Annotated in this window: 60 protein-coding genes (2 of these 60 only partly in view); 38 read left to right on the top strand and 22 right to left on the bottom strand. The window is 43.4% G+C overall.

The genetic code is table 11. From position 1 onward, the window contains the following. Nucleotides 1–141, bottom strand: partial view of an SDR family oxidoreductase gene (locus CHH58_RS15370; protein WP_095233430.1) — the 5' portion only. It extends 603 nt beyond the left edge of the window; only the first 141 of its 744 coding nucleotides appear in the window; it begins with the start codon at nt 139–141; its stop codon lies beyond the left edge, outside the window. Between the two features lie 102 nt (nt 142–243). Next, nucleotides 244–807 (bottom strand): PepSY domain-containing protein, encoded by a 564-nt coding sequence (locus tag CHH58_RS15365; protein ID WP_170937656.1) that lies wholly within the window; start codon nt 805–807, stop codon nt 244–246. Between the two features lie 179 nt (nt 808–986). Here CHH58_RS15365 and CHH58_RS15360 point away from each other — a divergent pair, with 179 nt between their 5' ends. Further along, nucleotides 987–2,444, top strand: coding sequence for an aldehyde dehydrogenase family protein (locus CHH58_RS15360; RefSeq protein ID WP_095262768.1), 1,458 nt, complete (start codon nt 987–989; stop codon nt 2,442–2,444). A gap of 19 nt (nt 2,445–2,463) precedes the next feature. Then, a complete protein-coding gene (locus CHH58_RS15355) occupies nt 2,464–3,108 on the top strand; it encodes an SDR family oxidoreductase (RefSeq protein ID WP_095261421.1) in 645 nt (214 codons plus the stop codon). 123 nt (nt 3,109–3,231) lie between these two features. Here the strand turns inward: CHH58_RS15355 and CHH58_RS15350 are convergent, their stop codons facing one another. From CHH58_RS15350 to CHH58_RS15330, 5 genes are all read right to left on the bottom strand, one after another. Then, nucleotides 3,232–4,080, bottom strand: a complete 849-nt coding sequence (locus tag CHH58_RS15350) for a metallophosphoesterase (RefSeq protein WP_249275149.1) — start codon at nt 4,078–4,080, stop codon at nt 3,232–3,234. Nucleotides 4,081–4,475: 395 nt separating this feature from the next. Next, nucleotides 4,476–5,462: an LLM class flavin-dependent oxidoreductase gene (locus CHH58_RS15345; protein ID WP_095228533.1), complete on the bottom strand. Its 987-nt coding sequence runs from the start codon at nt 5,460–5,462 to the stop codon at nt 4,476–4,478. Between the two features lie 27 nt (nt 5,463–5,489). Further along, a complete protein-coding gene (locus CHH58_RS15340; RefSeq protein WP_095228535.1) occupies nt 5,490–6,236 on the bottom strand; it encodes an NADPH-dependent oxidoreductase in 747 nt (248 codons plus the stop codon). Nucleotides 6,237–6,362: 126 nt separating this feature from the next. Continuing rightward, nucleotides 6,363–6,662: a spore coat protein gene (locus tag CHH58_RS15335; protein WP_095262767.1), complete on the bottom strand. Its 300-nt coding sequence runs from the start codon at nt 6,660–6,662 to the stop codon at nt 6,363–6,365. After that, nucleotides 6,655–6,858, bottom strand: coding sequence for a hypothetical protein (locus CHH58_RS15330; protein ID WP_095228539.1), 204 nt, complete (start codon nt 6,856–6,858; stop codon nt 6,655–6,657). Before CHH58_RS15330 ends, CHH58_RS15335 begins: the two co-directional genes overlap by 8 nt. A gap of 108 nt (nt 6,859–6,966) precedes the next feature. On the opposite strand from CHH58_RS15330, the gene CHH58_RS15325 reads away from it, so the two are divergent. Genes CHH58_RS15325 through CHH58_RS15315 form a run of 3 tightly spaced genes read left to right on the top strand, consistent with a single transcriptional unit; the run spans nt 6,967 to nt 8,706 of the window. Next, entirely contained in the window at nt 6,967–7,197 is a 231-nt protein-coding gene (locus tag CHH58_RS15325; RefSeq protein ID WP_095228540.1) for a spore coat protein, read from the top strand. Next, nucleotides 7,190–7,573 (top strand): spore coat protein, encoded by a 384-nt coding sequence (locus CHH58_RS15320; protein WP_095219930.1) that lies wholly within the window; start codon nt 7,190–7,192, stop codon nt 7,571–7,573. Before CHH58_RS15325 ends, CHH58_RS15320 begins: the two co-directional genes overlap by 8 nt. Then, nucleotides 7,570–8,706, top strand: coding sequence for a zinc-dependent alcohol dehydrogenase (locus tag CHH58_RS15315; RefSeq protein ID WP_095262766.1), 1,137 nt, complete (start codon nt 7,570–7,572; stop codon nt 8,704–8,706). Before CHH58_RS15320 ends, CHH58_RS15315 begins: the two co-directional genes overlap by 4 nt. 115 nt (nt 8,707–8,821) lie before the next feature. On the opposite strand, the gene CHH58_RS15310 is transcribed toward CHH58_RS15315, so the two are convergent. Next, nucleotides 8,822–10,549: an ABC transporter substrate-binding protein gene (locus CHH58_RS15310; protein WP_170937655.1), complete on the bottom strand. Its 1,728-nt coding sequence runs from the start codon at nt 10,547–10,549 to the stop codon at nt 8,822–8,824. A 101-nt stretch (nt 10,550–10,650) separates the two neighbouring features. Between CHH58_RS15310 and CHH58_RS15305 the strand changes: the two genes are divergently transcribed. The 4 genes from CHH58_RS15305 (at nt 10,651) to CHH58_RS15290 (ending at nt 14,085) form a co-directional block, all read left to right on the top strand. Continuing rightward, entirely contained in the window at nt 10,651–11,925 is a 1,275-nt protein-coding gene (locus tag CHH58_RS15305; protein ID WP_095262764.1) for an MDR family MFS transporter, read from the top strand. A 64-nt stretch (nt 11,926–11,989) separates the two neighbouring features. Beyond that, entirely contained in the window at nt 11,990–12,493 is a 504-nt protein-coding gene (locus CHH58_RS15300; RefSeq protein ID WP_095228548.1) for an LURP-one-related/scramblase family protein, read from the top strand. A gap of 76 nt (nt 12,494–12,569) precedes the next feature. After that, nucleotides 12,570–13,487, top strand: a complete 918-nt coding sequence (locus CHH58_RS15295; RefSeq protein WP_095228550.1) for a helix-turn-helix transcriptional regulator — start codon at nt 12,570–12,572, stop codon at nt 13,485–13,487. Nucleotides 13,488–13,563: 76 nt separating this feature from the next. Further along, a complete protein-coding gene (locus tag CHH58_RS15290) occupies nt 13,564–14,085 on the top strand; it encodes a DinB family protein (protein ID WP_095233441.1) in 522 nt (173 codons plus the stop codon). 89 nt (nt 14,086–14,174) lie between these two features. On the opposite strand, the gene CHH58_RS15285 is transcribed toward CHH58_RS15290, so the two are convergent. After that, entirely contained in the window at nt 14,175–15,632 is a 1,458-nt protein-coding gene (locus CHH58_RS15285) for an NAD(P)H-binding protein (protein ID WP_095262763.1), read from the bottom strand. Between the two features lie 96 nt (nt 15,633–15,728). Then, nucleotides 15,729–17,615, bottom strand: a complete 1,887-nt coding sequence (locus CHH58_RS15280; protein WP_170937654.1) for an FUSC family protein — start codon at nt 17,613–17,615, stop codon at nt 15,729–15,731. A 240-nt stretch (nt 17,616–17,855) separates the two neighbouring features. Here CHH58_RS15280 and CHH58_RS15275 point away from each other — a divergent pair, with 240 nt between their 5' ends. Then, nucleotides 17,856–18,548 (top strand): DsbA family protein, encoded by a 693-nt coding sequence (locus CHH58_RS15275; protein WP_095261411.1) that lies wholly within the window; start codon nt 17,856–17,858, stop codon nt 18,546–18,548. Continuing rightward, the gene (locus tag CHH58_RS15270) at nt 18,548–18,952 is read left to right on the top strand and encodes a disulfide oxidoreductase (RefSeq protein ID WP_095228560.1); all 405 of its coding nucleotides are present in this window, start codon (nt 18,548–18,550) and stop codon (nt 18,950–18,952) included. Before CHH58_RS15275 ends, CHH58_RS15270 begins: the two co-directional genes overlap by 1 nt. A gap of 35 nt (nt 18,953–18,987) precedes the next feature. Here CHH58_RS15270 and CHH58_RS15265 read toward each other — a convergent pair whose 3' ends face one another. From CHH58_RS15265 to CHH58_RS15255, 3 genes are all read right to left on the bottom strand, one after another. Then, a complete protein-coding gene (locus CHH58_RS15265) occupies nt 18,988–19,692 on the bottom strand; it encodes an LrgB family protein (RefSeq protein WP_095261410.1) in 705 nt (234 codons plus the stop codon). Next, nucleotides 19,689–20,069: a CidA/LrgA family protein gene (locus tag CHH58_RS15260; RefSeq protein WP_095262761.1), complete on the bottom strand. Its 381-nt coding sequence runs from the start codon at nt 20,067–20,069 to the stop codon at nt 19,689–19,691. Before CHH58_RS15260 ends, CHH58_RS15265 begins: the two co-directional genes overlap by 4 nt. A 124-nt stretch (nt 20,070–20,193) precedes the next feature. Further along, nucleotides 20,194–21,060, bottom strand: coding sequence for a LysR family transcriptional regulator (locus CHH58_RS15255; protein WP_095228564.1), 867 nt, complete (start codon nt 21,058–21,060; stop codon nt 20,194–20,196). A 97-nt stretch (nt 21,061–21,157) separates the two neighbouring features. On the opposite strand from CHH58_RS15255, the gene CHH58_RS15250 reads away from it, so the two are divergent. Beyond that, complete coding sequence (locus tag CHH58_RS15250; RefSeq protein ID WP_095233444.1) at nt 21,158–21,628, top strand: GNAT family N-acetyltransferase; 471 nt, start codon at nt 21,158–21,160, stop codon at nt 21,626–21,628. A 13-nt stretch (nt 21,629–21,641) separates the two neighbouring features. Here the strand turns inward: CHH58_RS15250 and CHH58_RS15245 are convergent, their stop codons facing one another. After that, entirely contained in the window at nt 21,642–22,751 is a 1,110-nt protein-coding gene (locus tag CHH58_RS15245; RefSeq protein ID WP_095233445.1) for an NAD(P)/FAD-dependent oxidoreductase, read from the bottom strand. Nucleotides 22,752–22,877: 126 nt separating this feature from the next. Here CHH58_RS15245 and CHH58_RS15240 point away from each other — a divergent pair, with 126 nt between their 5' ends. The 3 genes from CHH58_RS15240 to CHH58_RS15230 all read left to right on the top strand — a co-directional run bounded on the left by CHH58_RS15240 (nt 22,878) and on the right by CHH58_RS15230 (nt 25,999). Next, nucleotides 22,878–24,236 (top strand): TrkH family potassium uptake protein, encoded by a 1,359-nt coding sequence (locus CHH58_RS15240; RefSeq protein WP_095261409.1) that lies wholly within the window; start codon nt 22,878–22,880, stop codon nt 24,234–24,236. A 144-nt stretch (nt 24,237–24,380) separates the two neighbouring features. Continuing rightward, complete coding sequence (locus CHH58_RS15235; RefSeq protein WP_095228668.1) at nt 24,381–24,827, top strand: Lrp/AsnC family transcriptional regulator; 447 nt, start codon at nt 24,381–24,383, stop codon at nt 24,825–24,827. Then, nucleotides 24,824–25,999, top strand: a complete 1,176-nt coding sequence (locus tag CHH58_RS15230; protein WP_095228572.1) for an aminotransferase — start codon at nt 24,824–24,826, stop codon at nt 25,997–25,999. The genes CHH58_RS15235 and CHH58_RS15230 overlap by 4 nt, the downstream gene beginning before the upstream one ends. Nucleotides 26,000–26,032: 33 nt before the next feature. On the opposite strand, the gene CHH58_RS15225 is transcribed toward CHH58_RS15230, so the two are convergent. Together CHH58_RS15225 and CHH58_RS15220 are read right to left on the bottom strand one after the other, a co-directional pair. Then, on the bottom strand, nt 26,033–26,383 hold the full coding sequence (locus CHH58_RS15225) for a DUF3846 domain-containing protein (protein ID WP_038557760.1): 351 nt from the start codon (nt 26,381–26,383) through the stop codon (nt 26,033–26,035). 60 nt (nt 26,384–26,443) lie between these two features. Further along, complete coding sequence (locus tag CHH58_RS15220) at nt 26,444–27,553, bottom strand: NADH-dependent flavin oxidoreductase (protein WP_095228574.1); 1,110 nt, start codon at nt 27,551–27,553, stop codon at nt 26,444–26,446. Between the two features lie 165 nt (nt 27,554–27,718). Between CHH58_RS15220 and CHH58_RS15215 the strand changes: the two genes are divergently transcribed. The 3 genes from CHH58_RS15215 to ptsG all read left to right on the top strand — a co-directional run bounded on the left by CHH58_RS15215 (nt 27,719) and on the right by ptsG (nt 31,443). Further along, complete coding sequence (locus tag CHH58_RS15215) at nt 27,719–28,213, top strand: hypothetical protein (protein WP_038557764.1); 495 nt, start codon at nt 27,719–27,721, stop codon at nt 28,211–28,213. 125 nt (nt 28,214–28,338) lie between these two features. Beyond that, nucleotides 28,339–29,181 carry a glucose PTS transporter transcription antiterminator GlcT gene (gene glcT / locus CHH58_RS15210; protein ID WP_095228576.1) on the top strand — a complete coding sequence of 281 codons (843 nt, stop codon included), beginning with the start codon at nt 28,339–28,341 and terminating at the stop codon, nt 29,179–29,181. Between the two features lie 162 nt (nt 29,182–29,343). Continuing rightward, nucleotides 29,344–31,443, top strand: a complete 2,100-nt coding sequence (gene ptsG, locus CHH58_RS15205) for a glucose-specific PTS transporter subunit IIBC (RefSeq protein ID WP_095262760.1) — start codon at nt 29,344–29,346, stop codon at nt 31,441–31,443. Between the two features lie 36 nt (nt 31,444–31,479). Here the strand turns inward: ptsG and CHH58_RS15200 are convergent, their stop codons facing one another. Further along, a complete protein-coding gene (locus tag CHH58_RS15200; RefSeq protein ID WP_095219955.1) occupies nt 31,480–31,839 on the bottom strand; it encodes a winged helix-turn-helix transcriptional regulator in 360 nt (119 codons plus the stop codon). Between the two features lie 138 nt (nt 31,840–31,977). Here CHH58_RS15200 and CHH58_RS15195 point away from each other — a divergent pair, with 138 nt between their 5' ends. Both CHH58_RS15195 and CHH58_RS15190 read left to right on the top strand, forming a co-directional pair. Beyond that, nucleotides 31,978–33,177: an MFS transporter gene (locus tag CHH58_RS15195; RefSeq protein ID WP_095262759.1), complete on the top strand. Its 1,200-nt coding sequence runs from the start codon at nt 31,978–31,980 to the stop codon at nt 33,175–33,177. After that, entirely contained in the window at nt 33,155–33,982 is an 828-nt protein-coding gene (locus CHH58_RS15190) for an aldo/keto reductase (RefSeq protein ID WP_095228582.1), read from the top strand. The genes CHH58_RS15195 and CHH58_RS15190 overlap by 23 nt, the downstream gene beginning before the upstream one ends. 42 nt (nt 33,983–34,024) lie before the next feature. Here CHH58_RS15190 and CHH58_RS15185 read toward each other — a convergent pair whose 3' ends face one another. After that, the gene (locus CHH58_RS15185) at nt 34,025–37,471 is read right to left on the bottom strand and encodes a hypothetical protein (RefSeq protein WP_095262758.1); all 3,447 of its coding nucleotides are present in this window, start codon (nt 37,469–37,471) and stop codon (nt 34,025–34,027) included. 156 nt (nt 37,472–37,627) lie between these two features. Between CHH58_RS15185 and fabI the strand changes: the two genes are divergently transcribed. The 16 genes from fabI (at nt 37,628) to CHH58_RS15105 (ending at nt 52,819) form a co-directional block, all read left to right on the top strand. Then, nucleotides 37,628–38,410, top strand: a complete 783-nt coding sequence (gene fabI / locus CHH58_RS15180; RefSeq protein WP_095228586.1) for an enoyl-ACP reductase FabI — start codon at nt 37,628–37,630, stop codon at nt 38,408–38,410. Nucleotides 38,411–38,663: 253 nt separating this feature from the next. Continuing rightward, a complete protein-coding gene (locus CHH58_RS15175) occupies nt 38,664–39,047 on the top strand; it encodes a GntR family transcriptional regulator (protein WP_095228588.1) in 384 nt (127 codons plus the stop codon). Further along, entirely contained in the window at nt 39,044–39,940 is an 897-nt protein-coding gene (locus CHH58_RS15170; protein ID WP_095262757.1) for an ABC transporter ATP-binding protein, read from the top strand. The genes CHH58_RS15175 and CHH58_RS15170 overlap by 4 nt, the downstream gene beginning before the upstream one ends. Further along, entirely contained in the window at nt 39,915–41,852 is a 1,938-nt protein-coding gene (locus CHH58_RS15165) for a DUF6449 domain-containing protein (protein WP_095262756.1), read from the top strand. Before CHH58_RS15170 ends, CHH58_RS15165 begins: the two co-directional genes overlap by 26 nt. 3 nt (nt 41,853–41,855) lie before the next feature. Next, on the top strand, nt 41,856–42,407 hold the full coding sequence (locus CHH58_RS15160; protein WP_095228594.1) for an RNA polymerase sigma factor: 552 nt from the start codon (nt 41,856–41,858) through the stop codon (nt 42,405–42,407). A 140-nt stretch (nt 42,408–42,547) separates the two neighbouring features. Beyond that, a complete protein-coding gene (locus CHH58_RS15155) occupies nt 42,548–42,886 on the top strand; it encodes a Na-translocating system protein MpsC family protein (RefSeq protein ID WP_095233452.1) in 339 nt (112 codons plus the stop codon). A 164-nt stretch (nt 42,887–43,050) separates the two neighbouring features. Continuing rightward, complete coding sequence (locus CHH58_RS15150; protein ID WP_095228596.1) at nt 43,051–44,100, top strand: ABC transporter substrate-binding protein; 1,050 nt, start codon at nt 43,051–43,053, stop codon at nt 44,098–44,100. An 11-nt stretch (nt 44,101–44,111) separates the two neighbouring features. Next, nucleotides 44,112–45,038 carry a nucleoside hydrolase gene (locus CHH58_RS15145; RefSeq protein ID WP_095234315.1) on the top strand — a complete coding sequence of 309 codons (927 nt, stop codon included), beginning with the start codon at nt 44,112–44,114 and terminating at the stop codon, nt 45,036–45,038. A 24-nt stretch (nt 45,039–45,062) separates the two neighbouring features. After that, the gene (locus CHH58_RS15140; RefSeq protein WP_095262755.1) at nt 45,063–45,887 is read left to right on the top strand and encodes an ABC transporter permease; all 825 of its coding nucleotides are present in this window, start codon (nt 45,063–45,065) and stop codon (nt 45,885–45,887) included. 3 nt (nt 45,888–45,890) lie between these two features. Beyond that, nucleotides 45,891–46,679 (top strand): ABC transporter permease, encoded by a 789-nt coding sequence (locus CHH58_RS15135; RefSeq protein ID WP_095228602.1) that lies wholly within the window; start codon nt 45,891–45,893, stop codon nt 46,677–46,679. A gap of 15 nt (nt 46,680–46,694) precedes the next feature. Then, nucleotides 46,695–47,753 carry an ABC transporter ATP-binding protein gene (locus tag CHH58_RS15130; protein WP_095262754.1) on the top strand — a complete coding sequence of 353 codons (1,059 nt, stop codon included), beginning with the start codon at nt 46,695–46,697 and terminating at the stop codon, nt 47,751–47,753. Between the two features lie 11 nt (nt 47,754–47,764). Beyond that, a complete protein-coding gene (locus tag CHH58_RS15125) occupies nt 47,765–49,471 on the top strand; it encodes an adenine deaminase C-terminal domain-containing protein (RefSeq protein ID WP_095228606.1) in 1,707 nt (568 codons plus the stop codon). A 100-nt stretch (nt 49,472–49,571) separates the two neighbouring features. Further along, nucleotides 49,572–50,417: an STAS domain-containing protein gene (locus CHH58_RS15120; RefSeq protein WP_170937653.1), complete on the top strand. Its 846-nt coding sequence runs from the start codon at nt 49,572–49,574 to the stop codon at nt 50,415–50,417. 17 nt (nt 50,418–50,434) lie between these two features. Beyond that, on the top strand, nt 50,435–51,334 hold the full coding sequence (locus tag CHH58_RS15115) for an alpha/beta fold hydrolase (protein WP_095228610.1): 900 nt from the start codon (nt 50,435–50,437) through the stop codon (nt 51,332–51,334). Continuing rightward, nucleotides 51,331–52,140: a histidinol-phosphatase gene (locus tag CHH58_RS15110; RefSeq protein WP_095228612.1), complete on the top strand. Its 810-nt coding sequence runs from the start codon at nt 51,331–51,333 to the stop codon at nt 52,138–52,140. The genes CHH58_RS15115 and CHH58_RS15110 overlap by 4 nt, the downstream gene beginning before the upstream one ends. An 82-nt stretch (nt 52,141–52,222) precedes the next feature. Continuing rightward, complete coding sequence (locus tag CHH58_RS15105; RefSeq protein ID WP_095228614.1) at nt 52,223–52,819, top strand: hypothetical protein; 597 nt, start codon at nt 52,223–52,225, stop codon at nt 52,817–52,819. Between the two features lie 30 nt (nt 52,820–52,849). On the opposite strand, the gene CHH58_RS18805 is transcribed toward CHH58_RS15105, so the two are convergent. Beyond that, nucleotides 52,850–53,677 carry a methyl-accepting chemotaxis protein gene (locus tag CHH58_RS18805; protein WP_095228616.1) on the bottom strand — a complete coding sequence of 276 codons (828 nt, stop codon included), beginning with the start codon at nt 53,675–53,677 and terminating at the stop codon, nt 52,850–52,852. A 13-nt stretch (nt 53,678–53,690) separates the two neighbouring features. Then, nucleotides 53,691–54,530 carry a methyl-accepting chemotaxis protein gene (locus CHH58_RS18800; protein WP_095228618.1) on the bottom strand — a complete coding sequence of 280 codons (840 nt, stop codon included), beginning with the start codon at nt 54,528–54,530 and terminating at the stop codon, nt 53,691–53,693. Between the two features lie 167 nt (nt 54,531–54,697). Here CHH58_RS18800 and CHH58_RS15090 point away from each other — a divergent pair, with 167 nt between their 5' ends. Beyond that, on the top strand, nt 54,698–55,471 hold the full coding sequence (locus tag CHH58_RS15090) for a glucose 1-dehydrogenase (RefSeq protein ID WP_095262753.1): 774 nt from the start codon (nt 54,698–54,700) through the stop codon (nt 55,469–55,471). A gap of 113 nt (nt 55,472–55,584) precedes the next feature. Then, nucleotides 55,585–55,773, top strand: coding sequence for a hypothetical protein (locus CHH58_RS15085; protein WP_095233456.1), 189 nt, complete (start codon nt 55,585–55,587; stop codon nt 55,771–55,773). A 122-nt stretch (nt 55,774–55,895) separates the two neighbouring features. Here CHH58_RS15085 and CHH58_RS15080 read toward each other — a convergent pair whose 3' ends face one another. Further along, on the bottom strand, nt 55,896–56,414 hold the full coding sequence (locus tag CHH58_RS15080; RefSeq protein WP_306452901.1) for a M15 family metallopeptidase: 519 nt from the start codon (nt 56,412–56,414) through the stop codon (nt 55,896–55,898). A 136-nt stretch (nt 56,415–56,550) separates the two neighbouring features. Continuing rightward, nucleotides 56,551–56,961, bottom strand: the 3' portion of a protein-coding gene (locus tag CHH58_RS15075; RefSeq protein ID WP_095262752.1) for an HD domain-containing protein. It continues 120 nt past the right edge of the window; the window shows 411 of its 531 coding nt (coding positions 121–531); its start codon lies beyond the right edge, outside the window; its stop codon occupies nt 56,551–56,553.

Genomic DNA, 56,961 nt, shown 5'->3' with positions numbered 1-56,961 from the left:
CAGCTCTTGCAAACGTTCTTCTCGTCGGGCAGCAAGGACAACCTTAGCACCATGCTGCGCTAATTCTTTTGCTGTTGCCTCTCCAATGCCGCTTGATGCACCTGTAATAATGACAACTTTATCTTGAATGTTTTCGCTCATGATTTGATTGCTCCTTTCGGATGTCTAGTTCTCCTAACTAATAACCTGTTTAGAAAATCTAAAACATAAAAAAGAGCCTCCAATAGGAGACTCTGGTCTTCATTAGTCATCATCACCATCATCATCTTGATCGTCATGGATGGATTCTTTTTCTGTATATGTCACTTCGCCGGATTCTGCATCAACTGTCACTTCGATCTCATCCTTATCGGTACGAAGCTCCACATCATATTCCAGTCTGCCATCATCTTCATCTAGTGAGATATCTGTCAGTGTGGCACCTTTTTCCTGTGCCAGAGCTGTTTCAGCTGCAGTTTTGATGTCCACTTTTGGCTGAGGTACTTGGTTATTATCATCATCATCATCGTCATTATCTTTTCTTGATTCGACAGTACCATCATCCGCATTCACACGAACATCGTATTCTGCTTTATCATCATTTACATCCACTTCGTAATAAGCCTGCCCATTTCGTGCTGTATCAAGCTCTACGCTAGTTACTGTTCCTGCTTGTTCTTTGCTTGCATTGTCAATTGCTTGATTCAGATTTACTTTCGTATCAGCGGGTACTTTATCGTCGTCCGCACTTACATGCTGGAAACCGAATCCTAATCCAGCTGCCAATGTAATCGCCAAACCGCTTGCTAGTAAGTTCTTTCTTTTCATATTATCCATCTCCTTGGTTGTTGTTATGGTACTACTATATCCAACGCATCTTAGAGCAACATGAAGTGAAAATTAGAAAATGCTGAGAAAAGAAGAAGACATTTCACAGACAGCTTGTTTAATCTCATGTAAAGGGGGAATTGTCTCTAAGTCGAGACAAATCCTAAGGAGGCGTTATCTTGCGAAAGCAGTTTGATTTACTTTATATAAATGGAGAATGGCGAAAAGGGAATAGCGAAGATACGTTTGAAAATGTAAATCCATATACAGGAGAAACGTTGCTTACAATCCAAGGGGCGAACGAAGAAGACTTGGATGAAGCTTACAAAGCAGCGGCACGAGCACAGAAAGAATGGGCCGAGCAGCCACCTCAGGTGAAGCGTGACCTGATTGAGAAAGCAATCCAGATCATTGAAAAGGAGAAAGAACTTTTTATCGAATGGTTGATTAAGGAAGCCGGCAGTACGTATAAAAAAGCTGTCGGTGAGATTACGACCGCGGTTAATTTTATGAAGGAAGCTGCTTCTTATCCGAATCGGATGAAGGGAGAAGTATTTCTTTCTCATGTACCTGGTAAAGTGAACAAAGTTTATCAGGAACCGCTAGGAGTAATCGGTGTTATTAGTCCTTGGAACTTCCCGCTGCATTTAACAATGCGTTCTGTAGCAGCAGCGCTGGCAACAGGTAACGGAGTTGTTATCAAACCTTCTAAGGATACAACTGTCACTGCAGGCTCGCTTGTAGCGGCTTTATTCGAAGAAGCTGGTGCGCCTAAAGGCCTGATCAATCTTGTCAGCGGTAAAAGCTCCGAAATCGGGGATAGTTTTGTGAGGCATCCGATTCCCCGTATGATTTCGTTTACTGGTTCCACTGGAGTCGGCAAACATATCGCATCTCTTGCTGCAGGCGAATTGAAAAGTACAGCATTGGAGCTTGGCGGCAACAACGTGCTTATCGTGATGGAGGATGCCAATATAGATGCGGCAGTAGAATCTGCTGTATATGGTAAGTTCTATCACCAGGGGCAGGTTTGTATCGCGCTGAACCGCATACTTGTTCAGTCATCTGTAGCAGAGGAATTCACGAGCAAGTTCGTTGATAAAGTCAAAGAATTGCGTTACGGTGACCCTGCAGATAAAAATACACAAGTAGGTCCGATTATAAACGAGCAGCAAGTGGACAGCATAAAAGAGCAGCTGCAGCGCGCAATCGATGCTGGAGCAAATGTTCTTACAGGCGGCAACTTCCATGACAATGTGTTAGAGCCTACAGTCGTCAATCAAGTAGACAATCAGTCACCACTTGCAGCCGAAGAGATATTCGGACCAATCGCGCCAATCATTACGTTCGAAACAGAAGACGAAGCAGTGGAGATGGCAAATGAGCATCCATATGGTCTTTCTGGTGCAGTTCATTCTACAGTACGACATGGTGAATTGATTGCAAAACGAATTGAAACAGGAATGATTCATGTCAACGATCAGAGCATCAATGACGAACCGCAAGCGCCATTCGGCGGTGTGAAGCAATCCGGTCTTGGCCGTTTCAACGGTAAGTGGGCATTGGAAGAATTCACGGAAACGAAATGGATCGGTGTACAAAACGAACGAACAGATTATGATAGCTTTTTAAAATAAACAGGGATGAGGGATTAACATGAGTAAAGTATTCATTATTGGAGCAAACGGTAAAGTAGGGAAAAACCTAGTCAATGTTCTGAACGAAAAAAATGAGCATGAAGTGTGTGTCGGATTGCGAAAGGAAGAGCAATTCGGATATTTCGAAGAGAAAGGCGTAAAACCGGTTTACTTGAACTTGGAGGATAATGTAGACGCGATTACAGACGCGATCCAAGGATCAGATGTAGTCGTATTCACAGCAGGTTCCGGCGGAAGCACTGGACCTGACAAGACGTTGACGATCGATTTGGACGGCGCTGCGAAGTCAGTTAAAGCTGCTGAGAAAGTTGGAGCGAAGCAATTCATCATGGTTAGCGCTATCCACGCTGATTCTCCAGAAGAGTGGAGCGAAAGCATGAAGCCATATTACATTGCAAAGCACTATGCGGATCAGATCATTCAAAATAGCAAGCTGAACTATACAATTCTGCGTCCTGGCGGATTAGCAGATGATGCAGGAACTGGTAAAGTCACAACAGATCCATCCGAATTCAAGACAACGCAGATTCCACGAGAAGATGTGGCACGTGCAATCGTCGCAGCTATCGGAAATGAGAAGGCGGAAGGGAAGATAGTATCCTTGCTTGCTGGAGATACGCCGGTAGAGGATGTTTATAACTAATAGAATGGAAAGAAGACCGCTAAAATAGTAGTGGTCTTCTTTTTTATTGTTTTTTAACAATATTACATAAACGTAATTGTGAAATTTTAGGGATTAGTGAATCCTCTTATCTATTGTATTTATTTAGCTTCTAGATAAAGTTAAAACAATAATTTCTGGACGATTAAATATTCTCAAAGGAATTTTACTATTTCCGAGACCTCTATTAACAAACATTGAAGTATTATCTAGATCGTGTTTACCTGCAGTATACTTTGGGAGAAAACCTTGGTTGGGAGCAACTAAACCACCGACAAATGGTATTCTAACTTGACCACCGTGAGCATGACCTGAAAAAACTACATCAATTCCATATTTTGAATAAACCGAAAGAAATTCGGGTCTATGTGATAATAAAATCTTGAAATAATCATCTTCCATTCCCTCGATTGAATCCTCAATAGCTTCTTCTGTAATAGTGCGTTCCCTATAAGAATCATCTACATATGCAGGGTCATCAATTCCAATGATCTGTATTTTCTCATGCCCTTTTGATATGACATCATTTGTGTTTCTCAAAACTTTAACACCTATATCATTTAATTCCTTTTCAAGGATGTCAAATTTGCCAGACCACCACTCGTGATTTCCTGTTACAAAATAAATGGGAGCAATATGTATTAATTCCCTTATTAAATTCAGACTTGTATCCTCATTATAGTTTTTTGAATCAACTAAATCACCAGTGAAAACAATCAAATCTGGGTTGGTATTACTGACTTTTTCAACTAACACATTTTGTCTATTTCTAAAGGTCTTGCTATGAAGATCCGATAACTGTACTATTTTATAATCATTAAAACTCGCTGGAATCCTTTTTGAACTTATAGTAGATTCTGTTATTACTATTGAATTATTTTGGAAATAAAAGAAAAAAACTAATGCAATAATTGCTATTAAAGTAAATAGGAATCTCTTTTTTATCTTCTTCAAAGTCTCACTTCTTTCGTTGTACATAGAATATTATACTAAATTGCGGCTTGTGAAGGGGGGACTTTGGAGGTCTAATCCTCGTTATATGGGCGTTAGACTTGGAATGGCTAAGGCATGTAATGTCCGTTTGATGAATCGACATGAGCTTCAAGAATTTATTTTAAAACTTTTACGTTTGGAGGTATTACCTGAAGTTAAGACATGAAAATAAAACTAGAACATACAGTTGAGCAAAAAAAATCTCCTTAAATTGATGCGAAGAAGATAATATCGCAGACCTCCTATTCTTAAAACAGTGAAGAATGCTGAAGCGAGCCGGTATTCAGAGAGATATTGATCGATTATTACATAAAAACGTAAAAAAGAACCTCTAAAATGAGGTTCTTTTTTTACGATCACTTCCAAAGCTCAGAAAGCAATGTATAGCTATTTCTGCGTTTTTCTTGGTCATAAATGTCTGCCGAAACGATGAGTTCATCAAATTGTGTTTTCGCGTGGAAGGCTTCCAGTTCGCTGGCTACTTTTTCTTTATCTCCGACGAAGGAATATGTCAGCGTGTTTGTGACATGAAGCTTTTCATGTTCGTTCCAGATATGGTCCATGCTCTCGACTGGGGCAGTGGAAGACCCGGAGCGGCCGCGGATGATGCTTAGGAACTTAAGTTTTAAAGTCGTAGAAAGGAATTCCGCTTCTTCATTTGTATCTGCAACAATACCGTTAACAGTTACCATTGCGTAAGGTTTGTCCAGGTATACGGATGGCTGGAATCTTTCTCGGTACAACCGAAGTGCATTGTGCAGCTCTCCTGGTGCGAAGTGGCTGGCGAATGCAAAAGGCAAACCGAGCATCGCAGCAAGCTGAGCGCTGAACGTGCTGGAACCTAACAGATATACCGGCACATTCGTACCATGTCCAGGATGTGCTTTAATTGGTAAGTTGGCATCACTGAAATATGCAAGCAGCTCTTTCACATCTTCCGGGAAGTTCTCTGCACTTGTATGCGCATCACGGCGCAAAGCGCGGCTTGTCATGTAGTCTGTACCAGGTGCACGTCCTAATCCAAGGTCGATACGGTCTGGATACATCGTTGCCAATGTCCCGAATTGCTCCGCAATAACTAGCGGAGAGTGGTTCGGCAGCATCACACCGCCGGAGCCGACACGGATAGTGGAGCTATGGCCGGCAAGATAACCGATCAATACAGAAGTTGCAGAGCTGGCAATGCTTGGCATATTGTGGTGCTCAGCAACCCAGTAGCGGTTATATCCTAGTTTTTCTGTGTGCTGAATCAGCTTTTTGCTGTTTTCGAAAGCTTCTTTCGGTGTTTTATTGTCTGGTACAGGTGATAAATCCAAAACCGATAAAGGTGTTCTGGTCATCATTTATACTTCCTTTCTGCTTGGTTCATTTTATTTATAATCGTATCCGTTCTGTTTCAGAACGTCTGTTACTTTTCCGTATTCTTTATACCGTTCGGAATAGAAAGCGGCAATTCTTTCCGACCAAGGGTGCTCTTTTGTTTCACCAGTTAGGGTTTTAATAGCTTCTTGCTGTCTTTTATCCATTTCTTCGACCGCTTCCTGCTGGTTTTGTACATATGTTTCTTTATGATAGAAAGCTTCCATTGGAATTCGAGGGCTTTGTGCTGGCAGCGGATCAGCAGGATAGCCGATAGCGAGACCAGAGATTGGGAAAGCAAGCTCTGGCAGCTCAAGCAACTCTGAAATTTCGGCGGGGCTTCTGCGAACTCCGCCGATCGGTACGGTGCCAATACCCATTGATTCTGCTGCAGCAACAGCAGTACCAAGTGCGATGCCAACGTCAGTAGAGCCTACTAGTACAGCCTCAATATCCCCGATAACTTCAAGTTTCCTATCATGTAGTTCCGTTATATGCTTGGCGCGGCTGTAATCCATGCAGAAAACGAGAAAAGCTGCTGCGTCATCAATATGTTTCTGATTACCGGAAAGCGCAGCTAACTGCTGTTTTCTTTCCTTGTCAGTCACGACGACAACGGAAACTTGCTGGCCGTTAATCCAGTTCGGTGCTTGGATAGCTGCCCCCATGATTGCATCCAGTTGCTCTTGTGTCAGTTTTTTATTAGTGAATGTCCGTACGGAACGGTGATTGTGCAATTGATTGATGAAGTCGTTCATAATAGCCTCCTATTTCGTCATGCGACTTACATGCTCTACGGATTATTATACGTAGGTGAAAGAATAGAAAGCAAAAGAACAGCTTACAAAGCAGAAAGCACGAGCATAGGGCCCGTGCTTTCCTGATTAGTCCTTATTCAGTGTAAGTACTGTCTCGGCGGTTTCATTCAGTACATGAATCTGTAGTTCCGGTGTTTGTGGGAAGTAATAGCCATGCTCCATCATATAGCTGAAAACACGTTCATGCTGCTCGATGTGTTCGTGCAGCTTCGATTTCAAATCGGTGCGCAGCTGTTCGTTGCTCGTTTCATTTATAGCCTTTGCGGTGTTTATGATGCCGGTTTTAATAGTGACCAGCAAATCCGTCACTATTACTTGATCTGTAACTTCCCGAGCAGATCCTAGTATTTCAATAAACTTATCCATGCTGTTCCTCCTGGTTCAGAAAGCGCTGCAGCATATGGATATGACGTTTATCTGCATCCGCTTGAGCTGTCAGCAGCGTTTTAAGCCCTTCATCCTTTGCCAAAAATCGCATACCTGAGGACTTTGTCAGCGAAAGACAAGCTGTATTCAACAGCTCCATTGCTTCCATTGTTTCATGAATACCGGATTGATGCATACGGATGTGCCTCCTCTTTTAACATTATCTTGTGAGAAACTGGCTGCTTTATACATACATAAAATCGTGTCTCAGGGACAAGCTGAAACAAGATAAGGAGGATGGACGATGAGTGATAATCAACAACTGGCACCGCATGAAACGATGGAAGTTCATGAGCTGCTGAACTTCAAGACAACGGCAGTCATGAAGGCGAAGTTCCTGCAAGGTGTTGTGTTTGATCAGAAAATCAAACAGCTGATGGAGAAAGATGTGGAAACCTCGGTACGCCAAATTCGTGAGCTTGAGGAGTTATACAGCAGGTCACAGCTAGTAGAAGAAGGTGAAGCAAATGCGTGACTACTTAGATCCAGAAAACGCCAAAGGAATGCCTGATCTAATGGATTCCGCCATTTGTACAGAAATGCTGATCACGGCAAAATCAGCAGTGAACAACTATGCAATTGCAATAACGGAAGCTGTAAATCCAGAGCTGCGTCAAACCCTGGTTCGTCATTTGGATGAAGCAATTGAAATGCAGGGCGCTATTTCTGCCTTAATGGCACAACACAATTGGTTATTTCCAGCTGATCCGAAATCACAGTTCCCATTCGACCGGAAAGCTGCCAATACAGCAATTGATGTGGTCAGTATGGATTTATTCCCATATGACACCGACCGTCTTGGTATGTTTGCGACGCCGACTAATACCGAATCGAAGGAGAATCAGCAATGAAGGCTGTTACGTATCAAGGGATAAAAGATGTTCGCGTAAAAGAAGTAAAGGCACCCTCTATCAAGAAGCCGGATGATATCATCGTTAAGCTGACAGCTACAGCGATTTGCGGTTCTGATCTGCATTTGATTCATGGCATGGTTCCGAATATGCCGGAGAATTATATTATCGGCCATGAACCAATGGGAATCGTGGAGGAAGCTGGCCCCGAGGTAACAAAAGTGAAAAAGGGTGACCGCGTTGTTATTCCGTTCAATGTGAGCTGCGGGGAGTGCTTTTTCTGTCAACATGATTTGGAAAGCCAATGTGACAACAGCAATAAAAATGGTCAGATGGGTGCCTATTTTGGTTACTCAGATAACAATGGGGGCTACCCCGGAGGACAAGCGGAATACATGCGTGTGCCATATGGTAACTTTGTACCGTTCAAGATTCCGGAGAATTCGGAAGTTGCAGATGAACAGCTGATTCTGCTGGCAGATGCAGGCTCAACGGCTTTCTGGTCTGTTGATAATGGAGGCGTAAAGCCAGGTGATACGGTTATCATTTTCGGGTGTGGTCCGGTTGGCTTGCTAGCACAGAAATTCGCTTGGCTGAAAGGTGCCAAACGCGTTATTGCTGTCGACTACATCGAGTATCGCCTGAAGCATGCCAAGCGTACCAATAATGTAGAGGTAGTGAATTTCGAGCAACATGAGAATACAGGGGAGTACTTAAAGGAAATTACCAAAGGCGGAGCTGATGTCGTCATCGATGCTGTTGGCATGGATGGAAAGATGACGCCAATGGAGTTCATCGGCAGCGGACTGAAGCTTCAAGGCGGAGCATTAGGTGCATTTGTTATGGCGGCACAGTGCGTTCGGAAGGGTGGCAACATCCAGGTGACAGGGGCATATGGTGGCCGTTATAATGCGTTTCCTTTCGGGGATATCTTCCAGCGCAACGTCACAATCAAGAGCGGACAAGCTCCTGTTATCCACACGATGCCGTATTTACATGGCCTGCTTCAGGATCGGAAGGTCGACTTGGCTGATATCATTACACATATCCTTCCCCTCGATCAAGCAAAAGAAGGCTACGAAAAATTCGATACGAAGACAGATGGTTGTATAAAGGTCATATTGAAACCATAAGGACTGCTTTCCTAGCAGTCCTTTTTTAGTTGTATCGTCCAGAGTAATGCAGGTACAGCATATTCACGGCTGCTTGCAGAATGATTTCTACCAATATAGATTTGTGGTGCTTTTCTTAAGTCAATCTATCAATCCATAGCTTACGGAAATTCGGATGGCCGAAGCCGGTTAGCTCAAAATCCTGCAGGAAAGCGGTATGAGTTCGTTCTTTCATCGGGTGGTTTTGGAAAATGATCAGTTGTTCCTGGTGAAGATAAGATTCGATTTTATCAGCAATTTTGTATCTTTCTTGCTTTGTTTTACCGTTTTTAAAAGCTTCCAAATAAGTATCAATCTTCTGGAGGTGAGATGGACCAAAGTATGTTCGGAATAACAATGCTTCATTCTTGAAGGCGCCAATGAAGGAGAGCTCCCGATCGATATTAGCAACTTCCCCCATGAAGACCATGTCGAATGCAAGCATCTCGTTTTTGTTATAAATACTGTCCAGTTCATATTCGCATAATTCAAGGATAATGCCATACTTAGCAGCTTCTTGGGACAGCCATTCGGCCTGAATTCCGGCAGATTTATGACGCAGGACACCAACCGTCAATGATTCGCCCTGGTAAGCTGATTTTTTCAGTGCTTCCTGCAGTTTCATTTCACTCTTTTTAGGTGTAACGGACTTCTCAAGAAAGAAGCTGCTTGCATGTTTTAGTTTACCAAACAGCTGCTCCAGATTTAATTCGGTGAAAATTCTCTCGGTATCTACTAAGTGATACATAGCTTCACGGAAATATCTGTCCTGGATGATAGAATCACGATGAAAGTTGAATGCAAGAAATCGGAACCCTTGCTCAACTTCATAGTGAGATTGCGTCGGTCCATGCTGATCGGGCAAACTGTAATTTACTTTCTTTTCACCGGGCTTGATTCGCCACATCTCAACTCTATCCAGAAAAGGCCGCATATGGAAGTAGGATGGGAAAACCTCGAGTACAAGTTTTTGCTGCGTCCTTTCCTTCAATTGATAAGGTCCGGTTGCTACCCATTCATATTCATTAAACAGTACGTCTCGGGGAAGGATGGCCATGCTTACACTCGCCATGTAACGAAGAAAAAAGGGATTTGGTTTTGCTAGCTGGATACGAATGATATAACGATCGATCACTTCTGTCTGCACTACATCACTAACGAGCCAATAATTTGGTGAATCCGGTTTGAAACGCTGTATTGTATAAGCTATATCCTCTGATGTCATCTCCCGCATGTGATGAAAAAGAACGCCTTTTCGCAAGTAGAAAACCCACTCGGTACTATCTTCATTCGTTTTCCAATGATGTGCAAGATGTGGGTGCATACTGTCTAAATCTTGATCGTAGATAACGAGTGTGTCGCCCAGCTGCTCAATCAGATGGCTTTCGAAGGTGATCGAGCTTGCACATGGATCAAGCGTTGTAATTGGCCGGTTGAAGACGGTGCGAAGTGTATCCTGTCCTTCCTGCTGCTGGTAGCCGAAAAGCTGCTCAAGCTCTGTCATATGGGCATACCAGTGGCGGGGGATTGGCAGCTGCAAGAGCTGGAAGAGGATAGTAGGTTTGTCTTCTTGAATACAAAATCTCAGAAACTTTTCTACGTCTTCACGAAAATCGCTCGGAAATGAAAGTGTGGACTTTCTGCCTCTGCCACGTCCTGGCTGATAGCGTAGCTGTCCCAAATCCTCCAGCTTCTTCAGCTTGCGGATGACATGCCTTCTCGTGCATTGCCAAATAACCTCAATTTCCTGCAGCGTACACGATACTTGCCCGTTCTTTTCTTTCTCGTATAAATGGGCTCTTACTAGGTAGTAGCTTATATCCAAGTCGTTTCCCCTCCTAAAAGGTGACATCTTTAATAAAATTATACACTTTTTACCTCTTTTGAACTTCTACATAATGGAAAAAAGAGAGAGGGGGAGCAGAAATGTTCAGAAGTCTGCATCCGAATATACGAATACGTATTTATACATCATTTATGAGCCGCATGATTGGCAGCATGATCTTCCCGTTTATGGCAGTCTATTTTGTTCAAGAAATGAATGCGACAATTGCAGGGGTACTCATGATGCTCAATGTTGTTATTCAATTCCTGGCAAGTCTTTATGGCGGACACTTAGCCGACCGGATAGGAAGGAAACAGATGATGGTACTCGGTGAAGGTGCAAAAGCGGCAGCGTTCATCGGAATGGTCTTGGCCAATACACCAAGTTTTACTTCCGCAACCATCACCTTTGCAATGTTAATGGTGATCAGTATTGCCAGCGGGATGATAATGCCAGCACAAGAGGCAATGCTTATTGACGTGAGTACACAGGAAACACGTGCTTATATGTACGCCATCAACTATTGGGCGAACAATTTGGCTATGATGATTGGTCTTACGATCGGTGGCTGGCTGTTCCAGGATTATATGTTCCAGCTGCTTCTTGGATTAGTGGTAATGTCTGTCATCACCATGGCTATTACAATTATTTTCATCCAAGAAACGTACACGGTTCGTACGGCGGCTGGAGAAAAGAAAGACCTTGGATTAAAATCTTTATTCCAAAGTTATCGCAGTGTTGGCAAGGACAGAGCTTTTTTGCTGTTTGTCCTTAGCGGAATCGCTATCCTATCGCTTGAATTTCAGCGGAGCAATTATTTGACGGTTCGTATGGAGAAAGATATCACAGAGATGGGCATGTCTTTTTTCGGCTTCAGTTTATCCATAGATGGACTGCGGCTGGTCAGTCTTCTGACTGTGGAAAATACACTGTTGATTGTGCTCTTCACCGGGTTGGTCACCAAACTGATCAAAGGGCATAATGAGCGTCTAGTCATGTACACAGGCTTTGTCCTGTTCGGCATAGGATTTGTCATTATGGCTATCAGTAATAGTCCATTTCTATTGGCGGCAGCTGTTCTGATTTTATCCTTAGGAGAACTGATGTATGTACCAACTAGGCAAAGCATGCTGGCTGACATGGTTGATGATACGAAACGCGGGACATACATGGCATTCCATGGGTTTGTGTTCCAATTCGGAAAGCTGATTGGCGCAGGAGGCATCATCGTGGGAGAATCGGTCGGTAAGTATGGGATGGGATTCAGCTATATTATCTTTACGCTGCTTGGCATCTTGTTTTGTGAAATGGCATTGCGCCAGCGGTATGCCAGTGTTGAACGTGTAGCGCAAAAAGAAAAAACTGAACTTATTTAGAAAGTGGAACAAAAGCTTCCGTACCTTCGTATGAAGGAAATAGAGAATTTGCGGAGGTGGGGTAATGGGGACATATTATATCAAACAGAAAGTATTCAGCTTCAAGGATAGCTTTTCGGTATTCGATGCAGAACAGCAGGAGGTTTATCGTGTGAAAAGCAAACTCTTTTCACTGCAGGATCGACTTACGATCACTGATCTTAATGATCAGCCTCTTGTTGGGATTAAACAGCAGCTAGCCTTTTTGAAGCCAAGATATATCATCGAAGAAAATGGTCAACAAGTTGCCGAAGTGACTAAGAACTTCACCTTTTTCAAAGCCAATTTCTCATTGAAACCTCAGAACTGGAGCCTGGATGGGGACGTATGGTCGCATCAGTACACACTGACGGATGAAAATGGACCGTTGATGCATGTAACGAAGAAATGGTTCGCTTGGGGCGATACGTATGAAATGCAAATAGAGGATGAATCCCATTTGCTTACTTATATTGCTGTCATGATTGTAATGGATATGGTTCTGCACAAAAATAGTACTTTCTCGTTTGATGGGGGAGGCGGAGAATAAGAGGGCAGCGCATGATGTGCTCCTTGTATTTAGAGAAACACGTGAGAATTCGAATTGATATAAAGGATGGAAACATATGAAATTGGAGCGTTTGATTTCTATAATCTACAAACTTTTGAACCACGAAGTTCTGTCTGCATCTGTGCTCGCTGAAGAGTTCCGAGTTTCCCCAAGAACTATCTACCGGGATATAGATGTGATTTGTGCTGCAGGTATCCCAGTAATATCGTATCAGGGAAATAAGGGTGGTTATGGCATAATGGACGGATACAAGATGGACAGAAGTTTGCTCGGTTCATACGATGTTGATTCTCTGATTATGGTGCTCCGCAGCCTTGCCACTGTATTTGAAGATGAGCGTGCACAGAGCACCATTGAGCGCCTTCAAACGATTGGGAGGGATCATCAAAAACAGAATCTTTCGGTGGACTTTGAAAGCTACCGGACGGCGCCAGAAGCACTTCGTCTATTGCGTTCTGGCATAACGGAGCAAAAAGTTATTCGCTTTGATTATATTAATGCACAGAATGAACGTACCGCCCGTGATGTGGAACCATTGCAGCTTCATTATAAATATAGTAATTGGTACCTTAATGGATTTTGCCGAAAACGAAAGGGTTATAGGGAGTTCCGATTGTCCCGGATGCTGAATTTGTCTTTGAGACAGGAAACATTTCAGCCACATGACGAAATTACGAAAGAAGATCTTACTTCTGATAATGTATGGAGAAACAAGGTGTCTGATGTGGTAATAAAGGTTAGGCAGGAAGCATTGGCGGAAGCGTTGGATCAGTTTCACCAGGTGGATAAGCAATTTCATGATGATGGCAGCATGACGATGAGAATTCCTGTTTATGAGCCTTTAAAAGCACGATGGTTATGGTCAATTCTGCTGAGTTTCAGCAGCGGAGCTGAGGTTGTTGAGCCAGCTGCCCTGCGAGGCATTTTAAAAGAGAAGCTGCAAAACACAATTAAACTTTATGAAGAAGTATGACAGACTGCTGTCATACTTCTTTTTTTATAATGTGATCAGAAACAACTTAAATCTATCTAAAAAGGAGAAGATAAGAATGAATTATCCTGAACAAATGTTTAACTACCATTCTTGGGCCAATCAAACCCTCTTGAACCGGATCAAAGAGCTCCCAGTCAATGTGCTGCGAGAAGAAGTGAACACCTCGTTTCCGACTATCGCCCAAGCTTTTGGCCATATCTATGCAGTAGAAAGTGTTTGGTATAGGGTTTTAAATGGTGCTCGTATGCAGGACGCACTTGAAATGTGCATGCCACTTGAAAAAGAGACTCTTCTGCATTCTGCAGATCAATTTGCAAACGACTTCGCGCAGTTAGCAGAACAATACAGAGAATGGTTGCGAGGCCAGGACGACTTGGACCGAACTATTCTGCTGGAGAACCCATATGCTGGAACGCGACAAACTCGGTTATCGGAAATTGTACTGCATGTAGTCAATCACGGTACCTATCACCGGGGCAATGTTTCTGCAATGCTGCGCCAGTTGGGGCACGCCTCTACCATGAACGACTATTCACTCTTCTGGTATCAGGAAACTGGGGACTCAATTAATCTCTGAAATAATAACTTTAATGATGGGTATGCAGTATTAGCTTTTCAACATAGATATTTCCAAAGAAAAAGGCAGCGCAATAGGCGCTGCCTTTTTCAATGCTGTGCTGCACTCTGCGGTATTTGTAAACCGGGCTGCTGTTTATGGCTGATCAGGCGCTCGAGATGTTTCCGATACAAGAACATAACGAGCATATGGATAGGTGCCTGAGTATATTTATAGACGAACCAAGGCAAGGACGGTAAGTATTCGTGTATGGCGACGACCATCTCCTGCTTTCCTGGTATTTGACGAAATTCAATGCGGCCTCGCTGACTTTCCTTTACATTCGCAAACAAGCCGCCGGTAATGTAATACAGCGCACGATGGCCGGTGCTTCTTTCTTTCGCGTAGGATAGAATCAGCAAAGGCTGCTTGGTAAATGTTAGATAGATCTTGCAATTAAGCTGTTCATCCACTTCTGTTCGAACAAAGGGATGAAGAGAGTCAGATACCCAGCTCATGTAATGCTTCGCTGCCCAGCCCGCGTCCTTGCCGGAAGGAAGCGGCATTCGCTGCACAGAGCGCACGTCCTGTCTAGAAGGCTGAGAAGGGAGGGACGTTTTTTTGCTATGCTTGGATTTCTTACTCTGCTTTTCTTCTTCCATAGCTGATTTGGCAGCTTCGTCAAAAGAAATCTGACCATTACTGATGCCTTCCACGTAGTGTGAAGGCTGCGCAACCATAGGGTGCGATAGGCTTTCAATCAATGGGTAGACTGTCTCTTTTGGCATACCGCTAATAAGTTTCACCCATAGACGGGAGAGCTTAACATTCGGGAATGGTACGTTGAAACTGCGGAGCTTCTTACCCATTACGCCCGCAAGGTGTTCCAGCATTTCTTTATAAGTCATGACATCTGGGCCGCCGACATCAATTGCCTTATCAGTAACGTCCTTGTTCCCCACGCTTTTTTGTAAGGCGGTTAGTACATCGGCAAGCGCGATTGGATGTGTCTTTGTTTTTGTCCAGCTTGGTAAGACCATGACTGGCAGCCGTTTGACCAATTTTTCAGCAATTGGGAAAGAAGAGCCTTTCGGACCAACAATCAGTCCTGCTCGAACTGTCGTCACAGGTACGCCGTAAGATCCCAGGATTTTCTCCACTTCCAATCGGCTGCGAAGATGACGGGATAGTTTTTCCTCCGGCGGGATGATCCCGCTTAAATAAACAATTTGCTTCACGCCGTTTTTCTTGGCAGATTGGGCAAAGTTATCAGCTAAAATGACATCCATATCCTCAAATCTTGCCTGTGTTAACTTGGCAGAGGGACTCATCGAGTGGACAAGGTAGACGGCGATATCTGCTCCTTGGAGACCTTTTTCGGTATCAATCTGGGAAAATAAATCGCAAGACCTCCATGTTACCTGTTCTGTGTTTTCCCGCTTGTCACCGCTCCGTGATAGGGCGATGATGTCAAAGCGCTCTTTCAATTTATCCAATAGATGACTGCCTATATAGCCGCTCGCTCCAGTCAAAGCGACGACCGGGCGTTTTTTCTGTTCAGTTTGCATGATATCCCGCTCCTGTCTTCTTGTTCTTGTGTTTAATCGTACCCTTCTTTCTCATCCCTGTAACACACAAAAAACCTTCTCTGTAGTCAGAGAAGGTCAATTAGGTGCGAGCTTGGCCGCATCCTTTGTTTTGTGAAGCTGTGTAAGAGCAGACTGCAGCTGGTTTAGCTCCCGCTGTAAATCAAGCTCCTCGTACTTTTCAAAGGATACTGGCTGTCTTGTTGTAAGACCGGTCATAATGCTGCCGAGCTGGTTCTGAATTGCATCATATTGAGTTTCCGTTAACTTATCTTTGTTCTTGCGGAGGGAGATGAGCAAATAGCCTGCATGCTGCGTGTGCATGATGGACGGCCACAAAACTTCAGCCTGCTGCTGGGAAGCTGAGAAATCGCCAAGACTTCGATCATATGCAGCTCGCAATTCAATCAAATTGTTCATTAATTTTTTTGTATGTGTCTTTTCCCGATTTCCTGAATGAATTGCACGGAGCAGCTCCTGCATATTCAGGATTGTTTCTTTTAGAATGATTGGGAGGAAGCGAGTATGGATACCTCGCCATAAAAGCAAAACAGCGAGTATAGCAATCAAGCTTCCGACAATCGTATCGACGACCCTTGCTGTTACGAAATAGCTGACAGTATTGCCTGGATTCATTGTCTCTACCAGTACAAGGACAAGTGGAGCAATGAACATGTTAGCAAAAACGTAGTTGCGTACTATCACTAGTTCCACACAGAGCTGCAGCAGACCGACAACGAGAATGAGATAAAAACCAGACGGTTCCAGTGATAAAATCAGTCCACCTATTACGGTACCAACAATGGTGCCTAGTGAGCGCTGGATTGCCCGATGAATAGTGAGTGTCGTGTTCGCCCCGATAAGTACAGCAGCACAGGCTACAGGCACCCAATATGGGCGGTTAAATCCGAGACTGTGCGCCAGCAGCGAAGCGATCATAATAAAAAGTCCATAAAATAAAGCGTGCCGGACGGTATTGTTTTTACGTGAAAGACCATTTCGAAGCACACTCCAAGCAGATTCTGTCTCGACATGGACAGCTTCCTCAGCAGTTGCTTTGGAGGAAAGTTCATATGCCTGCTCCAATTCAAGTTGGAGATTGCGTACTACTGACTGGTCAGACTTTGTATATGCAGGCCAGTTGCCTTTTGCATCTTCGAGTGCATCGATTACTGCAGTCAGCTGATTTTCTAACGATTTTCGCAAATCTGATGAGAGGCTGTCATTATTGAGCTGTGTCAATGTATAGAAAATATCTGCAGCCAGCTCATGTAAACGCAATGCAGCTGGCTGCCTTTTGGACGCATAGATAATTCGGTCAGCTTGCTTTAACGTCAGGACGGTAAGGTGCTGCATCTGATAGAACGATGATGTCCCAGTGGATTGCAGCATGGTCATAAGCTGTCTGTAGGATTTGACCAAAACTTGTTTTTCGTGGTTCTTTTTTGTCCAAAGCCAGCTTGCCATGGCAAGAAGCCAAGATAATGCTCCTCCAAGCAGGACGTATAATCCTCTTTCCCACGCACTATGCGGGTCTATTGGCAGCCCTGTAGCCATACAGAATATTAAGACGAAGAACATTGGCCCTGGTATGAGAAGCTGCAAGGTGTTCAGGACATAAAAGGCAATTATGCCAATGATACCTGCGACTATAGAGAGCATAATTGTATACGGAGCAAGCAGACTTCCAAGGACCATAGCGGCAGCAAGGCATATAGCTACGGCGGCAAGTTTTTTGGCTCGTTGTTTATACGTTTCTGTTCCTATATATAAGAATGTGAAAGCACCGAGCGCAGCTGAAAATCCATGGATGATATCACCTAACAATAAACCTATCAATATTGGCAGACAGGTGGCAAGGCCAGATCCAATTGCTCGATTCCAAGGGTAGGCAGCCGATCTGACACGTAATGCATCACGCAGATTAAGTCGTGCCGGTGCCTGCGGTAAATGATATTCTTTCAAGTAAATCCCTTCTTTTCTTTCTGTGATACCCATAAAAAAAGGCCATAATCAGAACTATTATATTGTAATGCAATTCACAAACTAATTCAAACGGGTGAAGTATTTAGTGTGAGACTTGCGCATAAAAATACCTGTAATCAAATTTGTTGCAAGGCATCCATTTTTACTTTTTAATGTTATGATGTTATGTGATAGAAGAAATCTATCATCTTATTTCTGTAAAAAAGGAGCGATAGTGAGATGGCAAAAAAGAAAAAATCCGCAGGCAATACATCAGGAGCTGCTTCTAAAGCATCTAAGGTCATTGTTTGGGTTGTTTTGGCGATTATCCTTTTAGTAGTAGCACTGGTCCTCATTAATAATTATACAGGGTCTTCCAGTGATGAGGCGCAGGACATCAACTACAGCAGTCAGCCTTTCCTCGGTGATGAAAATGCCCCGGTTAAAATAGTTGAATTTGGCGATTACAAATGTATCCACTGCCAAGAGTTCCATCATAATAATTTCCCGGTGATCGATCAGGAATTGATCGAAACTGGTAAGGCAAGCTTCTACTTCATGAATATGCCGATCATCAATGCAGACTCCGAGAAGGGTGCGCAATTCAGTGAGGCAGTTTACCAAGTGCTTGGAGATGATGGATTCTGGAAATTCCACGATGTTCTCTTCGCGGAAGATTTGAATACCAGCTTCACTGATGATTTCCTAATGGACAAGCTTCGTGAAGTAGTCAGCGATGAAGAAGCTGAAGAGGTGTTGCAAGTGTATCAGAATAATGGAACCGATGATGCAGTTTCAACAGATACAGAACTTGCGGATGACCTTGGTGTGCAAGGTACTCCAACAATCTTCGTAAATGGGAAACTATTCGAAGGTCAAGATATGAACGACTTGATCGACATGGTGGATGAGGAAACGCAGGAGGCGAACTGATGAATAAGAGCCTGTTATTTGCCTGGATAACTGCAGTCATTGCGATGCTAGGCAGTCTCTATTTCAGTGAAATTATGAAATTCGTGCCTTGTACGCTATGCTGGTACCAGCGGATTCTCATGTATCCGTTAGCTATCATACTAGGTATCGCATTTTATAAAAATGATGTTCGAATTTATAAGTATGTGCTGCCGCTTAGTATTCTCGGATTACTTATTTCAGGTTATCATTACCTGCATCAGAAGGTACCCGCTTTACAAGGAGCGAGTCTCTGTTCCAGCGGTGTACCGTGCTCAGGCCACTATATCAACTGGCTTGGATTCATCACGATTCCGCTGCTAGCATTTACCGCTTTTGTAATCATCACAGTAAGCATGTTCATTCTTCGCAAAAAACATGCATAAGAAAAAGCATTTGCCATTTTTGGCAAATGCTTTTTTTATAGGATAGTGATTTGCAGCAAGGAAGGTATGAGCAAGCCGCCCCAAATCAATGTCATACCGGCAGCCATAATCATGCCGATAGTCGAGAACGTACCTTCTTGCTCACCATATTCCATTGCTTTGTTAGTACCCACTCCATGAGCTCCCATACCAAGTGCTAAGCCGCGGGCAACAGGGGATTTGAGTGCCATCAGCCGAATGACATACGGGCCGATGATACCGCCTGTTACACCAGTAACGATAACGAAGACGGTCGTCAAGGTCGGTAAGCCGCCAATCGTTTTCGATACTTCAATTGCAATCGGTGTTGTAATGGAACGAGGCAGGAGGCTGATCAGTAAATCACCATTGAATCGCATAACTAGACTCAAAAGCAGGGAAGAACCGATTGCTACCAATGTACCGGCTGCAATACTAGTTAAGATAATCATGATATTTTTTCGCAACAGGGGAGCATGTTTATAGATGGGAATCGCAAAGGCAACAGTAGCAGGTCCGAGCATATGTGTCCAAAGACTTGAAGATAAGGCATAATCACTCGGATGCAAATGAGCCAGCTGGATAATACCGATAAGAATCAAAGGACACAGCAGCAGCGGGTGGAAGAAAGGCATGGGCCATTTCTTGTACACAACTTTTGAGGCGCGGTAGATGACGTAGGTTACAATGGTGCCTATTAAGATAATCAGTGCGGTAGTCATTGTGTGTGTCCTCCTTTTCTTTTTCTTCTATACAGTTTCTCAGCAGTGAATCCAGTAGCGGCCATCACGATGAAGGTGCTGATCAGAATCAGGAGCACAGTCTCCAGACCTTGCCAGTTCAACATTTCCTTATAATTCAGGATGCCGACAGCTGATGGGACAAAGAAAAGCAGAAGTTCAGCCAACAGCCAGCCCCCTGCTTTCTCGATCCATTCCAGTTTGACGATGCCTGCAAATAAGCTTAGTAATAACAAGACCAGACCTACAATGGAGCCTGGTACCGGAAGAGATAATATATGTGCTAAGCCGACACCGGCAAAATAAAATACGTGAATGATCGCTAGCTGAGAAAGCATGGTAATCGTTTTTCGTACCATATTTCTTCCTCCTAACAGAAAGTTATCGATAACTATTTTTATTGATAACTCCATCATACTGCGGTCTCACGTATTCGTAAAATACATATATATTATATTGTGTATAACTTATAGTTATATTGAATTAGAGGAAAAACTCAATGAAACGTCTTCCGGCATAGGAAATATATTTGTCCTTTTTTGTGATGATTGCCAAGTTCCAAGGAATAGACGGTGTTATATCGATAATGCGGATATCAGCATTATAGGTACGATTACAAATGGATTCGGGAAGCAGGCTGACTCCTAAGTTAGCAGCGACCATTTCACTGATGAAATCCCATTGCGCGCTTTTGAAGAGGATATGCGGTTCAAAGCCTTCCTCGATGCAGCGTTTTCGCATAATATCGTGTAAAGCAAATTCTTCATTATAAAAAATGAAATCTTCATCCTTCAATTCCTTCAGCTCAACCAATTCCCGATCCGCTAGCGGATGATCGCGATGCACCATTAGCTTCATATCTTCCTCTACAATCGGATAATAATTGAACTCTGCTTCATCCTGAGGCAGAACAGCTACTCCAAGCTCGAATTCCCCTTCGTCTACTGCCTTTACGACACGGGCAGCCCCATATTCGGTAATATTGATCCTGACATTCGGATAGGTCTGGTGGAAGCGAGCCATGACCTTCGGAAAGAAGAGACTCCCGATAATCGGCGGAATCCCGATAGTGACAGACCCCTGCTTCAGATCAGTAAGATCTTGGAGGGTCGTTTGCATCTCGTCCAATTGGGCAAGCACTTGCTGACTATAGGTATGTACCACTTTGCCGGCATCGGTCAAGGTAGTGGATTTGTTCGTACGTTTGAATAAGGTGATACCGAGTTCTTCTTCCAGACTCTTGATTGTTTTACTGAGGGCGGGCTGAGATACATGCAAGCTTTCTGCTGCTTTCGTCAGCCTCTTCTGTTTCACAATTTCGATCAGATAGCGCAGCTGCCGTAATTCCATAAGCAAAACCGTCCTTTCTTAAGTTCAAGTATACCCATTTCTCTGTAGATGGAAAATGCTATAATACAAGCAACAACTGATAGAAGGAGTCCTTTTGATGGGATATGAGATAAAATCATTAACTGCAGATGATGCGTATGCAGTATTGCATTGGCGCTATTCCCCGCCATACGACCTCTATAACCTGACCTACACGGAGGGTGCAGTCATGATGCTCATGGTCGGTGACTATTATGGGGTATATGAAAACGGGAACCTGCTGGGATATTTCTGTGTTGGAGATGATGCACGGGTGCTTGGCGGTGACTATAGTGACCGTACTTATTTGGATATCGGAGTCGGGATGGTACCAGAAAAGACCGGACAAGGAAGAGGAACGCAGTTTTTCACTGAAATTTTGAATTGGATCAAGAAAAATATCGAGCAGGACCAATACCGACTTACGGTAGCTGCTTTCAATGAACGTGCTATCCACCTTTATGAAAAGGCTGGTTTCCGGGAAGTAGATCGTTTTAACCGGGAGTCCGATGGCTTACGGTTCCTAATTATGACAAAGAGCCCATGCTAAACATGGGCTTACTTTATACTAACGCACCTTCCGGATTATAAGCAGAAATATCGATATCGGTTTCTTGTCCTAGTATCAACTTCGTGAGCTGAGAGGCAACAAACGGCCCCATTGTAAGACCTGATGCGCCCAATCCATTCATTACATAAAGATTTTGATGCTTTGGAAGGCGGCCGAATACCGGAAGAAAGCCAGGTGTAAATGGCCGGAAGCCAACTCGCGTCTCAGTTAACATAGCTTCTGCTAATTCGGGTGCAAGCTGCATGACTTTGCTTAACACTTCATGCACGCCGCCAGCGGTGATTTTTGTATTCATTTCTTCATCATTCTCGTGTGTGGCTCCAGCTACCATCCTGCCGTCTGGGAAAGCAAGCAGGTATTGATCGTTGGGGGGTATAATAACAGGCCAGTCTTCTGTTTGATCGGTGTCCAGCTGTAAATGACAAATTTGTGCTTTCTGGAAGCTGACTTGCATGCTATAGCCTAACGGTGCTAGCAGCTCTTTGGCCCAAGCTCCGGCTGTGACTACAACCTGATCAGGTATCCATTCTTCATCGCCGGCTGTCACGACGATTTGTCCTGCAGTCATTGAAAGATGAGCATCGGCTGAAACGAAACGAGCGTTGTATTTCTTGGCTGCCCGATGCAAGCTATTGCGTAAAGCCCGTCCATCAACACGTGCTGCTCCGCTGACGTGTACGGCACCAAACCCTGGTGCAAGTAATGGAAAAAGCTGACGTACGTCATCTTCTTCCAACATAGTGATGGCTCCCATTTCCGGAGCATCGTCTCTGCGTTTTTCTGCCCGTTTCTGCATGGCTTCTAATTTCTTGGGATCTTGATGTAAACTTAAGGCACCTACACGGGCATAGCCTGTTTCCTCTTCGCCATCAAGCCGGAGTTCCTCGATAATCTCCGGGTAATAGCGAGCCCCGCCTTTGGCTAGCTGATACCAATCTTTGTTGCGCCGCTGAGAGAGCCATGGACAGACGATTCCGGCTGCTGCATCTGTCGCTTGTCCTTGGTCGAAACGATCGATCACAGTTACCTGCATGCCTGCTTTGGCAAGTTTATAAGCGGTAACAGATCCCGCTATTCCTGCTCCGATAATTGCTATATGCATGTCGAACATCCTTTTCTTCATTTAGCTACAATATACCATAGCATATTCACCCTTTTTTCAGTATTATAATCGAATGATATATAGTATTAGTGAGATTTAAAATATGATAAAAGGACTTGTTTAGACATGCCGACTAGAAGTAGGAAGCTGTTTCACCGTATAAAAATCAATCCGCCGCAATTTTTTGCGCTGGGATTTCTCCTGTTGATCGCATTGGGCACGATTCTTCTAATGCTTCCGATTGCGACAGCGGATCGGCACCATCTTTCTTTTATTGATGCGCTATTCGAGGCAACTTCAGCTGTTTGTGTGACAGGGCTGGTAGTGGTCGATACACAGACCACCTTTACTTTATTTGGGCAAATTGTACTGTTGTGTCTTATCCAGGTGGGCGGATTAGGATTTATGACGCTTACCGTATTCATTGCATTGCTTCTTCGCCGTAATATAAGCTTTGAGGAGAGGTATCTAGTTAAAGAATCACTCAATCAGGATTCGTATGAAGGTATTGTCCGGATGGTGCGGTTTGTTCTCTTATTCACTGTTGTTTGTGAAGCGATTGGAACGATTATCCTCGGGATTCACTGGGGAGATGAGTTTGGCTATTCGAAATCTTTTTATTACGGGCTCTTTCATTCGATATCTGCATTTAATAATGCTGGATTTGATATTATGGGGAATTTCAGCAGTATGACTACTTATGTTGGTGATCCAATAGTCAATCTTACGTTGACAACTCTGCTGCTATTAGGGGGAATTGGCTTCATTGTCGTAGCTGATATCTTCCAGAAGAGAAAAACAAGAAAACGGCTGATGCTTCATACGAAAGTTGTTCTATGGATGTCTGCTGTACTTGTCGTTAGCGGGACAATATTGATCTTTTTATTGGAATATGGTAACCAAGCTACTATCGGAAATTTGTCATGGAATGATAAGCTATTAGCTTCCTATTTCCACGGTGTAGTTCCGCGGACTGCAGGTTTCAACTCGCTGAATACAGCTGATCTGACATTAGGATCACAGCTGGTAACAATGGCGCTTATGTTTATCGGCGGCGGAACCGGAGGAACGGCAGGGGGCATTAAAGTCACTACTTTTGCCATATTGTTGTTTGCAGTATGGGCACTGATTAAAGGGAAGCGGGAAGTGAATATTAGAAATCGGCGGATACCGGAAGATTTAGTGTTCCGGGCATTTTCGATCACGACATATTCCGTCCTTCTTGTATCGCTATTTGTATTTTTGCTTTCTATTACGGAGAAAGGTGCTGCACTCAATTATATTGCGTTCGAAGTGCTTTCTGCTTTCGGGACGGTTGGGATGACACTGGGACTGACACCAGAGCTTTCAGAACCAGGTAAGATACTCCTTTCTCTCCTCATGTTCATGGGCCGTGTTGGACCGATTACCATCGCGTTCGCGTTAGCTTTTCGAATCAAGAAGACTGCCGTGCGAAATCCGGAAGAACGGATCATTATCGGGTAATAAATCTGTGGTGAATCCGTTTTCGGTTTCTCAATTCTTTGTTTTCAGATAAAATAGAACTTACATCATTAAGGTATTAGAGGAGTGACAGACTTGGATAAGAAAGAGATAGAAATATTAGAGCTATTAGAGAAAAACGGAAGAATGGATGTACATATGATAGCGCGGATGGTAGAGCTGTCCGTTGATGAAGTAGAAGCAGCTATCCATAAATTTGAGGAAATGCAGATTGTTCACGGTTATTCAACATTGATTGATTGGACGGAAGTGCGTGGTCATGAAGGTGTGACTGCCATGATTGATGTAAAGGTAACACCTATTCGAGGCAAAGGATTCGATGATGTAGCAGAGCGTATTTATCGTTTCCCGGAAGTGAAAGCTGTCTATTTAATGTCAGGAGCATATGATTTGTCCGTTTCGGTGGAAGGCAAAACTATGTCGCAGGTGGCACGTTTTGTATCTGAAAAGCTGTCCACATTGGACACAGTTATCTCGACGACCACTCACTTCATCCTGAAAAAGTATAAACATGATGGCATCATCTTCGGTGAGGATGACAATAATGATCGCAGAATGCCGGTGAGTCCATGAGTCTGGATACGAGCCGATTCATTGCGGAGCATGTCGATGCTTTGAAACCCTCTGGGATTCGTCGCTTCTTCGACTTAGCTTCTACAATGGATAATGTTATCTCCTTGGGAGTTGGTGAACCAGATTTCGTCACGCCTTGGAATGTTATTGAAGCAAGCTATCATTCGCTCGAGCAAGGGTATACAGCTTACACAGCAAATGCTGGACTGATGGAGCTGCGGGAACTGATTTCCGATTATCTCAAAACAACATACTCTGTGACTTACCGTCCGGCGGATCAAGTGATCGTGACGGTAGGGGCCAGCCAGGCAATCGATATTGCTTTGCGAGCTGTCCTGAACCCAGGTGATGAAGTAATCATTGTCGAGCCATGTTTTGTTGCTTATGCTTCGGCTGTTTCATTGGCAGGAGGTGTACCAGTCTCTGTCGGGACGAAGGCGGGGAATGGCTTTAAGTTGCAGCCGGAAGAATTGGAAAATGCTCTTACGTCAAAAACAAAGGCAATTATCCTATGTAATCCGAATAACCCGACCGGCACTATGTTGAACCGGGAGGAGCTTCTGCCGATTGCAGAGCTTGTGGAAAAACATGACTTGCTCGTTCTTTCTGATGAGATATATGCAGAGTTGAGCTATGAAGCTGATTACGTGAGCTTCTCAAGCTTACCGAATATGCAGGATCGCACGATTCTCATTTCTGGATTCTCTAAATCGTTTGCGATGACAGGCTGGCGTCTCGGTTATGCTGCAGGTCCTGCTGAACTGATCCAAGCAATGACCAAGATTCATCAGTATACAATCATGTGTGCGCCGACGATGGCCCAATACGGTGCGGTCGAAGCGCTGCGCAGTGGATCTGCCAGTGTAGAGCATATGAGGAAAAGCTATCGTCAGCGTCGAAACTTTGTTACGTCAGCTTTTGAAGAAATGGGCTTGGAGACAAATAGACCGGGCGGAGCTTTCTATATCTTCCCATCTATCAAAGAAACCGGAATGAGTTCCGAAGCCTTTGCAGAAGCCTTGCTGATTGAAGAAAAGGTTGCCGTTGTACCCGGAAGTGTATTCGGGGAAAGCGGAGAAGGTTATATTCGCTGTTCTTATGCGACTTCAATGAAGCAGCTGACAGAAGCGATGAAACGGATAAAGCGTTTTGTTGAAAAGCACAATGCATAAAAAAGACCCTCTCTTATGAGAGGGTCTTTTCGTCTATTCATTTAATAGAAGTCTATCCCGACCGAACTGGAACCATTCTTTAACAGCTTGTTTCTGGTCCTTGTCGAGGCTAGTCAATCCTTTATCAGACTCTGCTGCAAATACAGCATCACCATATAGTTTGCCTAGTTCATGAACATGGTCATTGTGACGCTGGAAAATAGTGAAGTTCAACGGATCATTTTCCGTAGCACTTTCATTGCTGACGACAACAATACCATCAACTAGTCTTGTCATGATAGGTGAACCGCCGACAAATTTCTGAATGCCTTGCGGATCGGATGGTACAGACTTTGCAGCGAAGTCTCTTTCTGGTTTTAATACTAATGCTGAAATTTTTGCCATGTGGGCTCTCTCCTTTGGATGCTTTTATTCCATTAAAGCATAATAGGATCCGCTTCGCTATTACTCTGCTTTTGTCGGAACCCAGCCTTTTGTTTGCAATACGATATTCCAAAGTGTTTCTGTTAAACCGTGGTGATCCGCGCGAGCAGGGTCAATCAGACGGATGATTTCATCTTCGCGTCCTTCTTTAAGCTTCGTTGCGAATTCTGGATCAATTAACAATTCACGACCTAAAGCAATCAGTGGGACGCCAGTCGCTTTCGCTGCGGCTACGTCTTCAGCGGAATACAAGGACCCAACGCCGATCAATGGTATTCTGTCATTGATTCGTTCTTTGATTAAATCAATACGTTTTGCATTTGTATCAGCACCGCGTCGTGCTGTGGAATGGAAGTCCATCAAAGATACATGCAGGTAATCTAATGGTTTTTCTACAAGTGCATCAATTAATTCGAACGTTTCTTTCATCGTAAGTCCAGGTGTTTCCGGTTCTTCTGGAGAGAAGCGGTAACCAACGATAAAGTCTTTTGAGCCATGCTTTTCTACAGCTTCCGTGACTTTGTCGATGATAGCCAATGGGAAGCGTAAACGCTCGCCCCACTCATCATCACGACGATTGGAGAATGGAGAATAAAACTGCTGAATGATATAGCCGTTTGCACCATGGATCTCTACGCCATCAAAGCCAGCTTCGATAGCACGCCGAGTAGCTTCACCAAAATCTTCTACGATTTGCTGAACCTCTGCAGTTTCCAATGCGCGCGGAGTAGCTGCTCCTTCTTTTTCAACAGCGCTTGGAGCAACAATGTCTCCATTAGGCACAAGATCAGCTACTGCTTCACGTCCACCATGGTGCAGCTGGATAATTGCTTTTGCTCCTTCAGCCTTAATTGTATCTGCTTGCTTCTTCAAGCCGGGGATATCAGTATCATGGGCAACAGAAGGCTGTCCAGGGAATGCCTTCCCGCTATCAGATACATTGGATGCAGCAGTGATGACCAAGCCGATATCCTTGGAACGCTGTGCGATATATGGAAGTTCCTGATCAGAGATCGTACCATCAGGATTGGAAGAGTAATGTGTCATCGGAGCGAGTACGAAGCGGTTTTTCAACGTAACGCCATTTGGTAAAGTTAAACTCTCGAAAAGAGAAGCGTATTTTTCATTCATTGGGAATAATTCCTCCTTTATATGGACTTTATTCTAGAGAGTTGTGAAAAAGGTAGCAAACAAAATGCTCATTCGTAAGCGGGTTATTATTTGTAACAGGCATCTGCAAAAAAATCTAAGGCCATGCTATACTGTTGGGACAACAAAGATAGGAGCAACGATAGTATGTTGAACAAATATGATTATTATTATGGTGCCTTCCTTTCTAAGCTTGTATCCATGCAGATTGTACCTGCCCTGATCGAAGAAAGTAAGGAACGACGGGTTTACCAGCTGGAAACAGGTTCGAATCGGATGAAAGTATATTCCAAGTACGCGACAAGTTCGACTAATACGTGGAATTTCCGCTTCTCGGATGAAGAACGAGAACGTCTGCTGCAATGGTCTGATGAAGAGCGACACCAGCTCTTTGTACTGATTTGCAGTAAGAAAGATCTTCTTGGCGGAGAAATCGCAATACTGACATTTGACCAGCTGCTTGCATGTATGGATGTACGAGAAAAATATAAAGAAGCCAGCTGCCGGGTTGCTATCAGGAAAAAGAAGCATAGCCCGTTCCTTTATGCATATGGTACTTCTCGCAGCTTGGATGATGCCTTGCCGCTAACGCGTAATTTCGCGGATTTATTATTGCATACATCGATACCAGAGCCCGTATAAAGAAGTGTATAGCAGAAAATAGCTATACATTTTTTCTATATAGGAAAGAAAGCGGATTCAAAAAGTTACACAAAGGACTAATTATCTATTACAATGTCGTTATGAATAATAAAAGGAGATAGTCTATGGGGAATTCCTTTTCTGTCCAAAAGGTATTGAACAACAATGTACTGATTGCTGAAAACGAAGCAGCGAAAGAAGTCGTGCTGATCGGTAAGGGAGTTGGTTTCGGGAAGAAAGCAGGCAGCAGACTTGAGGAAGGAGCATTTGAAAAACTGTTTGTCCTTCAAGATGAAAAGGAGCAAAAGAGCTACAAACAGATGCTGAATCATGTCGATGAAGAGCTTGTTGCAGTGATGAATGATGTAATTTATTTAATAGCAAAACGGATGGAGCATCCGCTGAATGAGCATATCCACGTCGGATTGACGGACCATTTAGCTTTTGCAATGAAACGGCTGGAACAAGGTTTGGATATCAAAAACCCTTTTGCTGTAGAAACAAAATTCATCTATCCAAAAGAATATACAGTAGCTAGTGAGGCAGTATCATTATTAAATGAACGGCTCGGCATCGAGCTTCCAGACGGGGAAATCGGTTTTATCGCCTTGCATATTCACAGTGCCTGTATCAATCAGCCAGTAGGAGAGCTAAGTCAATATACAAGACTTATCGCACAGATGTTCCAAGTAATCGAGAAGAGTTTAGCCATTACAGTGGATCGCGAAAGCATCAATTATATAAGACTCGTCCGTCATTTCCGATTTGCGATCGACCGGATAAAACGGGGAGAGGAAGTCCGGGAGCCGGACAAGATCATGACCTTATTGAAAAATGAATACCCGCTATGCTATAATACTGCTTGGAAGCTAGTCAAAATATTACAGCAAACGTTAAAACGTCCAGTGCAAGAAGCGGAGACGGTCTATCTCACTTTGCATCTGTACCGTTTGACCAATAAACTATAATGTGCATTACATTTATACGTGTTACTGAACTAATCAGGCATGAGGATAAAAGGATGCGCAAGAAGAATCTTATTCTTTTTGTGTAATATTCTTTATCGCTCATGTCTTTTTTATTAATTCATTTGTAACCGTTATCAACCGTGAAAATCGGAGGTTAAGAAGATGAAGAGTGCTTTTGGTGTTTTGCAGAAGATTGGACGGGCGCTTATGCTTCCTGTTGCGATCCTTCCTGCTGCCGGTATTTTGCTGGCATTGGGAGATGCATTGCAGAACCCGGATTTGATGGAGAATATCGGCTTTTTAAACAGTACTTGGGTGCAGCTCATTGCTTCGGTCATGCAAAGTGCCGGGTATATCGTATTTAGCAATCTGCCGTTGCTATTTGCGGTGGGTGTTGCCATAGGACTTGCGAATGGGGATGGTGTGGCAGGTATTGCTGCCATCATCGGTTATCTGATCATGAACGTGACGATGAGTGCGGTGCTCATCGCTAATGGCAGCATTCCGAAAGATGCTGGTGAACAAGCGGAATTCTTTGCCGGGAATAATCCGGCCTATACGACAACACTCGGAATTCCGACACTCGCCACAGGAGTATTCGGCGGGATCATTGTCGGTGTGCTGGCAGCCATTATGTTCAATAGATTTTATAAAATTGAATTGCCGCAGTATCTAGGATTCTTCGCCGGAAAGCGTTTCGTTCCAATCGTGACATCTCTTGTTGCATTGGCGCTCGGTCTGTTAATGCTTGTTGTCTGGCCGCCAATTCAACATGCGTTGAATAGCTTTTCGAGCGGCCTGTTATCTTCCAATATGACGCTGACGGCCTTCATTTTCGGTGTCATTGAGCGGGCATTGATTCCGTTCGGATTGCATCATATCTTTTATTCGCCGTTTTGGTATGAATTCTTCAGCTATACAAATACGGCTGGTGAACTGATCCGTGGGGATCAGCGTATTTTCATGGCACAAATCAGAGACGGGGCAGAGCTGACAGCAGGTACATTCATGACTGGCAGATATCCGTTCATGATGTTCGGCTTACCGGCGGCAGCGTTGGCTATTTATCACGAAGCAAGCCCCGAAAGAAAGAAAGTTGTTGCTGGGTTGATGGGGTCAGCGGCACTGACTTCTTTCTTGACAGGGATCACCGAACCGCTTGATTTCTCTTTCCTGTTCGTAGCACCGCTATTGTACGCAGTACACTGTGTATTTGCCGGGCTTTCCTATATGACGATGTACATGCTGGATATTAAAGTCGGAATGACATTCTCCGGTGGATTCATTGATTTCTTCCTGTACGGAATCCTGCCAAACCGGACTGATTGGTGGCTGGTCATTCCAGTAGGGTTGGCTTTTGCGGTAATCTACTATTTCGGATTCCGATTCGCTATCCGTAAATTCAATCTCATGACGCCAGGTCGTGAAAGAGGAGTGGAAGAAGTAACAAACGGAAGGAACACTCATACTGGAGGAATGGCGTATCACGTGCTTGAAGCGATGGGTAATAAAGAAAATATTAAGTATTTGGACGCATGTCTAACACGTCTTCGAGTCACAGTGAATGATAAAAACAAAGTCGATAAAAATGCACTGAAGAAACTAGGAGCAGCGGGTGTGCTGGAAGTCGGCAACAATATGCAAGCCATTTTTGGGCCCAAATCGGAAGGGCTGAAAGAGCAGATGCAGGATATCATAAATGGTAGAAATTCGAGCCCGCAAATTGAAGCAGCTTCTGCAGCAGAAGTCGGAAGAAAACTGGTCGGGGGTGTTATATCAAATTCACTTCAGAATGATCTAAATTCGAGTGGATTTGTTATTCCTATGTCTGGTACACTTCGTTACTTGGAAGACGTACCGGATCTGGTCTTCTCTGAAAAATTGATGGGAGATGGTTTTGCAATCGAACCTGTCGATGGGATGGTTGTTTCTCCGGTTAACGGAAAAGTCATCAACATTTTTCCGACAAAACATGCCATTGGTTTAGAAGCAGACACTGGTCGTGAGGTGCTGATCCACATCGGATTAGAAACAGTGAATTTGAAGGGTGAAGGATTTGAGGTATTCGTGAAAGAGGGAGACCAGGTCACTGCGGGTCAAAAAATCGCGGAAGCTGACCTCGCAAGAATTCAACCACACGTCCCATCCTTGCTGACCCCGGTTGTGTTCACGAATCTTGGATCTGCTGAAAGAGTTGTCTTCAAAGAGGGAGAACAAGTCAAGGCGGAACAAAAAAACAAAGTGAATATCGAAACATTGTAAGAAAAAACAGCTATAGCGATCATGCTATAGCTGTTTTCATTCATTTAGATACGTCTTTTCCAGGTAGTCTTCTTTATTTCCATATACCTTGACGATATGGGATTCACCCCAGCTGCATAACGAATCAAGAATGGTTTGTAAACTCCAGCCATAATCACTCAGCTCGTATTCGACACGAGGCGGTAGCTCGTGGTATTGGATACGATTAATAATCCCATCTGCCTCCAACTCTCGGAGCTGCTGGGTGAGCATCTTTTGGGAGATATTCGGCATAAGTCGCTTTAATTCGCTTGTCCGTCTCTTTCCGTGTGTCAAATGGCAAAGAATAACGGTTTTCCACTTCCCTCCGATCACTTCAAGTGTTGCTTCCACACTAATATTATATTTCTTTTGCATCGTCTTCTCTCCTTATATAGGTACTAAATAGTGCCTATAGCACAAAAAAGTACGTACTGTTCAATATGAATCCCATACGACATAATAACATTACTCCGGCTGAGGCGGGAGATAAAAGAATCGGAAAGGATATGTAATATGAAAGGAAAACAAACCTTTGCCTTGATCGCTTTGGCTATTACAGCATTTGCGATCGGCACAACAGAATTCATCAGTGTGGGTCTGTTGCCGCTGATTGCGGATGACTTTCACTCATCAGTGCAGGCGGCCGGGCTTACAGTGTCCCTATATGCTATCGGGGTTGTAGTCGGTGCTCCGATCCTGACACCGATGCTTTCCAGTATACCGAAAAAGAAGCAGCTTCTATTGGTTATGCTTGTCTTTTTAATAGGTAATAGTATAGCCGCTGTGGCTCCTAATATGTCTGTTTTGCTGACCGCTCGTTTCATCTCAGCGCTTGCGCACGGCGTATTTATGTCTATCGGCTCGACAATTGCTGCTAGTTTAGTTCCGCCAAATAAGCGGGCTGGAGCAATAAGTATCATGTTCATCGGACTTACCGTAGCGACTATCACAGGAGTTCCATTTGGTACATTCATCGGTCAGCAGCTTGATTGGCGAATCGCTTTTCTATTCATCGTAGTTATTGGAATTCTCGCTAGCTTGGCTAATCTGGCATTGCTGCCAAATACGCTGCCTAAAGGCGTCAAAGTAAGCCTCATAGATCAAACTAGTCTCTTGCGGTCAGTACCTATCGTACTTGTGCTTCTTATTACAGCACTTGGCTATGGCGGTACATTTGTCGTCTTTACGTATTTATCACCACTTCTGCAGCAAATAAGCGGATTTCAGCCAGGGACTGTGACGTGGCTGCTGCTTATATATGGTGTAGCGGTAGCAGTCGGAAATATTGCTGGTGGAAAGCTTGCAAATAGACGGCCGGTTCACGCTTTATTTTATATGTTTGCCATACAGGCAATTGTACTTGCAGCTTTGTACATCACGTTACCTGTCAAAGGACTTGGTTTGCTGTTTATTCTGCTCATGGGGTTGTTCGCGTTTATGAACGTTCCGGGTTTGCAGTCGTATATCGTTGTGCTTGCCGAACGGCTTGTACCGCAGGCTGTGGATATAGCCTCAGCTTGGAATATTGCAGCTTTCAACGCTGGAATTGCCCTTGGATCCTATTTGGGCGGAGTCATTACAGAGCAGCTAGGTCTGCTTCATACAAGCTGGGTAGCAGCCATTATGGTTGCAGCAGCAGTTGGTTTAACAGCTATCTCGAGAAAATTAGAAAACAAAGGAGAAATACCTCATGAAATCAGTAAAGCTCAATAACGGCAATTCTATGCCGATGCTAGGTTACGGCGTCTTCCGTGTAGAAGATGGAAAGGAACTAGCTGATAAAGTCTTTTTTGCTATCGAGCAAGGCTATCGCAGCATTGATACAGCAGCTATTTACGGAAATGAAGCAAGTGTTGGCCAAGGGATTAACCGTGCCATCGAAGCAGGATTAGTGAAAAGAGAAGAACTATTTGTCACCTCTAAAGTGTGGAATGCTGGCCTGACGTTTGAACAAACAAAAGTAGCTTATCAAGAGAGCTTGGAGAAAATGAATCTTGAGTATCTCGATCTATATTTAATCCATTGGCCTGGAAAAGATAAGTTCTTAGAAGCCTATCGTGCACTAGAAGAGTTATATAAAGAGAAGAAAGTAAAAGCGATTGGTGTTAGCAACTTCCAAGTACATCATCTGAAGGAACTACTAAGTACCGCATCTGTCGTACCAGCTGTGAATCAGGTTGAATTCCACCCGCGCTTGATCCAAGCGGAGCTGCGTTCATATACGAAGGAAAAGGGTATTCACTTGGAAGCATGGTCTCCGCTTATGAATGGAGAGCTACTGGCGCAGCCTTTACTTCAGCAACTTTCTGCTAGATACGGGAAGTCTCCGGCTCAGATTGTACTCCGCTGGGATATTCAGCATGATGTCATCACGATACCAAAATCAATGACAGATAAACGTATCGTCGAAAATAAGGAAGTCTTCGATTTCGAAATTCAACTAGAAGATATGGAACGTTTGGATCAATTGGATGATGGTACCCGCAGCGGGCCGCATCCGGATGAATTTGATTTTTGAATAAAAGAAAGGCAGCTGTCTTACGCAGACAGCTGCCTTTCTTTATTTGTATTGCTTAAACCATTTTGTCCACCTAGATTTGCTGGCTTGCAGCAGAGATTCGGTGGTTCTGTCATGCTTTTGCTTCTGATATTCAATAAAGCTGGCAGAAGCAATCAGCAGGAATCCGGCTCCAATAAGATACAGCCACCATGGTGCGCTACCCCAAAGCATGCGCGTGTTGAAGAATAAGTTAAATACAACGGTGATCGTACCCGTTAAGAAATACGAACGATATTTTCTTAAGAAACCAATGACAGCAGCTAGTAAAGAAAGACTGCCGAGGGATAGGGCGTCATAAATAGTCATCGTAGACAGTCCATCGAGCACCAGGATACCGAATCCAATAGTGAGCAAAACTAACTCAATATGCGGTGTCACATCAGGATTATAGAAAAATAGCCGCAAGATGATAAGAACTAGTAATGCAATTGGCACAACATACAGCTCTGTTGTTAAAAATGGACTTATGTCTGCAACTTGCAGCACAAGTATATAAGGGTACAAACAAGATACGATGGTTGCTAGCCGTACATAACGCTTTTCAGCAGCGGGTGCTGTATATATACTGATCGCAAATAACAGTGCTGGTACTGTCAAACCAAACAGCGTATCAGCAAGGCCAGATTCATACGCTGCAACGCCCGCCAGACTTCCGACAACGGTATAAACGATAGCGCCAATCCGATATACATCTATTCTATTCCAAACGGAATTCTTGTCTGCTACAGCAACAAATGATTGATAATTGCTGAAGCTGGTAATAGCTAATCCTGCAGCCCCTGCAAGCAGTAAGTAAGCTGTACGGATTTCTTGGCCGATGCTTCCGTAGAGAAGCGTAATTATGAGGAGTAACAGCAATGTACCGGCAGAAATGATGCTTAGCTGCCATTGATGCTGCTGATAGATTGTAATTACCCCGACAAGGATGGCAAGCAGGATGATTTGCCAGGAGAAAAGCATAGTAAGCTCTGCTAACGCGAACAGCAGAATAACGTTATAGGCAGTCAGCAGGCTGATCTTCAGTATAGAACGCCAGTTAGGCAGCAGTACATATACCAAGGCTATGCAAACTGTTGTCAAAGCTGCAGCCAATGTAAATTGATGACTCAGATTTGTGTACTGATCCAAATGAGTGATCGAGATAACGAAGACAATTAAAATACTGGTATTTGCAAATATATACTTTTCTATCGCTCTTGTCACAATATGTGCAGACAACACGAATTGGACGAGCGGAATAAGAAGCCAGATAGGCGGAACATAATCTAACAACTGTGCAAGCAGTACCCATAGCGTGCCAAAAATTATCAAAGCATGACTACACCAGAAGAAGTAGACAGAACCGATCGGAGCTTTCTTCTTGATGTATAGACTAGCTGCAAAGAATAGCACGCCGCATAACAGCACATAAGCAGTAATTATATTTGAGTCCCTTATTCCGAATAGATCTTGCAGTGATGCATATGTCACGATGATGGAGCCGAGCACGGCAACCCATAATGGATGCTTCCGAAATACTTGAAGAGCCATTAACTGAATACCGACGTTGATAAGTGAAACAATTGTAACGGTGATTGCTGGTAAATTCCACGATAGGATGGCAATCGCAACAGCGTAACTTTGCAAGATTTGACCGGTTAGGAAAAACGATAAGAACAATGGTTGGTATCGATATTTACGACAAAGGAATGCAATTGCGATAGCTATCAATGCAATCAAAGTCGCGTGTCCTGGAACACCAACTTGTTCACGATAAAATTCATTTTCGGTATATAGACGGTAACCACCGAGTAATAACGCTGCAATCAAGCTAATCGGGGTAATAATCTTACTGATAAGCACAACTTCTGCATTTTCCTTGCTGTAACAGAAGAAGCCAGCTGCAGCAACTAATAGCAGCAGATAACTATTTGCCTCATAATATCCATAGCTATGATTCACTAGGAATATAGGTATGACGGCTCCAACCGCTGTCCAATTTATCGCAACTTGGAATGGTTTCAAAAATGCTATCCTTCTTGGCCAAATATAGTTGTATGCAAGCCCAATAAAAGATAATGTCGCGAATGCACTTGTGCGGATCCAGATTGAGGCATCGGCCATATAAAGCAGCCAATAGACGACAATCAGGAACAGTCCGACGCTTGGATAACTGTAGTAAACTTTGCGTGATGCAGCAGTCCAAATCGTATACTGAACCAGCAGGAATAAAATCCCGATCAAGTACGCCCAATTAAATTCGAAATAATAGATAAGACTTGTGAAAAAGAACAGAAGAAAGCCATTTATCGCATGGCTGAAAGATTCATAGACCAATTGCATCCAGCGAGGCAGATTCCATGTTAACAGAACGAGAATGAATCCTAAGCCAATGAATTGACCAAAGAACATGTTGAAATAAGAATCGATTTCTAAAAGGAGCAAGATGCTGCCAATCAAGGTAAAAGCGATAAAACCAAAATGATAGAGTCTGCTGAAATTCTTTGCGGCCAGAATCAAAGCGTTAATTCCAATCACTAGTAAAGTCAGATCATAAGTAATGGCGCTGCTCATCAAAATAATTGTGATGATGGCTTCTGTTCCAAGTTTCATTTGCAGATAATATGGCCAATAGTGCTGAAGCGTCTGAAGTTTGAATGAGTTACGGATAGTTCGCTCGAACACGAGCAGCAGTAAGTTGGCCAGCTGCAAGCAGAATAGAAATGCGCTATATGTTGTTGTTACATACAGCAGTGCTGAGATTAGTGTTGACGATAAGCCGACATAGGTCACCCAAATGAATGCTTTTGAGCCTGTGCGAGCTGCCACTGTATAGTACAAAGCCGTACAGCTTAATGCTGCAATAGTCCCGATCAACGCTGCTCCGTCACCACCGAAGGACAAATAACTGCCAAACAGCTGATAATATGATGCTGAGAAAATGACAATTGGAACAAACAGCGCTGCGAGCATTAAGAACGCGAAGGCAGTCTGCGGAATCCTAACTTTATAGCTGATATAACTCAAGCCTGCGAAAAGGAAAGGAATCAAGCATATCAGTAACACTTTTCCTAAAGAAGAGAAGTTACCCCAATTGGAAGTGCCGAGGTACAATCCGCCAAAGAAAAGCATAATGATTCCAAGAACAAGAATGATTGTCAGATTGCGCTCCCGAATTTGCTCGGATGTCTTTTGTTTTTTCTGCTTCTGGTTGACCGATGAATTCCAATAGACAGCAGTCTCTGGTGTAGTGTGCATCTGTTCAGCTGCAGCAGCAGTCTGACGCACTGGAGAGATTTCTGGTGGTGACTTTACTTCAGTCAGTTTCGAAGCATCATAAGCTAGTTTGGTTCGATACCCTGTCATTGCATTTGAGTATGTTTCGTTAGATATATAGCCTTGCTCTAATAATTCCCGGAGTCTTTGTTCAAACAAATCTCCAGATTTATTGGGAGGCATATTATCCATCTTTTCACCTCACGATAATTTGGTTGTTATTTCCAAACCCTATTATATAGAAGTGCGACTTGTCTGAACAGACGTGTCATTCCTTTCATTTCTGTTTTCTGTTATGATAGGCGGTAGAAAACGTGAACGAAATTGTTCATTAGAAGGAGAATGAAAATGAAGGATTTTCTACAATTACAGGACAAGCACATCGTCATCATGGGTGTGGCAAATGATCGCAGTATCGCATGGGGCGTTGCGCAATCATTGTATGCTGCTGGTGCGAAGCTGATTTTTACATATCGTCAGGAGCGTTCCGCTAAAAAGCTGAACAAGCTATTGGAAAAGAATGAAATGGAAGCAGCAGTTATCCAATGTGATGTTAACGATGATGACAGCATTGCGGCTGCATTTGCAGAAATCAAAGACAAGTTCACAACTGTCCATGGTCTTGTACATTCCGTTGCACATGCGCATCAAGAGGATTTGAAAGGTGATTTCATTGACACTTCTCGTGACGGCTATGCATTTGCACAGGATACAAGTGCGTATTCGCTAGTAGCTGTAGCAAAAGCAGTTCGCCCGATTATGTCAGAAGGAGGCTCCATTGTGACAATGAGCTACCTTGGAGCTGACCGTGTACTTCAGGGCTACAACGTCATGGGTGTTGCAAAAGCGGCGCTAGAAGCAAGTGTACGCTACTTGGCGAATGATCTTGGCCCGGATAACATCCGCATTAACGCTATCTCTGCAGGTCCGATCCGTACATTGGCTGCAAAAGGTGTACCTTCTTTCAATGACATTCTTTCAAAAGTGGAACATACTGCACCGCTTCGCCGTAATGTTTCCGCTGAAGAAGTTGGCGATATGACAGTTGGTTTGCTTGGCGCCCTTTCCCGCGGTGTGACTGGTGAGATTGTTTACGTGGATGGTGGCTTCAATATCATCGGTATTGGTTAATTTGTGCTTTAACCCGTTCTAATTATGATTAGGACGGGTTTTTTATGTTCAGCAAAATACGAGGCAGTGAAAAGGGAATGTTACGCAGCTGATTTCTATTTATTTATTGGAAAAGCTAGATCTTATGATCTGGCTTTTTATTTTTTGGAAAAAAAGTGCTTTTCAAATGGAAAACGCTGGTGTATACTTTGGTGTATCAAGTGTACTACTATAACTAATACAGTTAATACAGAGGCCTGAATGAGGTGAATATATGTTTGAACTTGATTTGCGAAGCGGCAAGCCGATTTATGAACAAATCGTTGATAAGTTTAAGGAACTAATCGTCAATCAAGTGCTGGAGACAGATGAGAAGCTTCCTTCGGTACGGGAGCTCGCTCAGCAGCTGACGATCAATCCGAATACAATCCAGAAAGCGTACCGTGAATTAGAAAATCAAGAATTGATTTATTCCGTGAAGGGACGGGGGAGTTTCGTGAATGCGATTAGTGCACAAGTCGATCCGCAAAAGGTGAAGCAAATGCAGGAAGAATTGAAAAAACTGCTGACCGAGGCATTGTATATCGGCATGACAGCAGATGAAATTCGAAATGTGGTGGAGCAGCAGCTACGTAATGGGGGAGGAAGTGAAACATGATCAAAGCAGTAGAACTAAGTAAAAAATTTGACCGGAAGCAAGTGTTGGACCAAGTTGGTTTCCAGGTGAAAAAAGGTACAATCTATGGTCTGCTTGGCTCAAACGGTGCAGGCAAGACAACCATAATACGTATTCTTGCCGGTATCCTGAAACAAGACAAAGGGTCTGTCCTGGTTGACGGCAAGACTGTATTTGAAAATGTGGCGTTGAAACAGCGCATCATCTTCATGCCGGATATCCTTTATTTTCTCCCGCAATATACGGTAAAGCAGATGGGACAATATTATGCTGATATGTATGCAAATTGGGATCAGCAGCGGTATGACCAGCTAATTAACCAATTCAAACTCGAGAACAAGAAAGTCTCTACCTTTTCGAAAGGGATGCAGCGGCAAGTGGCCTTCTGCCTGGCGTTGGCAGCAAAGCCGGATTATCTGATTATGGATGAACCGCTGGATGGACTTGATGCTGTTGTGCGGCAGCGAATCAAAGGCCTGCTCATCAATGACGTAGCGGAGAGAGAGATGACTGTTCTTATTTCTTCCCACAATCTACGGGAAATGGAAAACCTCTGTGACGACGTCGGTATTGTACATAAAGGAAAGATGATTCTGGAGCGCAACCTAGATGATATGAAGACAGAGGTTCAAAAGGTTCAGTTCGCTTTGCGAAAAGGACAGGATATGGGTTTCTTAGAAAAACTAGATATCCTTCATCAGGAAAAACGCGGGAGTATCCATCTGCTGATCGTCAAAGCAGACCATCAGGAGTTAGAAGGAATACTTGCAGCACAAAACCCAGTCGTACTGGATATGCTGCCGCTATCCTTGGAAGAAATCTTCATCTATGAAATGGGAGGTGCTGGCTATGCCATCGAAAACATCCTTGATTAAGAAACAGATTATTTTGCATGATGTCCGACAGGTTGGATGGCTGAGTGTGCTGTATTTTTTGGCTTTGCTTTTAATTCTGCCAATACAGATCATCATCCAATACTCAAATCCACAGGCGCAAGAGTACATGGAAAAAGGGAATCTATTTCTCTATATTCCTGAAGTCCAATGGCTTCTATCTATTACGGTACCGGTACTTTTGGGGATATTATTACTGCGCTACTTGCATAAGAAACAGGTATCTGATTTTATTCACAGTATGCCTGTGAAGAGGGTTTCATTATTTCATCACCATTTAGTTGTAGGGGTGGTATTGTTATTCATTCCAATTATGTTGAATGCACTGATTCTGCTTGGTTTACAAGCATTCTCTGGCATAGGATTTTATTATAATGCTATGCATGTGTTATCTTGGCTGGGCATAATGTTATTTCTTAATATTTTTATGCTATTAGCTACAGTATTCACCGGAATGGTAACGGGATTGTTTTCCATGCACTTTGTGCTCACCTATATCTTAGTCTTGCTTCCGGCGGGTCTTGCGCTTTTGCTGGTTGCCAATATGAGTATTTTATTCATTGGTTACCCAGTAGAATATTATGCAGATATGGCCATTTTTAAATTTTCACCGATCTCGTATTTCTTGATCAACTTTACTCCTGATCTAGATTTGTCTTGGATTGTAATGGCAGTATATGCGGCAGCAGGTATTCTATTATATCTTGCAGCATACTGGTTATACGCTCACCGGCGACTGGAAGCTACTTCGCAAGCAATTGTGTATCCATTCATGCGTCCTGTTTTCCGTTACGGTGTCACCTTCTGCTTTATGATGGCAGGCGGGTATTATTTTCATGCTATTTCTTCTTCCTTCGCATGGGTTATATTCGGCTATATTGCAGGATCGCTGATCGGGTTTGTAATAGCTGAAGCGATATTGAATAAAACATGGAGAATATATAGTAACTATAAATCTTATCTGATATTCGCGATCTCCTTAGCTGTTGTACTAATTGTTGTGAATCTAGTAAAAGAGAATTATGAAAATAAGATACCTTCTGCTGACAACATCGAAAGAGTTTATTTTGGAGATTCCTATATTTATACAGAGGAACCGGAATATTTGGAACCAGGTATTAAGCCGCTATTTTTTACAGATAAGCAAGATATCGAATTGGTTCGGGGTTTACATGAGCAAGCAATAGATGCTCCGAGAGCCGATGATTATTATGCGGGTGATCTGCGTTCTACGTTCATTGTTTACGAGCTGAAAAACGGAAAGAAGGTAGCTAGATCATATACGTATTCATTAGACGATAATCCAGAACTGAAAAGTCTGCAACATGAGATTGAGGGTTCGAATTTGTATAAGTATGCGAATAACTCTGTGTTTAATATTGCTTTGAATGATATTTATGCTGTGGATGTGCAATCGAATAATATTAAGCAAAGCAGCAATACCATAACAGATCGAGAATTGGTCGACAGGCTCATAGAAGCTGTTAAGAAAGATATTGAGCTTTCGGATCCACAGGAATCTTTGGAAGAGGTTGAAACTTATTCGCTCGACTTATTAACAAATAAAGATCAAGACTACTATTACGTTGAATTTGATAATAGTTACAGAAATACGATTGAAGTCCTACAAGAAGCTGGACTTTATGATGAATTAAAAGTATATACCGAAGACATATCCAGTATCCAATTAGAGAATTACGAACGAAACAATACAGTGACAGTAGAGGATCAAGAAGATATCAAGCATATACTGGATCACGTCGTCTACTATAGCGATAACGAGGATTCTTATTTTGTAACGTTCAACCTTAACAGAGGGCGGAGTATGCAGGATGAGCTATCTATCGAATACGAAGACCTCCCCGAATCAATCAAAAATCAATTGGAGGAATAAAGCGTGGCAAGCGAGTTTGTATATGTGACGGAGTCGGTGTTTCAGCATATCTATTCGCTCTACCATCAGCGGGTATATTACGCAGCGCAGAAGGTGCTGCGTGATCCGCAGCTGGCAGAGGACGCGGCGCAGGAGACGTTCATCAAGGCTTATCGTAATCTGGACAAGCTGGAGAATGTGTCGAAGGCAGGTGCATGGCTGGCAACAATTGCTTCGCGGACAGCCATTGATATGCTTCGTAAAGAAGGTAAACGCAAGTTCATTAGTTTAGAGTTGGCCAGCTGGGAGCTTGAGCAGCATTACCTCGAACATATCGTAATGGAAGAGGTCGAGCTGCGGGAGACGAAGCGAGAACTCGAGCAGGATATTCGAAAGCTGAAGCCAAAACTCCAGGAAGTGCTGGCGTTACGTTATGAGAAAGATATGAAGGAAAGTGAAATTGCTGCAAACCTATCTTTGACCAAATCAACAGTTAAGACCCGTTTGTATAGGGCAAAGCAACTATTAAAAACAGAGCGGTCATACCGCGATATGATAATGGTAAGAGAGACATGATTAAACGCTGTCTCTCTTTTTTAGTGAACAATAGCTGAATATAAAATAGAAAAATTCATTTAAATCCGAACAATATATTGATTTGGATTATTAAAGTATGTATAATGACCTTACCACATACATGACAGGTGGTTGTTGGCATGCTAGAGAATAGCAATGAAATCAAGAAGAAGCTGTCGCATATGTACAATGATGTGTCGAAGGAATTGTTCGGTGTCGGAACGACATTATTGAAGATTTCCATTGATCAGAACATCATCACCATCCAAGCCAAGCATCGGCGTTCACCGCGATCTGCAGCTCTGGAAGGCGAGGCTCCTAGCTTGAAGCAGGAGGTCGACTTCCGTTTATCAATGCTGTACAAAAAACGCTTGGCAGAAAAACTTAATACCGAAACGGAATGGCACATTGAGTCAATACTACGAGATTACGACGCAGCCTCTCAACGTGCTTTCACCAATATTGTCTTAGGCAGTTAAGCCAAAGCCGGATTTATCTGGTATACGGTTAATGCCATAGAAAAGCTTGATTGGTCTGACCTTTGTTGATCGAAGAGAAGATGATCTTGTAGAATGCTCGCATTCTATTAAGATTGTCTTCTTTTTTTGCTTTTATAATCACTTATTATATGGAGGTTTTTCACATGAATGGTCGTATTAAAATGCTTTTTGGTTCAGCTGCAATTGCTTCTGCACTTACTTTATCTGCTTGTGGCAGTGATAGTGCTGGAGCTGGAAAAGAAAAGCTTGTCATCTCTACGTGGGGTTTCTCGGAAGATTTCTTCAATGAAGATGTGTATGCACCATTTGAAGAGGAACACAATGTCGACATTGTAGTAGAAACAGGAAATAATGCGGAACGCTTGAACAAAATACGACAAGGCAACTCAGACGTTGATCTAGTCTACCTATCTGATTATTACGCGCAGCAAGGTGTGGATGATGGTTTGTTCGAGGAGCTGGATTCTTCAAAGCTGACAAACCTGGACAAGATTTATGAGACAGCCAAATCTCCTAACGGTGAAGGATACGGACCGGCATACACAATCGGGCAGTTCGGAATTGCCTATAATCCTGAAATGGTGAAAGGACCTGTTACATCATGGAAGGATCTGTGGAATGCAGAGTGGGAAAGTAATGTAGCGATTCCTGGTATTACGACTACAACAGGACCGATGTTCCTTGATGCAGCTTCTAAAGTGAGCGGCAATGATTCATTTAATGAGGATGCTGCATTTAAACAGCTCGATGCGTTAAAGCCTAATATCGTTAACGAATACAATCAGACATCTGAATTCATCAATATGTTCGGACAAGGCGAAATTGCTGGCGGGCCAATTATGGAAATGTACTTCAGCTCGTTGAAGGAAGCGGTACCTGCAGCGGAATTTGTAACACCTGAAGAAGGCGGATATGCTGTCATGAATACAGTTAACGTAGTAAAAGACAGCGATCAGAAGGAACTTGCTGAAGAATTTATCAATTATCAGTTAAGTACAGACGTGCAAGAGAAGACAGCAAAAGCAAAGGTAGATTCTCCGGTTAATACAGAAGTGGTACTTTCCGATGAAGAGCAAGAGGGTGTTACGTACGGTGAGGATGTCATTGAGAAACTTAATATCCTGCCAGCTGACTTCCTAGTCGAGAACTCTAAGCAGTGGATCGATCGCTGGAATAAAGAAGTGACCAAGTAAGGGGGAGCATGATGAAGAAAGTTATATTGGATGTAGATACTGGAATTGATGATGCAATTGGTATCATGCTTGCCGTGAAAAGCGGGGCGTTAGACGTCGTCGGTATCACGACAGTCAGCGGCAATGTCTCCTTAGAAACAGCCACTACAAACACAGCCAAAATACTTGATTTACTTGATGATGAAAAGACACCTATATTCGCCGGGGCTTCCAAACCGCTCACCCGAAAACCTCATTTCGAGCATCGTGTGCACGGTGAAGATGGGATCGGAGGCGCACTAAAGGGTGTTGCTACGAACCGTGAGGTACAAGAACAATCTGCGGTTGACTGTATACGAAATCAAGTTATGGCTGCTCCAGGTGATATTACATTGATCATGACAGGTCCACTGACAAATCTAGCTGAGGCAGTGCGGCAGTATCCTGAGATTGTATCGGCAGTCAAAGAAGTCATCTTTATGGGCGGTGTCGTGAAAGGGGTCGGCAATGTAACTCCAGTAGCAGAGTATAACATGTTCGCTGACCCAGAAGCGGCATCCATTGTCTTCGAGGCAGGTTTCCAGTCGTTAACACAAGTTGGGCTGGACGTTACGAGAAGCGCTTTGCTGAAGGATGAACATATTGATCAAATACAGAACCCGATATTACAGGATTATGTTCGGACAAGCACGGCGACATACCGCAATAGCTATTTTGAGCGTAATGGGGTATGGGCTTGTGCGATGCATGATCCGCTAGCGGTTGCACTTGCAATCGATTCCGAGCTGGTAAAAACAGAATGGCTGCACGTCACAATGGAGACGAACAGTACTTACTGTGACGGTCAGACTGTCTGCGATTTCCAAAAACGTCTAGGACATCCGGCGAATATGCATGTTTGTCTGGAGCTCGATGAAGCTCGTTTCTTCGATCTCTTTCTCAAGCTGTTAAACGCTTAGACAAAAGAACGGGAGTTAATCATTATGCGAAATTATTATAAGTATCTCCTGATCTTGCCAGGGGTTCTATTTCTAACAATCTTCATGCTTGTCCCAATCGGCATGACGATCATTTCGACCTTTTTTCCGAATGAAGCAGCAGCTGATACAAGCAATTACGCTAGTCTCTTCCGGGATTCATACTTTTTGGAAATTCTATGGACTACGCTGCGGGTCAGTATTGTAACCACTATTATTTGTATGGTAATTGGTTTTCCGACAGCATATTTTATTGCCAGAATGTCTGCGAAAATGAAAGCAGTACTGTTAATTTTGACAATATTCCCGCTTTTAACGAGTCCTGTCGTGCGTTCCTTCAGCTGGATGGTCATTATCGGGCGCAACGGGCTGGTCAATGAAGCATTGATGGGAATTGGCATCATACAGGAACCATTGGAAATTTTGTATACGCCAACTGCCGTCATTATCGGACTTGTCCATCTCTTCCTTCCATTGACGATCATTACATTAGTTGGTGTTATGGAAAGTATAGAATCAGATTTGCTGACTGCAGCAGCGAGCCTTGGTGCAAGCCGGGTAGGAGTGTTTACCAAAGTAGTCCTTCCGCTTTGCGTACCTGGTTTAGTAATTGGGGGAATCCTGGTGTTTGTCGGCAGTTTTACCGCTTATACAACACCTGCATTGCTGGGAGGTCAGCAGCGCGTCCTTTCGACGCTGCTCTATCAAAATGCAAATACATTAAATGACTGGCATATGGCCAGTATTCTAGCTGCCATCATGATTGTAGTGACGTTCATTGTCATTACTTGCATGAATTTACTGGCAAATAAATTGAATCCAAGGAGGTAGACCATGCGGGAAAAACATATAGGACTTGGCATTTTCACGTTTCTGGTGTTCGTTTTCTTGCTGGGGCCATTGGTGATTATCTCTGTCACCTCTTTCGAACAGGGAACAGTACTTCGGTTCCCGCCGGAATCCTTCTCACTCGAATGGTATAAAAATATATTCGAAGTGAGCGGGTTCCTGGAAACGTTCAAGGTTTCCATCTATCTCTCTCTGGCAGGCAACCTGCTTGCGCTGCTAATTGGAATACCAGCTGCGTATGCTTTGAATCGATTTGATTTTAAAGGGAAGGCGCTTCTGGAAGGTATATTTGTATCTCCGATCATCATTCCTGGAATCGTGCTAGGTTTCACGTTCCTGCGCTTTTTCATTACATACTATCAACTGCCGATCTATGCAGGTCTGTTTATCGGGCATACTGTCATTATGCTGCCATTCATTATCCGTGTCGTCTCCTCAAGTCTTGCTAACTTCGACTTTTCCATAGAAGAGGCGGCAGTCAGTTTAGGTGCGAGCAGGATCGGTACTTTCTTCAAAGTGGTTCTGCCGAATATCAAATCCGGTATCATTGCTGGAGTTTTGATTGCATTCTTGGAATCATTCAATAATGTGGACATTTCGGTCTTCATGACTGGACCTGGCGTAAGTACACTGCCAATTGAAATGCTTACGTATGTGCAGAATTACTTCGATCCAACAATTGCGGCGCTATCCGTCGTATTGATGGTCATCACAGCTTTATTCATGTTCTTTGTCGAACGGTTGCTTGGTTTATCTTATTTCACGAAACGGTAATTAGGAGGCTTTATCATGTCTTTGTTTACGCTGCAGGATGTCACTGTTGCTTATCAGAAGCAAGCTATTCTTCAAGACTTCAATTTGTCTATCGGAGAAGGAGAACTCGTTTCCCTTCTTGGTCCAAGTGGTTGCGGAAAGACGACAACGCTTCGGCTGATTGCAGGATTCCTGCAATCAAAGGAAGGCAAATTCTTGTTCCGGGAGAAGGACTATACGAAAGTTCCGGTAAACAAACGTAATTTCGGTTTTGTATTTCAGAATTACGCTTTGTTCCCGCATATGACGGTATTCGACAATGTCGCGTTCGGCTTGCGTCAGCGGAAAGTATCGAAAGCATCAATTAAGGATCGAGTACTTCGGGTTCTTGATATCGTCAGTTTAAGAGGATTTGAGGAACGCTTCCCAGCCGCATTGTCAGGCGGACAAAAGCAGCGTGTGGCAATTGCCAGAGCGTTAGTCATTGAACCGGACCTCCTTTTGTTTGATGAACCTTTAAGCAACTTGGATGCCAACTTGCGTGTGAATATGCGTGTGGAGATTAGAAGGATACAGCAGGAACTTGGCATCACGACAGTATATGTCTCGCATGACCAGGAAGAATGTTTTTCGATTTCGGATAAAGTAGCCATCATGAATAAAGGTATCATCGAACAGCTTAGTGATCCTGCCACTATCTACAGACAACCGAAGACAAAATTTGTCGCGGACTTTATCGGATTCAAGAACTTTATCCAATTCGACAGACGTCGTCAGGAATCAGATGGAATCGCTGCAACTGTTCAAGGAATAACTTTAACTGTTCAGCAGCAGGACAATGCTGGTGGTTTGGTAGGAGCAATCAGACCGGATGATCTGCGTCTGTATCCATTGGATGCAGCACCAATGACAGTGGAGAATGCAGTACAGGGAAAAGTACTGATTAGCACTTATCTTGGCCGAAGCTATCAATATGAAGTTCAAACTAGTATAGGGCAGTTCACTGTAAATGATGACGCTGGAGCAGCACCACTGGCAAATGGCCAGGATGTCGTGCTCGAGATTCCAAAGAAACAAATCGTGCTCGTCGATTAGGAGGGTGAACTATGCTTGTTGATTTACTAATCCGTGATGTGCGGGTATTTAATAGCTATCGAAAGAAATTCATTGATGCCGATATTGCTGTTCTGGATGGGAAATTCCTCTATATCGGAAAGAAAGATACTGATAAGCTGCAGCCAGAGATTGTGATAGATGGTGCGGGACGATACATGGTTCCAGGTTTGATTGATATTCATCTTCATATAGAGAGTACAATGATTACGCCCTCTTCCTTCTCTTATGGCATTATTCAAAATGGCGTGACGACCATTGTTCCTGAGCCGCATGAGATGGCAAATGTTTTCGGGGTGGATGGTGTGAAAAGCATGATGGATGCAAGTGTGGATTGCGAGGTGGATATGTTTTATGCTATTCCAAGTTCCGTTCCAGCCACATCGATGGAGACGACAGGCGGAGAAATCGATATTAAGGATATCGATGAGTTGATGCTGTCAGGCAATATTCAATGCCTTGGTGAGATCATGAATTATTATGATGTTATATCGGCTCCAGACAGTAAGACGAATCGCATTCTGGCGCATGTAAGACAAGCATATCCGCACTTGATCGTGGAGGGTCATGTACCGAAACTTTTGGATCTTGAACTGCAGCGTATGATATATGCCGGTGTCGATTCCGATCATACCCATCAGACAGTTGAAGGGATGGAACAGCGCATCAATGCAGGAATGTTTGTAGAATTGCAGGAGAAATCTATGACACAGGAAATCATTAACTATGTGATAGAAAACGATGTTACCGAGCATTTCTGTTTTGTAACGGATGATGTCATGGCAGATAAATTGCTGGAAGAAGGGCATCTGAATCAGCTTGTGCAAAAAGCGATACATATGGGGATGCAGCCGGAGCAGGCAATATATGCTGCTACTGCTGCACCAGCAAAACGAATGCAAATGAAGGACCGAGGCCTAATAGCTCCTGGGAAAATAGCTGATTTCATCTTGCTTGATGATCTGCATTCTTTCTCAATTCAAGAAGTTTTCAAGAAAGGCAAACAAGTTTATGAGCAGGACGCTGTGAAGGAGCAAATCGTTCTAGAACCGCAATTTCCTCCATCCTACTACGAGAGCGTTAAATTGGAAGAGCTGAAGCATGATGATTTCCTTCTATTGAGTGAAAAAGAAGAAAGTGATGCTTTGTACCGCGTTATGGAAATAAAAGACGGTTCAACATTCACAACTGAACGACATGTTCGACTGGCAATTGAAGCAGGGCGAGTGCAATGGCAGGAAGAAGGACTTGCGCTTGTCATGACAGCAGAAAGATATGGAAAAAACGGTAATCGCGCTTTCGGACTGTTAACGGGAGACATGCTGAAAGAAGGAGCGATTGCCACTACTTATTCGCATGATAATCATAATTTGCTTGTAATCGGCCGTGATATTGAGGATATGGTGCTTGCGGCGAATGAAGTGATTCGTCATCAAGGCGGTATCTGCTGTGTGAAGGATGGCCAAGTACTATCTTTGGTTCAATTGCCTGTTGGGGGTATTCTTTCAGAAGCACCATTGAATGAAGTGGCAGCACAAGTTTCTGAGCTGACGAAGTCTATTAAATCACTCGGTTACAAGCATTATAATGTTCTCATGTCGATTAGTACCCTTTCGTTGCCGGTAAGTCCAGCGTTGAAATTGACTGATCAAGGCTATATTAGAGTGAACGAAGGAAATACAGTACCTTTGAGAGTTTAGTAGGAGTCTGCTTCGGCAGACTCTTTTTTACATGCTCAAGATAGAAGCGCCTTAGCGGTTCGGCTATAATAAAAGCATCACAAAGATGAAGGAGATTCGCATGCCAAGTATGAACGAAGCATTATACAACTACCTCATGGACAACGCTCCTCATATAACAGATCGATGGGCAGGTTTATTATATGACTACAAAAATTCGATCTACGCAGATGATGCTGGGAAAGAGATGCGTGAGAAATTAAGAAAACAGCACCGGATGACAATCGTCACAGTTGCCAGTGCAATCTTGGAGGATGAAGAGCAATATAGTCTGAATCTCAAAACATGGGTAGAAAAAGTGGCGAATAGCCGGGTTAAGACCAATACACCGATCCATGAAGTGCTGCAGGCTGTCGGAAAATCAGGAACGGTTATTTGGGAATTCATCGAGTCATTTGTAGAAGAGCACAAACAGGATGTTACACCTGCTATGGTCATCAGATGGTCGAAGAATCTCCACCGCGCATTAGATGAAGTTATCAATAAATTTACAAAGTTTTATTATGAGCTGACAGAAAGGAAAATCAGGAGCCAGCGCGAAGTAATTCATAAGACTAGTTCACCTGTTATTCCGATTATGAATGGCATCGGGGTATTTCCATTGGTTGGAGAAATAAGTGAACGGCGTGCGGAGCTGATCCTCGAACATATGCCGCAAGCTTGCAAGGAAAAGGGAGTCGAAACACTTTTTATTGATATGTCTGGGGCGAGTTTTACCGAAGCACTTGTAAGGGAAAAGCTCAGACAGATGGTGCAGATTCTGCAAATGCTTGGTATTAACTGTGCAGTTTCCGGTGTCCGTCCCGATTTGGCACAGACTTTGAGAGGAGATAGACAGGTAGAAGATATTCCATTCTATAATTCCTTACAGCAGGCATTGGCGCATTATGGATTAACCCGCAGTTAATATAGAGGAGGATTCTGATGAGAGTCGAGCATTTGACGGTAAAAGCGAATGGAATGAATTTACACATGGCGGCAGCTGGTCCGAATGATGGTAAATTGGTGATACTCCTGCATGGTTTCCCGGAATTTTGGTATGGGTGGAAGGAACAGATCGTTCCGCTTGCACAGCAGGGTTTCCGGGTGCTGGCTTTGGATCAGCGAGGCTATAATTTGAGTGATAAACCAGAGGATACTGCTAATTATGTACTGGACGAGCTCCGTGACGATGTCATAGCAGTGATTCGTCTTTTCCAAAGAGAGAAAGCAATTATCATAGGCCATGACTGGGGAGGAGCTGTTGGCTGGCATTTGGCAGTGACGCGGCCGGAACATGTAGAGAAATTCATTGCTATCAATATGCCGCATCCAGCAGTTATGCCGAAAATACTCGCAACCAATCCGCTACAATGGTTCAAGAGCTCTTATATGGCCTTTTTCCAGATGCAGGATGTACCAGAAAAATCATTAGCGGCTAATGACTATTACGGTCTTGCAATGGCACTGACAAAGTTCAGCCAAGAAGGAACGTTTTCTCAGATGGATGTAGATAATTATAAAGAGGCATGGTCCAAGCCAGGTGCGCTGACAGCTATGCTGAACTGGTACCGGGCTTTGACAGAAAAAGATAACATCAGCATGTACGGTAAAAAGAATTCTGTCATGGTTCATGTACCTACCAAAATCATCTGGGGAATTAAGGATCAATTCCTTTTAAAGAAACTAGCGCAGGAATCTATCAAGTACTGCTCGGATTACGAACTTGTATATATTGATGATGCGACTCATTGGGTGCATCATGAGCAGCCTGAAATCGTCAACATGCTGATCAAAGAATTCCTGGAAGAAAATACTGCAGTAGCCGAAGGAGCAGGTGTATGACATTCGATTTGCACACACATCATTACAGATGTGGTCATGCTGAGGGACAGATTGAGGATTATATCAAGGCAGCGATTGAAAAAGGATTGCATTATATCGGGATAGCAGATCATTCTCCTTATTTCTACAGCGAGGAAGATCAGCTTTATCCTGGTATTGCTATGCCAATTAGCGGCTTTGAAGCATATGTACAGGAAGTGCTGGATCTAAAAGAGAAATATAAGGACCAGATTCACGTCCTCTTAGGTGTCGAGAGTGATTTCTTCCCGCAGCATGCTGCTTTATATGCAGATTACTACAAAAAGTATCCATTCGATTATATTATCGGTTCCGTTCATTATGTTGATGACGTGAATATCTTCAAACAAGGCAGATGGGATAGCTTATCAGAAGCAGATCATATCCGGGTGAAAGAAGCCTATTACGATATGATTCAGCAATCGGCTAGAAGTGGTATTTTCCAAGTGCTCGGTCATATCGATGCGATGAAAGGCTTTTATCCTGCATTTTCTGATATTCCTGCTGATCATGCGATCGAAAAGACTTTGAAAGTGATTGGGGAAGCTGGTGTTAGCATCGAAGTGAACACATCCGGCGGTACGAAGGCAGTTGGCGGATGGTATCCATCTGATCGTATTTTGGAACGAGCACTACATTATGGCGTGGACATTTCATTCGGTTCTGATGCACATGTACCATCCCGAATCGGCGAGGATTTTGATAAAGTGAAAGAGCGTTTGAAGGATATCGGATTTAAGGAAATGGTCTACTTCGTACAAAAACAAAAAAGGGTGCTGCCATTATAATTACAGTTTTATTGTTTACTTTCATTGGGACGGGGTATTTATACACCAATACGGTAAACAAAAAAGCTAAGGAGTGTTCATAATGGTACAAGCACAAACAGTAGACAAGCACGAAGTGAAAGAACAGGCAAAAGCAGGTTCTAAACTATTGACTGGCGCAGTCGCTGGAGCAGTTACCGGCGCGGCAATCGTTTTACTTAACAAGCAGACACGTCAAAAGGTATTCCAAAATGTCGGCGTAGCAAAGGATACGGTTGTCAGCTTCGTAAAAGACGCAAAACAGGATCCGCAGGGCACGAAGGAACAAGTTATGTCCAAAGTGCAGGACGCAACTGAGCTTGCAAAAGATGCAGCTAGCGACGTTAAGAATGTTTATGATAAGGCTCAAAACGAGATCATGTCTTCAGTGAACGATGTCCAAGAAGATTCTAAATCTGCTCTTGGCACAGTAAAAGAAGTGAAAGATGACTTGAAAAATGCAGGCAGTAAAGCTAAAGAAGCTTCTAATAAGCTAATGGAAGCAAAGCCTGAAAGTGCACCAAGTAACCCAATGACAAAGTCGAAAAATGAAGGCAATAGCGGTTCTAATGAACAGAAGAATCAGCCTGTCAACAAGACAACAACAACACCAACAACTAAAACAACACCGCCTACTCCAAATAACAAACAATCTATCTAAAGAAAACGCCTCCCTATGGGAGGCGCTTTTTTAATACGTAATTTCTTTAATATATTGGCCAATATCGTTGCTTTGGCTATCGAGATTCTGAATATCTTCCATGAACTCCACCATCACACGAGATTGCTCTTCGGAGGCAGTGGAAACCTCGCCGATGCTTAGTGTCAGATTTTCCATATTCGAGCGGATTTCCTGAAGGGAATGACCGATAGCTCCGACAGCTTCCTTCGTTCCAACTGAAAGCTTCCGAATTTCATCCGCTACAACTCCAAACCCTCTGCCAGCGTCTCCGGATCGAGCGGCTTCAATAGCGGCATTTAATCCTAGCAGATTCGTTTGGGTAGAGATATCCTCAATCAGCTGAACAACCGTACTGATTTCCTGAGAATTTTCACTCGCATGAGCAGCCTGGCCATTAATGTCAGTGCTTGTTGCAGACAGTTCCTCTGCTTGTGCAGCTACATGCTGTACTTTTGCCTGCAAACTGCTTACTATCGAACGCAATTCATCCAGCTGTTCATCCAAAAGCTCTTCATCTTTTAGTGTCTTGGTAATCTGGAAAACGCCGACGATCTCACCGTTTTCATCACGAATTGGGGATGCGGAATTCTGCAAACCAATACCATAAGTTTCTTTTGGAATATGTGCATGAACATTTTCCCCGCTAAGAGCCTGGCGAAGAAGATCAGCTCCTTCTCCAAAAGCGTAATCTCCTGGTTTAACGCCTATATCCAAATCCTTAGAAGGAGAGAAATAAACGTAATTCTCTGTATCTGTAACTATAACAACATTGTTATCTCCGATGTTTTTCTTTATTTCTGGAGCTAGGTGGACCATTGCTTGTATCGTAGGGTGCATGTTGATAGTCTCCTTATCCTTGGTTTGTAACTTTCTTCATTGTTTCGATGATTTGTTTGCTCTTTTCATCTAATGCTTGGATATCGTCCATAAATTCGACCATGATAACAGACTGTTCCTCAGAGGAAGCAGAAACTTCACTGATGCTTTGTGATAAATTTTCACCACTAGTAGTGATTTCTGTTAAGGATTTGCTGATTGTCTGAACGGCTGTCTTTGTGTTATCGGAAAGCTTGCGGATTTCGTCAGCAACAACTCCAAAGCCTTTACCAGCTTCCCCGGAACGGGCAGCCTCTATAGCGGCATTTAAACCAAGCAAATTTGTCTGCGTGGAAATCTGTTCGATCAGCTGTACAACCTCGCCAATCTTGCTAGAACTCTGGCTTGCATTGGCTGCTTGTTCTTTAATATCACTGCTTGTTGCAGAAAGCTCTTCAGCTTGAGCGGCAACATGCTGAACCTTACCTTGCAATGCGTCTATCACTTGATTCAATTTGCTGAGTTCTTGGTCGAGCTTCTCTTGATGCTCCAATGTACGTGATAGTGATAATAAGCCGACAATTTCATTTGTCTCCATATCGCGAATTGGAGTAATGGAGGTAACAACAGGAGCACCGAGTGCTTCGTAATCTTCTGTGATAGCGAAAACAATGTGTTCTCCCTTTATTGCGCGCTGATAAACTTCATGTTCATTCAATTTCGTTTTTCCTACTTCTATTCCGAGTGTCAAAAGCGTTGAAGGTGCGAAGTAAACGAACTCCTCTGTATCCAGCACGCCCATCGCGGCTGTCGGTCCAAGCGTATCTTTTATAATAGGGGCAATATTGACTACTGCCTGTATCGTAGAATTCATAAAACGAGCTCCTCTACACAATGTTTTCCTTTATATCGGTAAGAAGTACCAGAAAGTGAAGCGCTTCACTAGAAAAAGTCCTATTTTGTCCTATTTTGTAGAAAAGTTTCTTAAAAATGGATTGGGGGAAAAGCATAGAAGAACATAAACTGGAAGGGGAAATCTACATGTATGATGATTTAAGAGGAAAGACAGCTATCGTCACTGGTTCTTCCAAGGGAATAGGGCGAGCAGTTGCAGAGCGATTCGGGAAAGAGGGCATGAATGTTGTCGTCAATTATCATGGAGACGAGGATGGAGCTAATCAAGCGGCCGAAAATATCCGCCAAGCTGGCGGAAAAGCAATTGTCGTTCAAGCAGATGTCTCCAAAAAAGAAGAGATTCATAAACTGCTGGATGCGGCTCTTAGCGAATTTGGCGGATTGGATGTCATGGTGAATAACTCCGGCTTTAGCAAGCCGCAACCATATCATGAAATGGAAGAAGAGACGTGGAGAGGTGTGATTGATGTAAACCTGACCGGAACTTTCCTCGGCGGCCAAGTAGCTCTGCGTCATATGCTGGAGAATAATATAAAAGGCAGCATTATCAATATGTCTAGTGTACACCAGCAAATTCCGAAACCTTTGGACAGTCATTATGCTGCTTCTAAAGGTGGCATCAAGCTATTGACTGAAACGATGGCACTTGAGTATGCTGCTAAAGGAATACGAGTAAATGCCATTGCGCCAGGAACAATTGATACGGAGCGGAACGAAGATACCAAGTCGGAAAACAAAGCAAGGCAGATGAAGAAAATACCGATGCAATCCTTTGGCAAGCCAGAAGAGATTGCAGCAGCAGCTGCGTGGCTTGCATCTAAGGAAGCGAGCTACGTCACAGGTACTACTCTATTTGTTGATGGCGGTATGACGCTGTACCCTTCTCAGTTAGAACTGTAAAAGGTGACATAATCGTCACTTCCAGGAAATTAATGTTACCAGAATAACAGGAGCTTATGCTGCTTTCCTTCTATTATAAAACGTATTAGAAATAAAAGAAGGAGAGAATCCAGATGGAGCAGATCGTCTTTCTCAGTGCTATGCTTATGTTGGGAATGACCTTTGTACTTACAATTGCAGCTATTTTGTCCAATGGTTTAAAGGTGTTGTTTGACCTAACAAGTAATTACATGCGCTTAGCTGTTTTTTGTTTTGCTATCTATATCATCAGTTTTAGCGCCTATCTTGTCATTGCTAACTGAAAAAGCGCCCATGAGGGCGCTTTTTTTTGTATCCTTATTAAAAATATGACGCGTAATATATACCTGTTAAGATTATTCTTATCAGCACAAATAGAAGAACGCCTGACATGGCGCTTTTCTTATTAATCAATATGCATCTCCAGATGCGGGTAATCCTTGAATCCTGGCCAATCTCCGCCCCATTCGAAGCCGAGTTCTTTGGCGATTTCGACTACTTCCATCCAGTCGGATTCCCCATTCTTGTTCCCGTCGTATTCCATATCCCAGATTACATTGCCTGGTTCCGGTTCCAGGGCAAAGTCGATGGCAAGTCCGTAATTATGCATGGATTCTCCGCCTTGGACTTGAGTGACAATTTGTCCCTTGGTTGTTCTGCCTTGGGCGTACAGCTTGTCTTGTTCTTCCTTGGATCGATAGTCATCCGTAATGATAATAGAGATTCCGATGTCAGAAGTTTTTTCTACTAGTTCATTCATATTCTTTTCTACTGTTGGATGGAGGCCGGTAATGTCATCTGCATTCATGGAATAGGCAGGAGTGGATTGATTTGGCGGAAGCTGCTCTATATGCAAAAAGCCGAATAGGATCAACGCTGCAACTGTCATAAGCAAAGTAGTTACTATAATCCTCTTCCAGTGCAAATTCGCTATTCTCCTTTTGAAATCTCGTATATTGTATTTCTAGCATAGCGGAATGAGTACTAGATTGCACGTTTTGAAACAAAGTTTTGAAAGGAAAGATAGGGGATATAAGGAAGGGGGGAGGAAGCGGACATGATTAGCTTGTCTGGACTTGTCTTATCATGTGCTTCTCGATGCTTGCGTCCAATTTCCGAATGCGTTTTAGTGCTTCTTGCTGAGAGATGGTCTTGTAATGATGTGCACCGCCTGTCTCTTCATCAGCTGTATCTGCTTCCGCTACTACTTGCTGTAATGGATCAAGCTTCAGATTGTGTTCGGGCAGGTAAGAGTCTGTGTGCAGAAGGATTGCCAAGGAAATTGCTTTGGCGGCCTGCGGCTCTTCACCTAAACGAATCAAGAGTTTGTGTGCTCGGGCAGCGCCCTTGATAGCATGGATATCATTTTGTTTATACAAATCATAATCCCACTTTCCATCGCTATACCACTCATAATGGCCAATATCATGCAGCAATGCAGCTTTTACGGCCGTGTCTGGATCGACCTGCTT

It is taken from the genome of Terribacillus saccharophilus, assembly GCF_002272745.1.
In the GTDB taxonomy this organism is placed as follows: Bacteria; Bacillota; Bacilli; order Bacillales; family Amphibacillaceae; genus Terribacillus; species Terribacillus saccharophilus_B.
The sequence above is the reverse complement of the archived record's forward strand: the minus strand, read 5'-3'. Positions and strand labels throughout refer to the sequence as shown.

Bases quoted from the DNA above. Each gene is read 5' to 3' on its own strand.
- CHH58_RS15285 (WP_095262763.1), bottom strand. From the start codon at position 15,632: ATGCAAACTGAACAGAAAAAACGCCCGGTCGTCGCTTTGACTGGAGCG.
- CHH58_RS15335 (WP_095262767.1), bottom strand. From the start codon at position 6,662: ATGGATAAGTTTATTGAAATACTAGGATCTGCTCGGGAAGTTACAGAT.
- CHH58_RS15110 (WP_095228612.1), top strand. From the start codon at position 51,331: ATGACATTCGATTTGCACACACATCATTACAGATGTGGTCATGCTGAG.
- CHH58_RS15105 (WP_095228614.1), top strand. From the start codon at position 52,223: ATGGTACAAGCACAAACAGTAGACAAGCACGAAGTGAAAGAACAGGCA.
- CHH58_RS15190 (WP_095228582.1), top strand. From the start codon at position 33,155: ATGAAATCAGTAAAGCTCAATAACGGCAATTCTATGCCGATGCTAGGT.
- CHH58_RS15315 (WP_095262766.1), top strand. From the start codon at position 7,570: ATGAAGGCTGTTACGTATCAAGGGATAAAAGATGTTCGCGTAAAAGAA.
- CHH58_RS15320 (WP_095219930.1), top strand. From the start codon at position 7,190: ATGCGTGACTACTTAGATCCAGAAAACGCCAAAGGAATGCCTGATCTA.
- CHH58_RS15120 (WP_170937653.1), top strand. From the start codon at position 49,572: ATGCCAAGTATGAACGAAGCATTATACAACTACCTCATGGACAACGCT.
- CHH58_RS15165 (WP_095262756.1), top strand. From the start codon at position 39,915: ATGCCATCGAAAACATCCTTGATTAAGAAACAGATTATTTTGCATGAT.
- CHH58_RS15325 (WP_095228540.1), top strand. From the start codon at position 6,967: ATGAGTGATAATCAACAACTGGCACCGCATGAAACGATGGAAGTTCAT.
- CHH58_RS15140 (WP_095262755.1), top strand. From the start codon at position 45,063: ATGCGAAATTATTATAAGTATCTCCTGATCTTGCCAGGGGTTCTATTT.
- CHH58_RS15330 (WP_095228539.1), bottom strand. From the start codon at position 6,858: ATGCATCAATCCGGTATTCATGAAACAATGGAAGCAATGGAGCTGTTG.
- CHH58_RS15300 (WP_095228548.1), top strand. From the start codon at position 11,990: ATGGGGACATATTATATCAAACAGAAAGTATTCAGCTTCAAGGATAGC.
- CHH58_RS15270 (WP_095228560.1), top strand. From the start codon at position 18,548: ATGAATAAGAGCCTGTTATTTGCCTGGATAACTGCAGTCATTGCGATG.
- CHH58_RS15295 (WP_095228550.1), top strand. From the start codon at position 12,570: ATGAAATTGGAGCGTTTGATTTCTATAATCTACAAACTTTTGAACCAC.
- CHH58_RS15290 (WP_095233441.1), top strand. From the start codon at position 13,564: ATGAATTATCCTGAACAAATGTTTAACTACCATTCTTGGGCCAATCAA.
- CHH58_RS15125 (WP_095228606.1), top strand. From the start codon at position 47,765: ATGCTTGTTGATTTACTAATCCGTGATGTGCGGGTATTTAATAGCTAT.
- CHH58_RS15115 (WP_095228610.1), top strand. From the start codon at position 50,435: ATGAGAGTCGAGCATTTGACGGTAAAAGCGAATGGAATGAATTTACAC.
- CHH58_RS15305 (WP_095262764.1), top strand. From the start codon at position 10,651: ATGTTCAGAAGTCTGCATCCGAATATACGAATACGTATTTATACATCA.
- CHH58_RS15155 (WP_095233452.1), top strand. From the start codon at position 42,548: ATGCTAGAGAATAGCAATGAAATCAAGAAGAAGCTGTCGCATATGTAC.
- CHH58_RS15255 (WP_095228564.1), bottom strand. From the start codon at position 21,060: ATGGAATTACGGCAGCTGCGCTATCTGATCGAAATTGTGAAACAGAAG.
- CHH58_RS15130 (WP_095262754.1), top strand. From the start codon at position 46,695: ATGTCTTTGTTTACGCTGCAGGATGTCACTGTTGCTTATCAGAAGCAA.
- CHH58_RS15365 (WP_170937656.1), bottom strand. From the start codon at position 807: ATGAAAAGAAAGAACTTACTAGCAAGCGGTTTGGCGATTACATTGGCA.
- CHH58_RS15145 (WP_095234315.1), top strand. From the start codon at position 44,112: ATGAAGAAAGTTATATTGGATGTAGATACTGGAATTGATGATGCAATT.
- glcT (WP_095228576.1), top strand. From the start codon at position 28,339: ATGGGGAATTCCTTTTCTGTCCAAAAGGTATTGAACAACAATGTACTG.
- CHH58_RS15220 (WP_095228574.1), bottom strand. From the start codon at position 27,553: ATGAATGAAAAATACGCTTCTCTTTTCGAGAGTTTAACTTTACCAAAT.
- CHH58_RS15090 (WP_095262753.1), top strand. From the start codon at position 54,698: ATGTATGATGATTTAAGAGGAAAGACAGCTATCGTCACTGGTTCTTCC.
- CHH58_RS15260 (WP_095262761.1), bottom strand. From the start codon at position 20,069: ATGGTACGAAAAACGATTACCATGCTTTCTCAGCTAGCGATCATTCAC.
- CHH58_RS15355 (WP_095261421.1), top strand. From the start codon at position 2,464: ATGAGTAAAGTATTCATTATTGGAGCAAACGGTAAAGTAGGGAAAAAC.
- CHH58_RS15170 (WP_095262757.1), top strand. From the start codon at position 39,044: ATGATCAAAGCAGTAGAACTAAGTAAAAAATTTGACCGGAAGCAAGTG.
- CHH58_RS15195 (WP_095262759.1), top strand. From the start codon at position 31,978: ATGAAAGGAAAACAAACCTTTGCCTTGATCGCTTTGGCTATTACAGCA.
- CHH58_RS15340 (WP_095228535.1), bottom strand. From the start codon at position 6,236: ATGAACGACTTCATCAATCAATTGCACAATCACCGTTCCGTACGGACA.
- CHH58_RS15275 (WP_095261411.1), top strand. From the start codon at position 17,856: ATGGCAAAAAAGAAAAAATCCGCAGGCAATACATCAGGAGCTGCTTCT.
- CHH58_RS15150 (WP_095228596.1), top strand. From the start codon at position 43,051: ATGAATGGTCGTATTAAAATGCTTTTTGGTTCAGCTGCAATTGCTTCT.
- CHH58_RS15250 (WP_095233444.1), top strand. From the start codon at position 21,158: ATGGGATATGAGATAAAATCATTAACTGCAGATGATGCGTATGCAGTA.
- CHH58_RS15215 (WP_038557764.1), top strand. From the start codon at position 27,719: ATGTTGAACAAATATGATTATTATTATGGTGCCTTCCTTTCTAAGCTT.
- CHH58_RS15240 (WP_095261409.1), top strand. From the start codon at position 22,878: ATGCCGACTAGAAGTAGGAAGCTGTTTCACCGTATAAAAATCAATCCG.
- CHH58_RS15265 (WP_095261410.1), bottom strand. From the start codon at position 19,692: ATGACTACCGCACTGATTATCTTAATAGGCACCATTGTAACCTACGTC.
- CHH58_RS15230 (WP_095228572.1), top strand. From the start codon at position 24,824: ATGAGTCTGGATACGAGCCGATTCATTGCGGAGCATGTCGATGCTTTG.
- ptsG (WP_095262760.1), top strand. From the start codon at position 29,344: ATGAAGAGTGCTTTTGGTGTTTTGCAGAAGATTGGACGGGCGCTTATG.
- CHH58_RS15225 (WP_038557760.1), bottom strand. From the start codon at position 26,383: ATGGCAAAAATTTCAGCATTAGTATTAAAACCAGAAAGAGACTTCGCT.
- CHH58_RS15235 (WP_095228668.1), top strand. From the start codon at position 24,381: ATGGATGTACATATGATAGCGCGGATGGTAGAGCTGTCCGTTGATGAA.
- CHH58_RS15175 (WP_095228588.1), top strand. From the start codon at position 38,664: ATGTTTGAACTTGATTTGCGAAGCGGCAAGCCGATTTATGAACAAATC.
- CHH58_RS15185 (WP_095262758.1), bottom strand. From the start codon at position 37,471: ATGGATAATATGCCTCCCAATAAATCTGGAGATTTGTTTGAACAAAGA.
- CHH58_RS15200 (WP_095219955.1), bottom strand. From the start codon at position 31,839: ATGCAAAAGAAATATAATATTAGTGTGGAAGCAACACTTGAAGTGATC.
- fabI (WP_095228586.1), top strand. From the start codon at position 37,628: ATGAAGGATTTTCTACAATTACAGGACAAGCACATCGTCATCATGGGT.
- CHH58_RS15245 (WP_095233445.1), bottom strand. From the start codon at position 22,751: ATGCATATAGCAATTATCGGAGCAGGAATAGCGGGATCTGTTACCGCT.
- CHH58_RS15345 (WP_095228533.1), bottom strand. From the start codon at position 5,462: ATGATGACCAGAACACCTTTATCGGTTTTGGATTTATCACCTGTACCA.
- CHH58_RS18805 (WP_095228616.1), bottom strand. From the start codon at position 53,677: ATGCACCCTACGATACAAGCAATGGTCCACCTAGCTCCAGAAATAAAG.
- CHH58_RS18800 (WP_095228618.1), bottom strand. From the start codon at position 54,530: ATGAATTCTACGATACAGGCAGTAGTCAATATTGCCCCTATTATAAAA.
- CHH58_RS15085 (WP_095233456.1), top strand. From the start codon at position 55,585: ATGGAGCAGATCGTCTTTCTCAGTGCTATGCTTATGTTGGGAATGACC.
- CHH58_RS15135 (WP_095228602.1), top strand. From the start codon at position 45,891: ATGCGGGAAAAACATATAGGACTTGGCATTTTCACGTTTCTGGTGTTC.